The 57,671-nt window shown below is 42.6% G+C and carries 50 protein-coding genes (1 of these 50 running past the window's edge); 25 read left to right on the top strand and 25 right to left on the bottom strand.

All coding sequences use genetic code 11. The features are described 5' to 3' along the window. Positions 1 to 333 carry the 3' portion of an MAPEG family protein gene (locus ES754_RS11035; RefSeq protein ID WP_147224261.1) on the top strand. The gene continues 93 nt to the left of window position 1, outside the view, so only the last 333 of its 426 coding nucleotides appear in the window; its start codon lies beyond the left edge, outside the window; its stop codon occupies positions 331 to 333. A 54-nt stretch (positions 334 to 387) separates the two neighbouring features. Here ES754_RS11035 and ES754_RS11030 read toward each other — a convergent pair whose 3' ends face one another. From ES754_RS11030 to ES754_RS11000, 7 genes are all read right to left on the bottom strand, one after another. Beyond that, the gene (locus tag ES754_RS11030; protein ID WP_147224260.1) at positions 388 to 1,419 is read right to left on the bottom strand and encodes a tRNA dihydrouridine synthase; all 1,032 of its coding nucleotides are present in this window, start codon (positions 1,417 to 1,419) and stop codon (positions 388 to 390) included. A 110-nt stretch (positions 1,420 to 1,529) separates the two neighbouring features. After that, a complete protein-coding gene (locus ES754_RS11025; protein WP_147224259.1) occupies positions 1,530 to 3,026 on the bottom strand; it encodes a UvrD-helicase domain-containing protein in 1,497 nt (498 codons plus the stop codon). 164 nt (positions 3,027 to 3,190) lie between these two features. After that, positions 3,191 to 4,060 carry a twin-arginine translocase subunit TatC gene (gene tatC / locus ES754_RS11020; protein ID WP_147224258.1) on the bottom strand — a complete coding sequence of 290 codons (870 nt, stop codon included), beginning with the start codon at positions 4,058 to 4,060 and terminating at the stop codon, positions 3,191 to 3,193. Next, positions 4,057 to 4,794 (bottom strand): Sec-independent protein translocase protein TatB, encoded by a 738-nt coding sequence (tatB, locus tag ES754_RS11015; RefSeq protein WP_147224257.1) that lies wholly within the window; start codon positions 4,792 to 4,794, stop codon positions 4,057 to 4,059. Before tatB ends, tatC begins: the two co-directional genes overlap by 4 nt. A 151-nt stretch (positions 4,795 to 4,945) precedes the next feature. Continuing rightward, entirely contained in the window at positions 4,946 to 5,230 is a 285-nt protein-coding gene (tatA, locus tag ES754_RS11010; protein WP_147224256.1) for a Sec-independent protein translocase subunit TatA, read from the bottom strand. A gap of 130 nt (positions 5,231 to 5,360) precedes the next feature. Then, positions 5,361 to 6,212, bottom strand: coding sequence for a bifunctional phosphoribosyl-AMP cyclohydrolase/phosphoribosyl-ATP diphosphatase HisIE (gene hisIE / locus ES754_RS11005; protein ID WP_147224255.1), 852 nt, complete (start codon positions 6,210 to 6,212; stop codon positions 5,361 to 5,363). Between the two features lie 96 nt (positions 6,213 to 6,308). Beyond that, positions 6,309 to 6,761, bottom strand: a complete 453-nt coding sequence (locus tag ES754_RS11000; protein ID WP_147224254.1) for a thioesterase family protein — start codon at positions 6,759 to 6,761, stop codon at positions 6,309 to 6,311. Positions 6,762 to 7,329: 568 nt separating this feature from the next. Here ES754_RS11000 and rpmI point away from each other — a divergent pair. The 7 genes from rpmI (at position 7,330) to ES754_RS10965 (ending at position 14,245) form a co-directional block, all read left to right on the top strand. Continuing rightward, positions 7,330 to 7,527: a 50S ribosomal protein L35 gene (gene rpmI, locus ES754_RS10995; RefSeq protein WP_147224253.1), complete on the top strand. Its 198-nt coding sequence runs from the start codon at positions 7,330 to 7,332 to the stop codon at positions 7,525 to 7,527. A gap of 144 nt (positions 7,528 to 7,671) precedes the next feature. Further along, positions 7,672 to 8,028 (top strand): 50S ribosomal protein L20, encoded by a 357-nt coding sequence (rplT, locus tag ES754_RS10990; protein ID WP_147224252.1) that lies wholly within the window; start codon positions 7,672 to 7,674, stop codon positions 8,026 to 8,028. Between the two features lie 314 nt (positions 8,029 to 8,342). After that, positions 8,343 to 9,398 (top strand): phenylalanine--tRNA ligase subunit alpha, encoded by a 1,056-nt coding sequence (gene pheS, locus ES754_RS10985; protein ID WP_147224251.1) that lies wholly within the window; start codon positions 8,343 to 8,345, stop codon positions 9,396 to 9,398. 122 nt (positions 9,399 to 9,520) lie between these two features. Next, a complete protein-coding gene (gene pheT / locus ES754_RS10980; protein WP_147224250.1) occupies positions 9,521 to 11,953 on the top strand; it encodes a phenylalanine--tRNA ligase subunit beta in 2,433 nt (810 codons plus the stop codon). A 240-nt stretch (positions 11,954 to 12,193) separates the two neighbouring features. Continuing rightward, positions 12,194 to 12,493, top strand: coding sequence for an integration host factor subunit alpha (locus ES754_RS10975; protein ID WP_147224249.1), 300 nt, complete (start codon positions 12,194 to 12,196; stop codon positions 12,491 to 12,493). Between the two features lie 743 nt (positions 12,494 to 13,236). Next, a complete protein-coding gene (locus ES754_RS10970; RefSeq protein ID WP_147224248.1) occupies positions 13,237 to 13,740 on the top strand; it encodes a BLUF domain-containing protein in 504 nt (167 codons plus the stop codon). Between the two features lie 55 nt (positions 13,741 to 13,795). Beyond that, positions 13,796 to 14,245: a BLUF domain-containing protein gene (locus ES754_RS10965; protein ID WP_147224247.1), complete on the top strand. Its 450-nt coding sequence runs from the start codon at positions 13,796 to 13,798 to the stop codon at positions 14,243 to 14,245. A gap of 86 nt (positions 14,246 to 14,331) precedes the next feature. On the opposite strand, the gene ES754_RS10960 is transcribed toward ES754_RS10965, so the two are convergent. Continuing rightward, positions 14,332 to 14,679: a hypothetical protein gene (locus ES754_RS10960; protein ID WP_147224246.1), complete on the bottom strand. Its 348-nt coding sequence runs from the start codon at positions 14,677 to 14,679 to the stop codon at positions 14,332 to 14,334. 411 nt (positions 14,680 to 15,090) lie between these two features. On the opposite strand from ES754_RS10960, the gene ypfJ reads away from it, so the two are divergent. Beyond that, positions 15,091 to 15,984 carry a KPN_02809 family neutral zinc metallopeptidase gene (gene ypfJ, locus ES754_RS10955; RefSeq protein WP_147224245.1) on the top strand — a complete coding sequence of 298 codons (894 nt, stop codon included), beginning with the start codon at positions 15,091 to 15,093 and terminating at the stop codon, positions 15,982 to 15,984. A 190-nt stretch (positions 15,985 to 16,174) separates the two neighbouring features. Here ypfJ and ES754_RS10950 read toward each other — a convergent pair whose 3' ends face one another. The 3 genes from ES754_RS10950 to trxA form a co-directional block, all read right to left on the bottom strand. Further along, positions 16,175 to 16,426, bottom strand: coding sequence for a hypothetical protein (locus ES754_RS10950; RefSeq protein ID WP_147224244.1), 252 nt, complete (start codon positions 16,424 to 16,426; stop codon positions 16,175 to 16,177). Positions 16,427 to 16,761: 335 nt separating this feature from the next. Then, complete coding sequence (gene rho / locus ES754_RS10945; protein ID WP_147224243.1) at positions 16,762 to 18,030, bottom strand: transcription termination factor Rho; 1,269 nt, start codon at positions 18,028 to 18,030, stop codon at positions 16,762 to 16,764. Between the two features lie 514 nt (positions 18,031 to 18,544). Beyond that, positions 18,545 to 18,871, bottom strand: coding sequence for a thioredoxin (gene trxA / locus ES754_RS10940; protein WP_147224242.1), 327 nt, complete (start codon positions 18,869 to 18,871; stop codon positions 18,545 to 18,547). A 363-nt stretch (positions 18,872 to 19,234) separates the two neighbouring features. On the opposite strand from trxA, the gene ES754_RS10935 reads away from it, so the two are divergent. Together ES754_RS10935 and ES754_RS10930 are read left to right on the top strand one after the other, a co-directional pair. Then, positions 19,235 to 19,948 carry an RluA family pseudouridine synthase gene (locus ES754_RS10935; protein ID WP_147224241.1) on the top strand — a complete coding sequence of 238 codons (714 nt, stop codon included), beginning with the start codon at positions 19,235 to 19,237 and terminating at the stop codon, positions 19,946 to 19,948. Between the two features lie 63 nt (positions 19,949 to 20,011). Continuing rightward, the gene (locus ES754_RS10930; RefSeq protein ID WP_147224240.1) at positions 20,012 to 21,613 is read left to right on the top strand and encodes a flavin-containing monooxygenase; all 1,602 of its coding nucleotides are present in this window, start codon (positions 20,012 to 20,014) and stop codon (positions 21,611 to 21,613) included. A 30-nt stretch (positions 21,614 to 21,643) separates the two neighbouring features. Here the strand turns inward: ES754_RS10930 and ES754_RS10925 are convergent, their stop codons facing one another. After that, entirely contained in the window at positions 21,644 to 22,585 is a 942-nt protein-coding gene (locus tag ES754_RS10925) for a D-2-hydroxyacid dehydrogenase (RefSeq protein WP_147224239.1), read from the bottom strand. Positions 22,586 to 22,933: 348 nt separating this feature from the next. Between ES754_RS10925 and rapA the strand changes: the two genes are divergently transcribed. Together rapA and ES754_RS10915 are read left to right on the top strand one after the other, a co-directional pair. Continuing rightward, the gene (gene rapA / locus ES754_RS10920; RefSeq protein ID WP_147224238.1) at positions 22,934 to 25,822 is read left to right on the top strand and encodes an RNA polymerase-associated protein RapA; all 2,889 of its coding nucleotides are present in this window, start codon (positions 22,934 to 22,936) and stop codon (positions 25,820 to 25,822) included. 353 nt (positions 25,823 to 26,175) lie between these two features. Next, complete coding sequence (locus ES754_RS10915) at positions 26,176 to 27,078, top strand: acyl-CoA thioesterase (RefSeq protein WP_147224237.1); 903 nt, start codon at positions 26,176 to 26,178, stop codon at positions 27,076 to 27,078. A gap of 109 nt (positions 27,079 to 27,187) precedes the next feature. Here ES754_RS10915 and mutY read toward each other — a convergent pair whose 3' ends face one another. The 5 genes from mutY to ES754_RS10890 form a co-directional block, all read right to left on the bottom strand. After that, entirely contained in the window at positions 27,188 to 28,426 is a 1,239-nt protein-coding gene (gene mutY, locus ES754_RS10910) for an A/G-specific adenine glycosylase (protein ID WP_147224236.1), read from the bottom strand. 66 nt (positions 28,427 to 28,492) lie between these two features. Then, complete coding sequence (locus tag ES754_RS10905) at positions 28,493 to 29,425, bottom strand: GIY-YIG nuclease family protein (RefSeq protein WP_147224235.1); 933 nt, start codon at positions 29,423 to 29,425, stop codon at positions 28,493 to 28,495. Between the two features lie 69 nt (positions 29,426 to 29,494). Then, positions 29,495 to 30,451, bottom strand: coding sequence for a ribosome biogenesis GTPase YlqF (ylqF, locus tag ES754_RS10900; RefSeq protein WP_147224234.1), 957 nt, complete (start codon positions 30,449 to 30,451; stop codon positions 29,495 to 29,497). A 196-nt stretch (positions 30,452 to 30,647) separates the two neighbouring features. After that, the gene (locus ES754_RS10895) at positions 30,648 to 33,692 is read right to left on the bottom strand and encodes a DUF2339 domain-containing protein (RefSeq protein WP_147224233.1); all 3,045 of its coding nucleotides are present in this window, start codon (positions 33,690 to 33,692) and stop codon (positions 30,648 to 30,650) included. 312 nt (positions 33,693 to 34,004) lie between these two features. Continuing rightward, positions 34,005 to 34,733, bottom strand: a complete 729-nt coding sequence (locus ES754_RS10890; RefSeq protein ID WP_147224232.1) for a dienelactone hydrolase family protein — start codon at positions 34,731 to 34,733, stop codon at positions 34,005 to 34,007. A gap of 195 nt (positions 34,734 to 34,928) precedes the next feature. Here ES754_RS10890 and ES754_RS10885 point away from each other — a divergent pair, with 195 nt between their 5' ends. Both ES754_RS10885 and ES754_RS10880 read left to right on the top strand, forming a co-directional pair. After that, on the top strand, positions 34,929 to 35,522 hold the full coding sequence (locus tag ES754_RS10885; RefSeq protein WP_147224231.1) for a YcgN family cysteine cluster protein: 594 nt from the start codon (positions 34,929 to 34,931) through the stop codon (positions 35,520 to 35,522). Positions 35,523 to 35,653: 131 nt separating this feature from the next. Continuing rightward, the gene (locus ES754_RS10880; protein ID WP_147224230.1) at positions 35,654 to 36,403 is read left to right on the top strand and encodes a hypothetical protein; all 750 of its coding nucleotides are present in this window, start codon (positions 35,654 to 35,656) and stop codon (positions 36,401 to 36,403) included. A gap of 52 nt (positions 36,404 to 36,455) precedes the next feature. Here ES754_RS10880 and ES754_RS10875 read toward each other — a convergent pair whose 3' ends face one another. Then, positions 36,456 to 37,799 (bottom strand): Lnb N-terminal periplasmic domain-containing protein, encoded by a 1,344-nt coding sequence (locus ES754_RS10875; RefSeq protein ID WP_147224229.1) that lies wholly within the window; start codon positions 37,797 to 37,799, stop codon positions 36,456 to 36,458. A 241-nt stretch (positions 37,800 to 38,040) separates the two neighbouring features. Between ES754_RS10875 and ES754_RS10870 the strand changes: the two genes are divergently transcribed. From ES754_RS10870 to ES754_RS10850, 5 genes are all read left to right on the top strand, one after another. Further along, positions 38,041 to 38,940, top strand: a complete 900-nt coding sequence (locus tag ES754_RS10870; protein ID WP_147224228.1) for a CBS domain-containing protein — start codon at positions 38,041 to 38,043, stop codon at positions 38,938 to 38,940. 293 nt (positions 38,941 to 39,233) lie between these two features. Further along, entirely contained in the window at positions 39,234 to 40,808 is a 1,575-nt protein-coding gene (lnt, locus tag ES754_RS10865) for an apolipoprotein N-acyltransferase (RefSeq protein ID WP_147224227.1), read from the top strand. Between the two features lie 153 nt (positions 40,809 to 40,961). After that, positions 40,962 to 41,375 carry a hypothetical protein gene (locus tag ES754_RS10860; RefSeq protein WP_147224226.1) on the top strand — a complete coding sequence of 138 codons (414 nt, stop codon included), beginning with the start codon at positions 40,962 to 40,964 and terminating at the stop codon, positions 41,373 to 41,375. A gap of 241 nt (positions 41,376 to 41,616) precedes the next feature. Continuing rightward, on the top strand, positions 41,617 to 43,179 hold the full coding sequence (locus ES754_RS10855; protein WP_147224225.1) for a peptide MFS transporter: 1,563 nt from the start codon (positions 41,617 to 41,619) through the stop codon (positions 43,177 to 43,179). Between the two features lie 426 nt (positions 43,180 to 43,605). Continuing rightward, positions 43,606 to 45,426: an aminopeptidase P family protein gene (locus tag ES754_RS10850; protein WP_147224224.1), complete on the top strand. Its 1,821-nt coding sequence runs from the start codon at positions 43,606 to 43,608 to the stop codon at positions 45,424 to 45,426. A gap of 179 nt (positions 45,427 to 45,605) precedes the next feature. Here ES754_RS10850 and ES754_RS10845 read toward each other — a convergent pair whose 3' ends face one another. The 3 genes from ES754_RS10845 to ES754_RS10835 all read right to left on the bottom strand — a co-directional run bounded on the left by ES754_RS10845 (position 45,606) and on the right by ES754_RS10835 (position 49,394). Further along, on the bottom strand, positions 45,606 to 46,313 hold the full coding sequence (locus ES754_RS10845; RefSeq protein WP_147224223.1) for a hypothetical protein: 708 nt from the start codon (positions 46,311 to 46,313) through the stop codon (positions 45,606 to 45,608). Positions 46,314 to 46,421: 108 nt separating this feature from the next. Continuing rightward, on the bottom strand, positions 46,422 to 47,684 hold the full coding sequence (fabF, locus tag ES754_RS10840) for a beta-ketoacyl-ACP synthase II (protein WP_227678006.1): 1,263 nt from the start codon (positions 47,682 to 47,684) through the stop codon (positions 46,422 to 46,424). A 309-nt stretch (positions 47,685 to 47,993) separates the two neighbouring features. Further along, positions 47,994 to 49,394 carry an anhydro-N-acetylmuramic acid kinase gene (locus ES754_RS10835; RefSeq protein WP_147224221.1) on the bottom strand — a complete coding sequence of 467 codons (1,401 nt, stop codon included), beginning with the start codon at positions 49,392 to 49,394 and terminating at the stop codon, positions 47,994 to 47,996. A 119-nt stretch (positions 49,395 to 49,513) separates the two neighbouring features. Here ES754_RS10835 and tyrS point away from each other — a divergent pair, with 119 nt between their 5' ends. Both tyrS and ES754_RS10825 read left to right on the top strand, forming a co-directional pair. After that, the gene (gene tyrS / locus ES754_RS10830) at positions 49,514 to 50,725 is read left to right on the top strand and encodes a tyrosine--tRNA ligase (RefSeq protein WP_147224220.1); all 1,212 of its coding nucleotides are present in this window, start codon (positions 49,514 to 49,516) and stop codon (positions 50,723 to 50,725) included. A 3-nt stretch (positions 50,726 to 50,728) separates the two neighbouring features. Further along, the gene (locus ES754_RS10825; RefSeq protein WP_147224219.1) at positions 50,729 to 51,505 is read left to right on the top strand and encodes a TIR domain-containing protein; all 777 of its coding nucleotides are present in this window, start codon (positions 50,729 to 50,731) and stop codon (positions 51,503 to 51,505) included. A 127-nt stretch (positions 51,506 to 51,632) separates the two neighbouring features. Here ES754_RS10825 and ES754_RS10820 read toward each other — a convergent pair whose 3' ends face one another. After that, on the bottom strand, positions 51,633 to 52,469 hold the full coding sequence (locus ES754_RS10820; protein ID WP_147224218.1) for an alpha/beta fold hydrolase: 837 nt from the start codon (positions 52,467 to 52,469) through the stop codon (positions 51,633 to 51,635). A gap of 304 nt (positions 52,470 to 52,773) precedes the next feature. Here ES754_RS10820 and ES754_RS10815 point away from each other — a divergent pair, with 304 nt between their 5' ends. Continuing rightward, positions 52,774 to 53,013, top strand: coding sequence for a DUF1653 domain-containing protein (locus tag ES754_RS10815; protein ID WP_147224217.1), 240 nt, complete (start codon positions 52,774 to 52,776; stop codon positions 53,011 to 53,013). Between the two features lie 127 nt (positions 53,014 to 53,140). Here the strand turns inward: ES754_RS10815 and ES754_RS10810 are convergent, their stop codons facing one another. After that, positions 53,141 to 54,094 (bottom strand): alpha/beta fold hydrolase, encoded by a 954-nt coding sequence (locus ES754_RS10810; RefSeq protein WP_147224216.1) that lies wholly within the window; start codon positions 54,092 to 54,094, stop codon positions 53,141 to 53,143. A 153-nt stretch (positions 54,095 to 54,247) separates the two neighbouring features. Between ES754_RS10810 and ES754_RS10805 the strand changes: the two genes are divergently transcribed. Next, the gene (locus ES754_RS10805; protein ID WP_147224215.1) at positions 54,248 to 54,505 is read left to right on the top strand and encodes a hypothetical protein; all 258 of its coding nucleotides are present in this window, start codon (positions 54,248 to 54,250) and stop codon (positions 54,503 to 54,505) included. 206 nt (positions 54,506 to 54,711) lie between these two features. Here the strand turns inward: ES754_RS10805 and ES754_RS10800 are convergent, their stop codons facing one another. Both ES754_RS10800 and upp read right to left on the bottom strand, forming a co-directional pair. After that, complete coding sequence (locus ES754_RS10800; protein ID WP_147224214.1) at positions 54,712 to 55,464, bottom strand: SDR family NAD(P)-dependent oxidoreductase; 753 nt, start codon at positions 55,462 to 55,464, stop codon at positions 54,712 to 54,714. A gap of 45 nt (positions 55,465 to 55,509) precedes the next feature. Next, the gene (upp, locus tag ES754_RS10795) at positions 55,510 to 56,151 is read right to left on the bottom strand and encodes a uracil phosphoribosyltransferase (protein WP_147224213.1); all 642 of its coding nucleotides are present in this window, start codon (positions 56,149 to 56,151) and stop codon (positions 55,510 to 55,512) included. 376 nt (positions 56,152 to 56,527) lie between these two features. Between upp and ES754_RS10790 the strand changes: the two genes are divergently transcribed. Continuing rightward, complete coding sequence (locus tag ES754_RS10790; RefSeq protein ID WP_227677840.1) at positions 56,528 to 57,253, top strand: DNA glycosylase; 726 nt, start codon at positions 56,528 to 56,530, stop codon at positions 57,251 to 57,253. The last annotated feature ends 418 nt before the right edge of the window (positions 57,254 to 57,671 follow it).

Genomic DNA, 57,671 nt, shown 5'->3' with positions numbered 1-57,671 from the left:
TCCGCAAAAGTATTTGGCGGCTTTAACTTAAAAGATAATGCGCATCCGCGTGATTTTTTGCAGCATACCACTGGCGCGGCAGCACGAGCAAATGCTGCACAGCAGAACAGCTATGAAACCTTACCGATATTCTTAGTGGCAGTATTGGTTGCCATGTTGTTTTTTGTGCCGCAAGCCATTATTAATAAAATTGCATGGTTATATGTGATTATCCGCATGGGATATTGCGTCGCTTATATCACTAACTTAGCCATGTTCCGCTCGATACTTTGGGTGTTATCGATGATTTGTAGCTTGATGCTATTTTATCTAGCGATTCGAATTAGTGCTTAAGCGTTTTATTTTAAAATTTGTCGTTGAATAAAATATAATAAAGGCAGCTATTTATTATGAATATGTGCTGGTCTGTAGCGCATTAATAATGGCTGCTTTATTTTTTTCACGTTTAATAGCGTTCCATAATATTTGCGCCTCAACATAGCCTTTCGTAAGCATCGCTAGCCATTGTTTATAACGACCAATTAAGACGATGTCATTTTTGGCTTGCCCTTCCAAAAATTTAATTTGATGCGTTATCATTGCTTGCCACGATAAGGCTAGAGCCTCGTTCGCTATATTATTCGCCATGTTGTTTGCAATATTACTATCAACCTGCGCAATCAAATCGGGACGAGTCACTGCACCGCGCCCAAGCATAAGATGCGGCGTTCCTGCCTGCTGCATACAAGCTTGCGCTTGTTCAGCTGTCCAAATTTCACCATTAGCAATTATCGGAATATCTAGCGTATTAAAGCTCTGAATCTTATCCCAATAAGCGGGCGGCTTATAGCCTTGGGTTTTGGTACGGGCATGAATAGTCAACCAATCTGCGCCGCTATCAGCGATAGCTTGGCGAATCTCATTTATCTTAGAAGTATTGGTATAGCCCAAGCGAATCTTGGCCGAGACTGGAGTCTCAGCAGGAACCGCTTGGCGTACCGCACTAATAATTTCATACAATACTTCTGGCTCATCTAATAATACGGAACCGCCGCGGTGGTTATTAACTGACTTTGCAGGACAACCAAAGTTAATATCAATCGCGGGCGCGCCCAGCTCGCAAGCATAAGCAGCATTTTCTGCCATCAGCTGCGCATCACTACCTAATAGTTGTATATGAATGGGCGTGCCCGAGGCAGTCTTAGCATCATTATGCAATTCTGGCACATATTTATAAAATACATGCGCTGGCAATAAGTGCTGCGTCACCCGAATAAACTCACTAACCGACCAATCATAAGGACGGCCTAAGTCGTGCGCTATCTGAGTGAGAATTTGGCGCATCAAAGGGTCGCTTAAACCTTCCATTGGCGCTAGAAGGCGGACGGGGTTAGTGAATAATTGCTGTACTGCAAAAATTGGTTGGTAGTTATCAGTCATTAATATCTATTATTCATTGGTAGTTGGTCATAATTAAAAATTACGGAAATTTTTATGGATATAGTTAGTAGGTAAAAGCTGTGCTGTGAAGAACGAGCGTAGCTAAAGTCTTAGCTGCCATAAATCACTTTTTTCCCAGACTGCAATCCCAATATTAAGTCTTTAATATTATCAATATCTAAGTTGGATTGCGCGCGAGTACAGGCAACATACAGCAAGCGTAACTCTTCAGGATTAATTTTAATACCGTTGGTCGTGACATCGTAATAAAAATCATCATCGAGTTGCACGCGCCCCCATTCAAGCCCTTTTGCTTTATGAGCGGTGGAGATGACGTAATCAGCATTTTCAATACGGGTCAAGCTATTTACCGCTTGGCTTAATACACTGGTACCATGATCATCGACCAGTTTAACCAAGGTTTTCAGGTCGCTACCTTCCGAAGTTTCAGAATACTCTTGTACATCAGACCAGTTATAAAAATAGGCCAGCTCCGGTACCCCATACGCAGACTTACCATTTTTTAAGTTTTCTGCGGCTTGACAGAATTTCAGCATACGATCTGTATCAGCCTGTAACGCTACCCGATGGCCTAACTTTAAGCCTGTTAATAACTGCGACATCGCCGCCGCATTGGTTCGGCATAAGATGGCATCTTTTTTACTATGTACCAACCCTTTTTCGGTTGAAGATTGTTTATTAGGATTACCAATTAATGGCACGTCCTCTTGTAAGGCTTTTAGTAAGGTATTGGCAACTTCTGCAATCGGGTCACCAAAGCGAAACGATTGGGTCAATAAAGTCTGCGGTAGTGGTAGCTTTTTCATCGCATTAACCGCACCGCGCCATTCATAAATCTGCTGATGGGCATCCCCCACATAAATGACTTGTTTTGATTGCTGGGTTAAGATTCCCATCATTAACGGGTCTGCATCTTGGGCTTCATCAAATAAGATAAAGTCCGCTGGAATACTAGGTTTGGATAATGCCCATAGTTTTAGATAAATATCATGACCGATACCTGCCGGATGGCGTGAATCAATCGATTGTAACCAACGCTGCTCAACGGCAGGGTAGAGCATTTCACGCAGTTGCTCGGCATCGGAACCATCGAGCCATTTTGGAAATTCAATATGGCGCGGCGCCGGGTAGCTGGCATGCGTACTACAAAAGTTACTGACTGCATCACTGACGAAGCGCGCCAGCCTTGCAGGGGTTAACGTAATGTACTTATTGACCCCATCCATTTGCCTGCGCACTTGTACGGGCTGCAAGCCTAAGTCGTCGCCTAGGCGTTTGGGCGAAAAGCGTGGCAATGATAGCTTGGCAGTGATATCACGTCCGACATGCCGATAAGCTAGCGAATGAAAGGTGCGGCAGTCTACATGCGACGGGAATTTTTGCCGTGCATCATTGGCAATCGCTTTATTAAAGGCTAGATATAACCCGCGTCCAGGCAAACGCTCACCAATAAGTTTTAAGGTCGTGGTTTTACCCGCGCCAGCATAGGCTACCACTTTAAAAGACTTACGATCCATCGCCATGTTGAGGGCATTGAGTTGCTCATCGGTGGGATGGCTCATATAAGCGGGCATAGATGCAGACATAAAACGTTACCTGAAGTGCGAAAATGACGGGGGTAAAAAAAGCCACTGAATAGTCAATGGCTGGCTGGTGAGTAATAGGATAGTAATAAATAAAAGAAAGAAGTTAATCAATGGAAAACTATTGAGTAAAAACGCTCAAATAAAAAACAACGCTTAATCCAATTTTAGTTGCTCTCTGATATCTCATTTTCTGAGATGACGTCTGTACTACGTTCCTCTTTAATTAATATTTGTGCTAAAAATAAACCCAGCTCAAACAACAACCACATCGGAATTGCCAGCATCAACATTGACACGCCATCGGGCGGGGTCACTACGGCAGAAAGACCAAAACAGCCCACTATAATATAGCGGCGCTTGTCCTTAAGACTCTGAATGGAGACGATACCGACTAATATCAATAGTAACGTGACTACAGGAATCTCAAAAGTCAGGCCAAACACCATAAATAGTTTTAGAGCAAAGCTTAGGTAGCTGTCAATATCAGTCATTGGTAGGACGTTTTGCGGGGCAAAAGTGATAAAGAACTTTAACACCCCTTTTAATACAATAAAGTAGGCAAAAGCGACGCCCGTATAGAATAAAAGTATCGAAGATAATAAGACCGGAATAGCAATTTTCTTCTCTTTTTTATACAAGCCCGGAGCGACAAATGACCAGATTTGATACAAGATATAAGGCATAGCAAAGAATGCGGCGACAAATATTGTTAAGCGAATCGGTGCCATAAAGTTGGAGGTGATGTCGGTAGCAATCATAGTCGAGTTGGCAGGCAGCTGTGCCACTAGCGGATCCGATAAAAAATTATAGAGCTCACGCGAAAATCCTACCAACACTAAAAATATAATTAAAACTGCCACACATATTTTGATTAAGTGCGCGCGCAGCTCTATCAAATGCTCAGTAATCGGCATGTCTGCAAGGTTACTTAGTACATCGTCAGTTTTACTATTAGTAGAATTGTCTGTTTGTGCTTGGTCTTCTGAATCCGCTATTTTTTCTTGGCGACTTTTTTGGCGTTTAAATAATTTCATTTATCCGCCTCTTGTTTAACCAGAGAAGGGGGACTAATTATAGGTGTAGACGCTGGCGCAGCATTGAGGCTTGTTTGATTTAAAGCTGAATTTAATAAGCTATCGGCTTTATAGTTTGGTAGTAACGGCGGAGCAGGTAAGCGGCGCGCTTTATCATACGGGCCAAGACGAAACCACATGTTTTCCCATGGCTTGGTAATGATGGGCTGCACGGCGACATTGGCAGACTTACCATCTGCTATGTTGTTATTATCATCGATATTTGAAAGTTTTGAAGTGTCTTCTGCGCTCTGGAATGGCTGATGAGTTTGCTCTTGTCCATAAGCGTAGTTGAACTCTTTCGGCATCGACTTTTTAGGCCCAAGACTGTCTGGTCTTGGATGAACCATAGGTTCTAGGTCTTGTTTGTATTGAAGCTCTGTTTCTGGTGCTGCGTTTAAACTTTGGTTTTGTGAAGATTCAAATTCCTTCATGCTACCGCGCATCTCTGCCAGTTCACGCTTCATATCCGTTTCAGTTTGACGGATTTTGGCAATCTCATCTTGCATTTGTTGACGCGTTTCGGCCAAATCAAACTCAGCTTCTATCTCAGACTGTAAGGTAGATACCGTACGGCGAATTTTGGCATACCATTGGCCAGCCGTACGGGCAGCCTTCGGCAGTTTCTCAGGGCCCAATACAATTAAGGCAATGACGCCAAATAGGAGTAATTCGGAAAACCCGATATCAAACATAACGCTCAAATATAGTAATTAAGGTAGCAAATAGGCATTAGAAAACGAACCATCTTAAGAATCGGCATTCTAAATGCCTAACTCCTAAATAGTAAGTTAATAGATACTAAGTCTCTAAACATTAAGATTTGCTGGCAAAAAGCAACATGCTTTACACCTTATGTTGGTCATCAACTGGCGCAGGACTGATTTCTATATCATCAACCTGAGTTCCTACTCGTGTGCTTGATTGAGTATCTGAAGCACGAGTACTGCTTTCATGATCAAGTACACGATGTTTGTTTTTGTGTTCTAAGTTTTCATCTTTAACGGCTTCTTTAAAGCCTTTTACCGCGCCGCCCAAATCTTTGCCAGCATTTTTAAGCTTGGAGGTGCCAAAAACGACCACCACCACCACCAACAAAATTAGCCAATGCGTAATGGAAAAGCTACCCATAACGTTATCCTCAGGTCTTGGTAAGACCGATATGTATTTTAGTACGTCGAACTTAGCTATATTATAACGCGCACTGATGATAAAAGGTGAAAACAGCCGTAATCAAATTTAGTTACTTACCAGCTTAAGGTTACCGCGCCGCTTTTTCATCGATACCAGACAGTCCAAAGCGTCGTCCCAGCTCATTTAAAACGGCGTCTGACTCAATATCGAACCACGCTAGACCCACTAAAGTATGAAACCAAACATCTGCTACTTCATAAATCAGCTCATGACGTGCAGCATCAAATCCTGCTTGATCTGTGTTCTCATCACAATTGGCAAAGTCTTTGGCAGCAATGATGCTTTCAGTCGCTTCTTCACCTACTTTTTCAAGTATTTTGTTCAAACCTTTTGCGTATAGGCTTGCCACATAAGAGCTGTCAGCATTCGCTTGTTTGCGTTCCGCTAAAACGCTATCAAGCTGCTGTAAGATAGGTGCGCTGTTTGGCTGAGTATTGTTATTTGCTTTGTCTATAGTGGCTGCTTTATCTACAAGCGCTTCGATTGGGCTATCATTATTTAAAGCATTATGGTTATCAGTATGATAAATATCAGCAGGATCTTTGATTATCCTATCAACGGTCTGCCAAGTAGGTTCAGCTCCTGATAAATCTAGGCGTTGATAAAAGCAGGATTCGCGCCCTGTGTGACAAGCGATACCACCAACTTGAGTGACACTCAACACAATCACATCAGCATCGCAGTCTAAGCGAATATCATGTACTTGTTGAGTATGACCAGACGTTTCCCCTTTATGCCACAGCTTATTGCGTGAGCGTGAAAAATAAACAGCGGTCTGTGTTTGCGCGGTCAGTTGTAACGCTTCGGCATTCATCCATGCCATCATCAAAATACGTCCTGACTGCTCGTCTTGAGCAATCGCAGGAATTAGGCCATCAGCATTAAAGGTCATAGTGGTAAGCCAAGCAGGTACGGTCATAGTCTGTGTGTCATCTTATATATAGAGTTGTGATTAATAGTAGCGTCATTGCAGTAAAGCTATCGGTATTAAAACTAATGGGAGAGTGCATCTATCTTAGGTCATTAGGATGTCAAATGGTGGTGGACTCAACACTTCTTGAATCATACTGGTTAGAGTCGTAATTTTATCTAATCGGTAGTCATAACTGACGAAATGTTGCCGAGCCAATGCTACTAATGAGCCATCATGCATACGAGTCACTTTAATAGCCATTTCTCCACCGTTTTCAGACAGTTGTTCCACGCCAACCTCGAATAACAGCTCTTCACGCGCACGGACTCGGCTCATTACTTTAAGATGTAAGTTATTGACCATTATGCCCTGATGATCTGCATTGATTTCTTGAATACCTTTGGAATACAAAAAACGAGCCCGCGCTTCCGCCAATAGCGTTGTCAGCGATTCGAGAGTCAGATACTGACCCCCATCGATTTCGGTACTGCGCACGCGCATGACCGTCTCAAAAACAAACACCTCGTCATCGAAGATTAATTCTTGATCTGACAACGTTATCTCCTAATTTATTGATACATAATGACCGATATATAATGATTATCTCTGGTAAAAATTGTATAAGCTGGCCGTGTTACAATCAGTTATAACTATATACCATGCCAACCCCTATCTTTATAAATGGGGCGGAATCAAGAGGCCTTAAAAGACGACGCCCACTCAGCAACTACTTAAGCATAGCTTAAGCATACATTCAATCTATTTAGGAATGAGCGGTCAGTTTATTTAGTCTTATTTTATATTATTTATCAAACATATGTCTATTTTTACTATATATCACAATCATCACTAATATCAATATTAAGAAATTATTAATATTAAAACATAGCTAAAATAAAAGAAGGTATAAAAACTGATTAAACTTTAATAGAGTAAATGCTAGAGTGCTAAAGGTTAAATCATTAAAAAATGTTATCCAGTTAAGAGTGGTTGAATTAGGTACTAAAACTTAGCTTGGCAAAATAGCTACACTTCTGCTAAAATAGCGCCTCCCACCTCGAGGCAAATAGTAAGTTAGCTATTTGACGACCAGGTTCTACTGAAGATAAAGAGGCAATCACTCATGAAAGTGAAGATGAAAACCAAAAGCGGCGCCGCCAAACGTTTTAAAAGAACAGCGAATGGCTTCAAGCGTAAGCAAGCATTTAAAAGTCATATTTTGACCAAGAAATCAGCTAAGCGTATTCGTCAGTTGCGTGGTATGAAGATGGTGGACAAGTCTGACGAAGCAGCAGTTCGTCGTATGTGCCCATACATCTAATCGACTATCGTCATTTAGATGACTTTGCAATATGCCAGCTCTGCGGGTATTTATACCGCATCGCTGTCACCGAATATCGATTACTGAATAGTGACTACTGAATATTAATCACTCAGTGTTAATTAAAATATCTTGGAGTAAATTATGGCCCGTGTAAAACGTGGTGTACAGGCGAATCGCCGTCACAAAAAAATCTTAAAACGTGCAAAAGGTTACTACGGTGCCCGTTCACGTGTTTACCGCGTAGCAGTACAAGCGGTAACTAAAGCTGGACAATATGCATATCGTGACCGTCGCAACAAAAAACGTAGCTTCCGTCGTCTTTGGATTGCGCGTATTAATGCTGGTGCACGCTTAAACGGTTTAAGCTATAGCCGCTTTATTAATGGCATGAAACACGCCAACATCACTGTTGACCGTCGCGTACTTGCTGACATCGCTATGCATGATGCAGCAACTTTCAGCGTATTGGTTGAAAAAGCAAAAGCAGCATTGGCATAAATATTAACTCCGTTTAACTGCGTGCTGCTCTTAATAATTTTGATTAAAGGCAGTCCGTGTTTAAAATGACAGGTTTAATATTAATTAATAATACGATATTAATAAAAGCTACCGCTGGTCGGTGGCTTTTTTTATATGAGCATTATTAAATAGTGCATTGATATTATTTAGTAATGTTCATTAACGTGTAAATATTCAAGTTATTAACCACGTTTCCGCAGGTTGATAGTGATTATTGCTTAAGTAAATAATTTGTAATATTTGGTCAAACATTTACACTTACTAGATTGTCTAAATCAGGAATGATGCATCCTATGACTACTTCTGCTGCTACTAACGATTCGTCGGCGCTACCGACTCTACCTTCTGAGTTGAACGAGCTTAATGAAGCGCAACTAAATGAGTTTGCAAGCGCTGCTGAAACCCTTATTACAAAAGCTACTGATGTGCCTGCACTACAAGAGTTGCGTGTCCAGCTTACGGGTAAAAAAAGCTTATTAACGAGCTGGTCGAAGCAAATGGGTAAGCTCGATAGCAATGACAAAAAGACTTATGGCGGGTGGTTACATCAAGTGCGTAGCCGTATTCAAGAAGCGTTGACTTCGCAGCAGCAACAGTTAGAAGTTGCAGCTTTAAATGCTAAACTAGAAGCAGAGCGTATCGATATCAGCTTACCCGCGCGTGGTGGGCAAAAAGGTCATTTGCATCCCGTCACTATGATTACTCAGCGTATGCAGCAGTTCTTTGTGCAAGCAGGATTCAATGTGGCGACCGGTCCTGAAGTAGAGAGCGATTATTATAATTTTGAAGCGCTCAATATTCCCTCGCATCACCCAGCGCGTGCCATGCACGATACTTTTTATTTTGACGCGCATTATCTTTTACGTACTCATACTAGTCCCGTACAAATTCGTACCATGGAGAAGAGTGCGCCGCCTATCCGTATCATTTGTCCAGGTCGCGTCTATCGTAATGACTCAGACCAAACTCATTCGCCAATGTTTCATCAGCTAGAAGGGTTGATGGTCACCGAGTCGAGTACTTTTTCTGAACTAAAAGGTCTCATCAGTGAATTCTTACAAGCCTTCTTTGGCAAAGAGCTAACCGTCCGTTTCCGTCCGTCATTTTTCCCGTTCACTGAGCCATCAGCTGAAGTTGATATTTTAGCTGATAATGGTAAATGGTTAGAAGTTATGGGCTGCGGTATGGTGCATCCACAAGTGCTGACCAATTGCGGTATTGATGCTGACAAATACACGGGCTTTGCTTTTGGCATGGGTATTGAGCGTTTTGCCATGCTGTATTATGGTATTGATGATTTGCGTTTATTTTTCCAAAATGACGTGCGCTTTTTAAAGCAATTTGGTTAAGTTGACTGGTTAAGTTAGCAGGTTAAGCGTTCTAAATTTTTGCTTATTAATAACATAACCAGTAAGCAAATAACGCGGCTGCCATGACTCTTTTATTACATTTATTTTGATCAGAGATATTTATGAAAATTAGCGAACAGTGGCTACGTCAATGGGTAAACCCTGCCAATACCAGTGAGCAATTGGCCGAACAGCTAACGATGGCTGGGCTTGAAATTGATGACCAATATGCGGTCGCCCGTGCCTTTAATGGTGTGGTAGTAGGTGAGGTTATCAGCGTTGAGCCCCATCCAGATGCTGACAAATTGCGCGTCACTCAGGTCAATATTGGTAACGATGTGCCTATTCAAATTGTATGCGGTGCGCCTAACGTCCGCGTTGGTATGAAAGCGCCAGTTGCTACCGTTGGTGCCGTATTGCCCACCAATGACAGCAGTAATGATAAAGCGGGCTTTCATATTAAAGCGAGCGAGCTACGCGGCATTGCTTCAAATGGCATGCTATGCGGCGCCTCTGAGATTGATTTGACTGACGATATAGATGGCTTGCTTGAGCTGCCAGAGGATGCCCCAATTGGCACTGATATTCGTGAATACTTAGGTTTAGACAACCAGATATTCGATATTGCCATTACTCCTAACCGTGGTGATTGTTTTAGCGTACGTGGTATCGCGCGCGAGATTTCAGTTATGAATGATTTGCCTGTACAGACTCCTGATACTATTAATATTTCGCAGACTGAGTCGCAAGCGTCTGACGATACTCATTCTACGCCTAGCGTAACTGTAAATGCGCCGGACGCCTGTCCGCGCTATTTATTACAGTCTATTAATGATATTGACCGCAGTATTGACACCCCTAAATGGATGCAAGATGCACTGGTTCAGTCAGGGTTACGCTCACATAACTTCTTGGTCGATTTGACAAATTACGTGCTGATGGAGTTTGGGCAACCGCTACACGCTTTTGATGCCGATAGCATTGTCGGTGATATCAATGTGCGTTTAGCGCAGCCAAAAGAAACCATTACTTTACTCAATGAGCAGACCATTAGCCTAACGGGTGATGAGTTGGTTATTGCCGATGACAAAGGTGTACTGGCATTGGCCGGTATTATGGGAGGTCAGCGTAGTAGTGTCACTGATAAGACGACTAATATTTTGTTAGAAAGTGCTTTTTTTAGCCCATTAGCTATTGCTGGGCGAGCTCGCCGTTTTGGTCTACATACCGATGCCTCACAACGCTTTGAGCGCGGAGTCGATTTTGAATTGCCAGCACAAGCTTTGGCACGTGCGCGTGACTTAATTACCAGTATTACTGGCGGACAAGCAGGATCAATAGCTAAGTCTGAACATAATGAGCAACTGCCAGCGCGTACTCCTATTACCTTACCGATAGCTAAAGTTCGCGATGTCATCGGTATTGAAATTTCACCGGATTTGATGGTGCGTATTTTAACCCAATTAGGACTCATTGTAGAACAAACGGCCGATGCGCTCATTTGCACCCCGCCATCGTATCGCTTTGATTTAAGTATCAAAGAGGATTTGATTGAAGAGATTGCGCGCATTTATGGTTACGATAATATTCCAAGTACCTTGCCGCATTTGCAAGTCAGCATGGATTATGATGATACTGCTGATTTGACTTATGAGATGAAACTGGCCTTAGTTGATGCCGGTTATATGGAAGCGATTAGCTTTAGCTTTAGTGATGCTAAGTTAGAAGCTTTGATTGATGATGAAGCATTGGGTGAAGTATTGGCGCTTGCCAATCCGATCTCTAGTGACTTGGCAGTAATGCGCCGTACCTTATTATCAAGCCTGTTGCCTTGCGTGCAATACAATCTTAATCGTCAACAATCACGGGTACGTTTTTTTGAAACCGGACTTAGCTTTGTTGGTCGTAGCATCAGTGATTTAGTACAAACCCCAAGTATGGCTTTGGTGGCGGTTGGTAATGTCTGGGATGAGCAAGCCTATCAGAATCGGGCACTGGATTTTTATGATCTCAAGCATGACGTTGAGCAATTAGTTCCTGCACAGTTAGATAGCGCGCGCATTCGCTATGAGCGTAGTGATTTAGATTTCTTACACCCGGGTCAAAGCGCCAAGTTATATATCGACGAGCATTATATCGGCTGGCTCGGTCAATTACATCCCAATACTGCTAAGCAGCTTGATTTGCCTGTCACTTGGGTTGCACAACTGGAGTTAGCACCTCTGTTAACGCTAGCCCGTGAGCAGAACGCTATCGTAACGCCAAGTAAATTCCCACAAGTACGCCGCGATATTGCCATTTTAGTGGACAGTGATATCAGCGTACAGACTTTGCAAGCGACGATACGCGCAGCAGCTGGAGCGTTATTGACAGGTTTATGGTTGTTTGATGTTTATCAAGGTGAAAACGTACCGAAAAATCAGCGCTCATTGGCTTTTGCCATTACTTGGCAAGATAAGAGCCAAACGCTATCTGATGAGGCGGTTAAAGTCATTACTGATAAAGTTGTCAACGCTTTAACCACGCAACATGGCGCGCAACTTCGCGACAGTTAATGCTTGATAGCAGTAATAATTTACAATAAACGAACAGCACTATTTTAACTCAAGGCTTTATAGCCTAGTAAGGTCAATAGTGCTGTTTTTTCATGCAGAGAGCTAACTGGTTATTAATAAAGGACTTTATTTCACAATTTATTAAAAAAACTGTAAAAACCCTTTATAATAGCCAAGGTTATCCGTCATACCTCTATCTGACGTTATCTAGATATATCGACATAGCAAAGGAGTCGTACTGTGAGTACCTTAACCAAATCTGACATGATTGAGCATTTAATGCATCAGCTTAACCTCACCCGTCAAGAAGGGCGCTGTTTGGTTGAGAATTTTTTTGATGAATTATCAGAAAGCTTAATCGATGGTAAAGAGGTAAAACTCTCAGGCTTTGGTAACTTTGAGCTTAAAAATAAAAACAGCCGTCCGGGTCGTAACCCAAAAACAGGTGAGCCTGTGGACGTTTCTGCGCGCCGCGTCGTCACGTTTAAGACAGGACAGAAGTTTCGCCAAAAAGTTGATGAGCGCTTATTTGATGTTTAATAATGAGTGATGTCAATCAGCCAGCTCATATTTATTTTCCGATCTTCTAAGTATTTGCTAAAAAATGCTTAGAAGATTAATACTAAACTATCTAATGCCTAAGAGTATTAAATCTCATTTAAGTAGCATATCTGTATGATAATGCTAGCCTATTAGGCTATGCTTTATTAAAAAAGTAAACAATAGTCAATTTTTAAGAATAAAATACTGTATTAAAAATAATTCACAAACCAAAATAATGGTGGATTGATGTGATAGGTTAAACCATTATCTAGCATTGACTAATGCTAACAAGACTTACTTGCATGACTTTGAGTCGCAAAGTAAAAAATTTATTGAGATGAGAGGCGCAGTAACGTTTGTGGTATTGCTTCAATACCTTCAATAAAGTACGCTTAGAAATCGATATTCAAGAAACGTCATCTCTAAACGTCAATAACATCTGGCATAAGTAAATGTCCCAAACATGAAGCGCTAATATTGAATTTGGCGACTCATCTCAAAAAATATATAAGCGCAGGACCCTTGAGGTTATTGTTCAAACTGAAGCAGGGCGATAATAGCTTGTATTTATTAGTCATACCGCAAAAAATTTAGAGTTCTATAAAAGGTCATCTACTATGCGCTATGCGATAGTGATGAGCTCTCTGAAACAATTAAATATCAACTTTGCCCTTTCTATCGCAATTATTCATTTAACTATAGATTTCTCTCGAAATCTGGCTAAACAATCGGAGTTACCAATGGAACTGGAATTATCTAAGTTTTCAGAAAAGAATGATGCAAAAGTGCGACCGGGCGGGCATATTATTTTGCGTTTAACTTATATTAGCCATTATAACCCTGATAATGCCAAGCTCGAAGTGGCGCGTATCCTGCAGCAGGCGCAACGCAACAACGAGCGTAATGGTGTTACTGGCGTGTTAGTATTGAATGACGACTTCTTTCTCCAGAGTATCGAGGGCGCAAGACCTGTCATTAATGAGTTGTTAGGGAAACTGGTTGAGGACACTCGGCATTTCTCGTTACAAGTTATTGAATGTCGTGAAATTGAGCAGCGTCGTTGGAATAAGTGGTCTATGAAATATTTAACGCCCAGCGAGCAGGATAAAAAATATGTGCTTAGGTTCTCAGCAGGTACTGACTTTAATCCTTATCTAATGAGCACCTCTCAAGTCATGATGTTTATTGACACCCTATCAGAGCTTCAAGAGCAAGCAGAAAGGCGTGCTTCTGAGATGAAATAGTTTTATCTTTCAATTTGCCATTCAAGCTCAATGCAATTTATAGAAGGGACAGGATATGCCAAAAACAACTTCAGATGCCCACATTCTAGTGAACATGACATACGTGAGCCGCGCAACCTCAGACGTGGATGCAAAAGAGCTCGGTGAAATTCTGCAAGAAGCACAAGATAACAATGCCGCTAACGGGATTACCGGCATGCTGATTTTTCATAACAATTATTTTTTACAAACTATCGAAGGGCCAAGAGCACAGATTAACCGTTTGCTATATGCGTTAATGGCTGATAAGCGGCATCATGATGTACAGCTACTTGAAGCGCGTGAATTGAAGTATAGAGAGTGGCCTAAATGGCTAATGAGTTATACCTCTCCAAGTGAAGCGGCGGCGGCAATTCATATTAAATACTCTACTACTGTCGAATTTAATCCGTACTTGCTAAGTGCTGAATCAGCCCGTGGTTTGATGATTGAGCTTAGTAGTCAATCAGGAGAGGCGACAGTATAGCTTGTGCAAGAATAGCAGGCACAAAAAAAGAGAGCATAGGCTCTCTTTTTTCACTGCAGTAATTATTTATTATATAAATAATAAAATTACTGAGCTGGTTCTTCAACAACAACAACGTCGTCAGCAGCATTAGCAGCGTCAGTATTAGTAGCCATATCCATGTCAGTACCATCAACAGCAGCACCGTCCATAGGAACTTCAGCGTTCACGTCAGTAGTAGTAACAGTAGTAGTTTGTGTGTCATCAGCTAGAGCAGCTTCGTTTTGAGCTTCAACAACATCTGCTTGAGCATCAACAACATCATCTTGTGCATCAACAACATCTTCTTGTGCATCAACAACATCTTCTTGTGCGTTTTCTTTGTTGCTATCACAAGCAGTTAAGCCCATAGAAGCGGCCATGATACCAGCAAGAGCAAGTAATTTAAGTTTCATATAGATAATCTCCGGAAAATGAAATGAGCAGTAGCCACAGCAAAGGGTCGAGCCTCCGAGATATTTCGGAAGTCAACTAATCCTAGTTACAGCTACTCAGCTTCCACGCATTCTATACGCTTTCTTTTCAAAAGAAAAGAGGCTGTACAGTTAAGTAACAATAAAGTAGTAAATAATATTCTAGACATATTCTTTGCTGTGAATTTTAATATAATAAACGACAATATAATAGGCATTATCGACGATAATAGCTATCATAACATGTATAGCGTGACTATAGCGTGACTATAGCGCCACGCGCGTATACACGAAAGGCACGGGCAGCAATATAGCTCATGATTCATAAAGGGTTAATACAACCAACCGCTTTTAATAATAATTCTGTATTGAATAGAGTTAAGGGAAAGTACTATGAAATGGCAAGGTAGGGAAGGCAGCTCTAACGTACGCACAAGTAGTGGTGGCGGTAAGCTGATGGGCGGCGGTATTGGCGGGATTATTATTGCTGGTATTCTATGGCTAGTATTTGGGGTAAATCCAATGACTGCCTTACAGACAGGACAAGTGGTTGCAGGTGGTGGTACGAGTAGCTCTACCGAACCTGCAGGTGATGACGATCGTGATACACGGTTTGTAAAAGTAGTATTAAAAGATACTGAAAAAGTTTGGCATCAAGTATTTAATGAAGGCGGACAGACATATCAAGAACCTTCATTGATTCTTTTCAGTGGGCAAGTCAATTCTGCTTGTGGCGGTGCGACGTCAGCAACCGGTCCTTTTTATTGCCCAGGGGATCAGACCGTTTACTTAGATACCTCTTTTTTTGCTGAGATGAGCCAAAATTTTGGTATTACTGGTGATCAACAAGGTTCAGGCGACGCTGAAAACCGAGGGAAAGCAGGCGATTTTGCGCAAGCTTACGTCATCTCACATGAGGTTGGTCATCATGTACAAACCTTATTAGGCATTAGTCAGCAAGTTGCAGAGGCCAGTCGTCAAGTCACACGGGCGCAGGCTAATCAACTGTCGGTATTACAAGAGTTACAAGCAGACTGCTTTGCTGGCGTTTGGGCCAACCGCAATGAAACCTTAGTCGATGGCGGTTTTATAGAAGCGGGCGATGTAGATGAGGCCATTAATGCTGCGGGTCAAATTGGCGATGATCGTCTTGCAGAGGCTAGTGGTCGTGCCGTAACGCCAGATAGCTTTACTCATGGCACCAGTCAACAACGTATTCAATGGTTCACTCGGGGATTAGAGAGTGGCAATGTACAAGCCTGTGATACTTTTAGTGGCGCGCTGTAGTATCGTAAATAAGTAACAAGGCCCAGTAGGTTTAAAACTATAATAATAAAATCTCAGAAATGAAATCTAAGAACTAAATAAAATTCATAATAAAAAAAGCCTACCATCTAAATGGTAGGCTTTTTTGGTTTCAAGCTTAGGTGTCGTAAACAAACTAACCTAAGTTTGACTCATAATAATAGTCTAGGTATTATCTGTTATTATTAAGGATATAAGCACCTGCACCACCAAGAGCAGCACCGCCTAATGCGCCACGAGCAATACCTTTGCTGTCGCTGCCACTTTTGATAAGAGCACCAGCAGCTGCGCCAGCGGCCGCACCTTTAGCGGTATTGCTCAAACCATTGTTGTAACCATTGTAGCCACCAGTAGAATTACAGCCACCCATTACAAGTGCTGAAGCTGTAATTGCAGTCATTACGATAGTTTTAGCAAATTTCATATTATCACCTATTAAGTTATCAAATTAAGTTGTCAAAATTAAAATACACCGCGTATAAACCATTTATCGTGTTAATAGTCTTTCAACAAGGTATATTTATACTATACCTAATATTAGCCTATTGCTAAGCTTTTGGTCGTAGTAGAAACGCTAATCTTTGCAAATATGCTGTAAGTGATGTTACCACTCTGTATCATTGGTAGTGCGTTCACTTTGTATTCTTGTATTTAGTACGAGACTAAGCTAACTGTTTTTATGCTTGTCATAAACATATTTACAGATAAAAAAAGACCGCTACGCGGCGATCTTCGTACAGGGTAAGCTTTAAACATAGATTAGTTTTGTGATTTACGCTTCATTTGCTCAAAAAACTCATCGTTGGTTTTGGCTTCTTTTAGGCGATCAAGTAAAAACTCAGTCGCTTGTACACCATCCATAGGTTGTAGTAATTTACGCAAAATCCAAACCTTACGCAGCTTATCCTCATCGAGCAGACGCTCTTCGCGGCGAGTACCTGATTTTTTGATATTAATCGCTGGGAAAACACGTTTTTCGGCTAAATCGCGCTCAAGGGTGATTTCTTGGTTACCGGTACCTTTGAATTCTTCAAAGATTACACTGTCCATTTTACTACCGGTATCGATAAGGGCACTAGCAATAATGGTCAAGCTGCCGCCTTCCTCAACGTTACGAGCCGCACCAAAGAAGCGTTTTGGGCGCTCAAGGGCGTTAGCATCAAGCCCACCAGTCAGTACTTTGCCTGATGACGGAATAACGGTGTTATAAGCACGCGCAAGGCGGGTAATAGAATCTAGTAAGATAACCACATCTTGCTTATGTTCCACCAGACGTTTGGCTTTTTCGATGACCATTTCGGCGACTTGCACATGGCGCTGTGGCGGCTCATCAAAGGTCGAGGCAACCACTTCACCGCGTACCGTCCGTACCATTTCGGTCACTTCTTCTGGACGCTCATCGATCAGTAGTACGATCAGATAACATTCAGGATTGTTACGGGTAATTGATTGGGCAATGGTCTGTAGCAGCATGGTTTTACCGGCTTTTGGCGGCGCAACAATAATAGAGCGCTGACCTTTACCGATAGGGGCAATCAGGTCAATAATTCGACCGGTCAAGTCCTCACTAGTGCCGTTACCAAGCTCAAGTTTTAGATGCTCAGTTGGAAATAAGGGGGTTAAGTTTTCAAAAATGAGCTTATGGCGTGAGCGATCTGGGGTATCAAAGTTGATTTCACCGACTTTTAATAGGGCAAAATAACGTTCAGAATCTTTTGGCGGACGAATGGTGCCCGCGATGCTGTCACCCGTCTTAAGACTAAAACGGCGAATTTGGCTCGGGCTGACATAAATATCATCAGGACCTGCTAGATAAGAACCCTCAGATGAGCGCAAAAAGCCAAAACCGTCTGGTAGCACTTCTAACACACCATCACCATAGATAGCTTCGCCATTACGAGCATGGGTTTTTAGAATCGCAAAAATAATGTCTTGCTTACGGCTACGCGCCATATTATCAAGACCCATTTCCTTGGCGATAGCCAATAACTCAGCGATTGATTTTTTCTTTAATTCAGTTAGATTCATAGGTAAGTCATTAGCAATTAATCAAGTGAGAACTGGCATTAGCAGCACAGCCTGCGATTTTGTTTAAAATCACGATAGGATGGGGTGTACGCACAGAGTTGAGTTCTAGGTAGCGTTAGTTGGTTGTGTGTCAAGTTATAATCAGCTGCATAAAATTCTAGCAGAATGACAAAAGTGAAAATATAGAAGGCTACTTAAGAGTCTGTGATGAAAACTCAGTATTAGTAATTTTGTTTGGTAATAGTGTCAAGTAAAGATAGCTGTGTTTTGTATTGATAAACACGGGGAGAATAGCGACAAGACGCTTATGAAAACTATTTTTTCTTCTTGTCAGCAGACTATACGGTTTTCACATTAGACTTGTCAATTATTTTTGCCAAAAAAATAGCATAAGCTAGTTTTCTTTCACAAAATCATAAAACTGGCCATTATCTTGTACAGATAATGGCCAGTTTTTACTTGTTGCCTTAATTCTGTTTAGCATGCCGTTTGGGTCACACTAAGTTGAAACAGTTTATAAGTGCTTATCCAGTACTTTGGCAAGTTCTGCTTTTGGTTGTAAACCCATTACCGAGTCTACTTTTTCGCCACCCTTAAATACAAATAAGGTAGGTATGTTGCGAATGCCAAAACGACTTGCTGCTTGTGGGTTGCTATCCACGTCAACTTTAACGATTTTTACTTTACCTTGGTATTCAGTTGCTAATTCTTCTAAAATAGGGGCGATAGCTTTACAAGGGCCACACCATGCTGCCCAAAAATCTACCAATACAGGTACGTCTGATTGTAGAACATCTTGGTCAAAATTGGCATCGGTGGTATTAACAATAAGGTCTGACATATCTTTCTCTCTTGTTGTGTCATGTCTGTCACCATTAACTGGCGCGCATGTAATATAGTAATAATTAAAGGCTAATTGCTTTAGCCGCTCATCACTCAATGACTAGAGAAACGGCTAGAGAATAGTTAACAAACAATTAAAATGTGCCATTATATTAACATGTTTGCTAAGTCTTAATAGCTAGAAGCTGGTTAAATGGATTAACAATTACTATTAGTACAATAAATCGAAACACAACGAAACAGGTTATGTTTTATCTGTCACTTAGTGCCATAGTTACTAATTTGAATTCATATTTAGCCTTAAAGTTAGGTGTTGTTATCCCTATGACTTCCAAACCAACTAAAATAAGTAGTTATTTTTATGCCCTTTACTCATGAAGAGACAATAGCTCTTAACGAGCAAGAAAACGCCTATCCGTCTGAATTTTTCCAAACGTTTGCGCAACAGGTTACGGTGTATGAAGATGAGGATATTTGGGTCGTGGATAAGCCTGCGGGGCTGCTTAGTGTTGATGGTAAAACGCTTAAGGTCAGCTTGTTGTCGCGGCTTGAGCGTGCTAATTCAAAAGTTAAGCTGATTCATCGTTTGGATATGGACACCTCAGGACTATTGATTTTTGCGAAAAATGCCACTGCTCAAACCAATATCAGCAAACAATTCATTGAGCGCTTGCCGCAAAAAACTTATCAAGCGCGGGTGTTTGGCAGCTGGGATATCGTTGGGAACAAAGGTAAAATATCGGTACCCGTTCGCTATGAGCCCGCAACCAAACCGCGTCATATCGTTGATTTAGATTGGCCTAAAAATGCGCTAACGCACTATAAAATACTCGCGCATGAAACCTGCGAGGGACAGCCAGTAACCCGAGTGGCGCTTATGCCTGTGACTGGACGTAGCCATCAGTTGCGAGTACATATGGTGCACTGTGGTCATGTCATTATTGGCGACCCAATTTATGCTGAAGATACAGCGTTAGACATCGCTCCACGACTGAATTTGCATGCGCAACAGCTACGCCTTAAACATCCAGTTCTTGGTGCTTGGATAGATTGGGAAAGCCCAGTGCCTTTCTAATTTATTTATATTTAATTGGCTCATATTGTTTAGAATGATAACGCATTAACAAAGGATAAGACTATGATTGGCATTACCGCTACTAAAAATGCTATTAACAGTCGAATGCAACGTTCAAAGTCACAACCAAGCACAGCTGCTGATTGTGACGTGCTTATCGTTGGTGCGGGTATCGCTGGTATTGGGATGGCTTGCCATTTGCAGCAAAGTAGTAAAGTCAAAAGTGTAAAAAAAGGTAATAAACCTCGAGATAATAAGGTTACTGAGCGTTTTTTAATATTAGAAAAGCGCGCTGATCTAGGCGGCACATGGGATTTGTTTACTTATCCGGGCATACGATCCGACTCTGACGCTTTGACGTTTGGTTATAGCTTTCGCCCATGGCTCGATCATAAGATGCTGGCAAAAGGCGCAGATATTAAGAGCTATATTGCAGCAACCGCGCGCGAGTTTAAGGTTACTGAGCATATTCGTTATCAGCATGAAGTGCAGCAGTTGTCATGGTCCAGCGTTAATAAGCAGTGGACGGCGATGGTCAAAAATCATGCCAGTGGTGAGGTGTTTACCTTAACGACAAACTTTGTGGTTGGGGCGACGGGTTATTACGATTACGCTACTGGACACCGCCCACATTTTAACAAAGAAGAGCTTTTTCAAGGCGAAATCGTGCATCCGCAGCATTGGCAGGATGTAGATTATGTTGATAAAAAAGTGGTGGTTATTGGTAGTGGTGCGACTGCGATGACTTTGGTGCCAGCACTGGTCGATGAAAATAGTGCTCAATGTGCGCGCCATGTCACTATGTTACAACGCTCACCCACTTATGTAGCCAGTGTATCCGGTGATGACTATGCGCTTGATTGGTTATCCGGTAAGTTTTCACCTTTGTCAAAAGGGCAGGCTTATACTTTGCTACGTATGCGTAATGTGATGTTTCAGCAAGGGGTCTATCAGGCGGCCACTCATGCCCCAAAAGTGATGAAAGCTTTATTAAAACATGGAGTGAAAAAAGAGCTAAAAGGTAGCAATGTTGATGTGGCGCACTTTATGCCCAGCTACAATCCATGGGATGAGCGCTTATGTGCAGTGCCAGATAGTGACTTATTTACCGCTATAACGGGTGAACGGGCAGAGGTGGTCACCGATCAGATTAGCCACTTTACAGAGTCAGGTATAACATTAACTTCTGGTAAGCATTTAGATGCTGATATTATTGTGACAGCAACGGGGCTTAAATTACAGATGCTAGGCGGCGCAGCACTATATGTCGATGGGCAGCCCGTTGATATTGGTACACGTATGACTTATAAGGCAGTGCTGCTCGAGGGTGTGCCCAATATGGCGATAATGTTTGGTTATACCAATGCGTCTTGGACGTTAAAGATTGATTTGGCTTGTGAGTATGTCCTGCGGCTACTTAGTTATATGAATAAGAAAAATTATAAAGTAGCGGTTGCCCAAGCCACAACATCCCAAGAAGAAGTACGTATGCAGCCAGATACGGTACTTGGCGCGCTATCGGCAGGTTATGTGCGCCGCGCGCAAGATGAGCTGCCAAAACAAGGCGACCGCTATCCTTGGCAAGTGACCAATAACTATCTGCGCGATCGTATTATGCTCAAGTACCGTAAAGTGAATGATGATTGGCTACGCTTCACGCGTTAGGCTTTGTTGATTGGTTTATATTTTATCAACTTAGCTTTTATGAATAAAGTCCGCTACTTGCTTGCTTAATATCTGCCATAAAGTCTCTTGGGCACTTCTGCTTCCCCAAGCATTATGCGGGCTAAAGATAACGCGCGGATGGTCTTTTAGCGTTAATAAAGGGTCATCAGTAATGATAGGTTCTTGCTCAAAGACGTCGCTTCCATAGCCGCTGACTCGTCCACTATGAATCGCATCAGTTAATGCTTGGCTATCAACAATACCGCCGCGTGCGACGTTAACGAGAATGGGTTTTTTGGCCATTTTGGCGATGGTGTCTTTATCAATCAAATGCTGGGTATGCTCATTTAATGGACAATGTAAGCTAATGACATCGGCGCAGGCGAGCACTTCATCAAAGGCAGTATAATCATCGCTACGCGGCGTGCGGCCTTGATGTTCTGCCCATAACACTTGCATACCAAAGGCACGCGCAATCTCGGTGACGCGCTTACCAATCGTACCAACTCCAACAATACCCAGCGTTTTATCTTCTAAGTCTATTAGTGGAATATCGAGTAAACAAAAATTACCATTGTCTTGCCATGAGCCATCAACGACTTTTTGATGGTAATAAATACCGGCGCGCATCGCATTGAGCATCAACATAAAAGTATGTTCAGGTACGCTTTTTACTGCGTAACCAGCAACGTTATATAAGGTAATGTCGTGTTCGGCACAAGCCACTTGATCAACATTATCCATGCCGGTAGCCGTCAGTTGAATCAGTTTAAGTTTGGGCAGCTGAGCAATAATTTCAGCGTTGATTTTGACTTTATTGGCGATGATAATTTCAGCATTTTGGCAACGCTCAATAATGAGTGCATTATCTTGCGCAGTATCTTCATAAGTAATATAGTCGTCGATGCCTGTTGGGGCCGGTAAGTCAATGCCTTCAGAAAATGTGCCTTTATCTAAAAATACGGCTTGCATGTTAAATCCTTATTTATAATTTTTTATAGAATATTTTCATTCAACTCAATAGATGCTTGCCTAATGTAGCATGACGCGCTCAAAACAAAAACATCAGCACAAGATTCACTTTACTATTTATATTCTCAGTTGATATGCTCTTGAAAAATTGACTTAACATACGCATCTAGCTGCTAACGTTATATAATAGATACGCTTAATAGCTTTATTGTTTTAACAAGTGCATCATCGCTACATCAGTGAAGCCCGTTTAAATCAGGTAACACTGCGTCTCTGCTTACTTATGTACAGAGTAGTAGTTGCTACCGCCTATTTTCTTATCATCTGAGTACAAAAAGACATCGCCCTATGACTATCTCTGCCGCCTCATTGCACAGTACCGAATTCGCCGTTGGCCAACGTTATTTATCTGATACTGAGTCCGAATTGGGCTTGGGAGTGGTCGTCGATGTAGACGACCGCTGTGTGCATATTTTATTTCCGCAAAGTGAAGAAACCCGTGTTTATGCCAAAAGCTCTGCGCCATTATCGCGCGTGGTGTTCAAAGTTGGCGATAGCATTAGCGACCAACAAGGCAACAGCTACAAGGTCACCGCTGTCGATGAGGTGATGGGAGTCCTGAAGTACAGTGTCGAGGACAGTGATAAGGGGATAATGGAAACCCGCCTTGCTGCTAATATTACCTTAGCAAAACCGCTTGAGCGCTTGCTGGCTGGGCGTATTGAGCGTGGCGATTGGTACGAGTTGCGCCAAGATTTGCTGCGTATGCAATCCGCGCTGTCCAGTCATCCGCTAAAAGGTTTGATGGGCGCCCGTGTTGATATTATCGAGCATCAGCTGTATATCGCTCATGAAGTTGGCAAACGTATTGCCCCGCGGGTACTGCTTGCTGACGAAGTGGGACTGGGTAAAACCATCGAAGCCGGTCTGATTATCCATCAGCAACTATTAACGGGTAAAGCTGAACGCGTTCTAATCCTAGTGCCTGATAGTTTGCAATATCAGTGGATGATTGAACTGCGTCGCCGCTTTAACCTCAATTTTGCCTTGTTTGATTTGGTACGTACCGCAGCTATTAAAGAGCATGATCCTGAGCAAAACGTATTCCTAACTGAACAATGTATGATTGCTGGCATGGACTTATTGCTCGACCATCCGGATTTATATGACCAAGCGATGGAAGCCGGTTTTGATTTATTAGTGGTTGATGAAGCACATCATCTGCATTGGGATGAAGAGCGCGGCGGCAATGATAAATATGATTTAATTGCTGATTTCGCTGAAGAAACCCCTGGTGTTATGTTGCTAACTGCAACCCCTGAGCAGCTCGGTACTCAGAGTCATTTTGCGCGTTTGCGGCTACTTGATGCCAATCGCTTTGATGATTTGGACGAGTTTATCAGCGGCCAAGAAGCCTTTGCTGAAACTGCTGCGGTTGCAGGTATTTTAATTGATGATAAACCGTTAAGTGCAGCGCAAATCTCGGCCTTGACCAGTCTGTTAGGGGTCAGCGATGATGAACTGGCTACTATTAATGAAGACGATAAGCTCCGTACTTATGCATTGAATGAATTGCTTGACCGTCATGGTACCGGTCGCGTGTTGTTCCGTAATACTCGCGAAAGTGTCAAAGGTTTTTATGGTCGTAGCTGTCAGCCGCATCCGTTGCCGTTACCAGATGTCTGGCAGAATAGTTATCAGACTATAGGCAAATTACGCGAGCAGTTATGGGGCGAAGAAAATCAGCCCGATGGCGGCTGGTTAGAAGATGACCCGCGCGTACCTTGGCTAATTGAGATTTTAAAAGGCGAGCTTAAGCATCAAAAAGTATTGTTGATTGCACGTAGTGGCGCGACAATTGAGAGCTTAGAGGCTGTATTGCGTCTGCATGCAGGTATCAAAACGGCTATCTTTACTGAGCAAATGACCCTACTTGAACGGGACCAAGCGGCGGCATTCTTTGCGGATAGCGAAGGCGCGCAAATATTGCTATGTTCGGAAATCGGTTCAGAAGGGCGTAATTTCCAATTCGCTAGCCAGCTGATTTTATGGGATTTACCGGCCAACCCAGATACGCTCGAGCAGCGCATTGGTCGCCTTGACCGTATTGGCCAAACGCAGCAAATCACTTTACATGTGCCTTATGTTCAAGGCACGGCGCAAGAGCGTTTATATAATTGGTATAACAGTGCGCTGAATATGTTCAGTCAGATTTCACCGACAGCGCAAACGGTGCAAGAACAATATATTGCAGAGTTAAAGCCATTATTAGAAGGTGCTGATACGACTGATAACCGTGCCATTTTGCAAGAAATCATTGCCGCTGCCTTGCATACGCGCTTGAGTTTTGAAGCCGAATTGCAAGCGGGTCGTGACCGTTTGTTAGAGTACAACTCTTGTCGTCCGCGAGTAGCCGGCCGTATTGCTGAAGCGATGCATGACTTTGACAGTCATAATGTATTGCCACAATTTATTGAGCGTTTTTTAGCCTCTGCCAATATTGAGTATAGTGTCCAGCGCGATGGTTCATGGGTGATTGCGCCGCTCGATAGCACTGAAATCAGTGACTATATCGATGGTTTACCACTCGGCGACGAAGATGGTATGACTTTGACTTATGAGCGTGATTTGGCGCTGCAACGCGAGGATATCGAATATATCACTCATGAGCATCCACTGATGCGCGCCATTTATGAGCTTGCTACTACCAGCACCTTTGGTAATACCACCGTTGGTATGCTAAAAAGTGCCGCTATGCCGCAAGGGACTGTGCTGCTGGAAGTGAATTTCCGCGTCGAAGCCATTGCGCCCAAAGTATTGAACTTACCTTCAACTTTGCCGACCCAAAGCATTCGAGTGTTTATCAGTGAGCAGGGCAGTGATTTATCCGCGCGTATAAGTAGCGAGATGATTATGCCGCATATTGAGCGCTTGGATAAGAATCGTGCGCGCCAAGTTATTAAAGTGCGTGGCGATGTTATTGAGAGCCGCTACTATGAAGCGGAAGAGATTGCCAAAAAGCAATTGGCCGATATCGGTGAGCAGGCCAGTGCGCGCTTTAGTCAGCAGTGGTCACGGGAAATCAAACGTCTTAAGCATCTGCAAACCATTAATTCTAACGTCCGCGATAGCGAGATTGAGCGTCTAGAGCAATTGCAAGCGCAAGGCGAACAAGCTTTAGCAAACCTATCATTAGTACCAGATTCTATTCGCGTATTGGTCGCTGTGAAGCCGTAAAGATGTAAGTATGACGGTTATATTAATAAAAAAGAGGCGCTGTAATAGTGCCTCTTTTGCTGTGCCGTGATAGTTACCTCCGATGATAATATGGCCTGAATAGTCAGTTTAATATGCGGAAATTGACTGCTAGTAACTGGCCAAAGACGCAAGTTTTGGGTAAGATGTTTGCCTGTTTATACAGTCGCAACCCTAATATAATATTGAATCAAAAAGTGATTGATGTATTACTGCCTGTGCGTTTTATTATTTATAATTCCCAATTAAATTATCCGTTCCAGCCATGCCAATGACAGTGTTTTGATACGCTTAGGCAGCAACGCTCACTGATAAAAATAAGGAAACCTATCGTCATGTCTGATTATTCGCAACTGATTGATGAGCTACTGGCCACCGTAGCCCTCATCGAAGTCAGCCCTGATGTATTTGAGGGTAAAAGCCATGACTATGTCGGCGCGCGTATTTTTGGTGGGCAAGTACTGGCGCAAGCCATAATGGCCGCGGCGCATACCCTTGATAAGGACAAACCTTGTCATTCGTTGCATGGGTATTTTTTACGAAGCGGTGATATCGATCAGCCGGTTATTTATCAGGTGCGCCGCTTGCGTGATGGTCGCAGCTTATCAGCGCGTGAAGTGACGGCCATTCAATACAAGCAAGTGCGTGGACAACCGCCTGTTGAGCAAGTTATCTTTATTATGATGGCCTCGTTCTCACCGATGGAGGAAGGCTTGGAGTATCAAGAAGATATGCCGGTTTATCCGCCGCCTGAGGATTTAATATCTGAGCAAGACTTAAAAGAAGAGTATGTCGGTAAAGTGCCCGATGCGCTCAAAGCACGCTTTATGCGTCGTCGTCATGTCGAGATAAAACCGGTTAAACCACGCGACCCCATTCATCCAGAGCCAATGAAACCGAAGCAGGCCAACTGGCTCCGTATTCATAAACTGGGTCTTCAGCCGCAAGCCATTCAGCAAGCATTATTAGCCTTTTCATCTGACTTTTATTTGGTAGGAACGGGACTGATGTCGCATGGCATCAGCTTTATGACCAGTGGGTTGCAAGCGGCGAGTATCGACCATTCGATGCATTTTCATCGTCATTTTGATATGAATGAGTGGCTGCTTTATGACATGTGGAGCGATACCACATCGAATGCGATGGGGCTCAATCATGGTCAGTTTTGGCAAGAGGGTAAGCTTGTGGCGACGGTACAACAAGAAGGATTAATGCGTTTGCGCGTGCCCAAATCTTAATTTTTATCATTTTGTAGATATAGATATAGAAAAAGCGACTCAGAATATATGTTGAGTCGCTTTTTTATGTCGTTTTACCAAGTTGTTTTAAGCAGTTATTCATCAAGGCTTATTCTAAAATCTTAATCATCGCGCGTGGTAAACCAAGCGTTGCCTGCGCATCATCAGCGTTTAGCCAGTTGATATTAATCTCAGCGGCTTGCAATGCTGTGGTTAATTCTTGAAATTGTTCAGAATTCAAAATTAATAATTGCGGTGTTAAATACCAATGAAAATGGGTCAATGAATGTTTAATCGGTGCATCGTCTAATAAGGTTTTGTTGATGGCTGTTGCGACCAATTTATTCTTATTCAGCCAGTCATTAATGATTTGCTCAGCGGTGGTAAATTCTGCTTCGTAGACTTTTTCATTGCTTGCCACTTCTAAAGGCTTTTTATCAAAAACCTCTGTCTGTTTAGCAGCAGTTTTACCCTTGACGTTGCCACTAATTTTTTCGATAAACGCTAGTGGTAAGCTCCACAATCCGCCCCAAATACCATTGTCAGGGCGTTGTAGCCATAATATCTCGCCATCCGTATTTTGAATCAGCAGCGCATTACTAAACTTGCTTGGTTTGGGCTGTTTTTTAGCTTTTACTGGATAATCTTCTTCGCGATTTTGCGCATGCGCTAGGCAATCGTCTTGTAGCGGACATAACAGGCAAGCAGGTTTGCGTCTTGTACATAAGGTTGCGCCCATATCCATCATGGCTTGAGCGAATAATCCGGAATCCTCTGTTGGGGTTAAACGCTCCGCTAATGCCCACAGCTCTTTGGTGGTTGCAGATTTGGTGATATCCCTCTCAATGGCTGCCCAGCGTGTCAGTACTCGTTTGACATTGCCATCACAAATGACGCCATAACGGTGTAAACCCATCGCCATAATTGCGCCTGCGGTAGAAGGTCCAACGCCTGCAATTGCCTCCCAACCTATCAACGTCTGCGGGAAATCGCCAGTGTCGTCAATCACGGCAACCAATTGCTTGGCGCCTTTATGCAAATTTCGCGCACGCGCATAATAACCCAATCCTGCCCAATGCTCAGCTACTGCATCCCATTCTGCTGCGGCTAAATCTTGCACGGTCGCAAAGCTCACCATAAAACGTGCAAAGTAGGGCAGTACAGTTGTGACTTGCGTTTGCTGTAGCATGACTTCAGACAGCCAAACAATATAAGGATTGGGTGTGTCGGTTTGGTGCTGTTGCCAAGGTAAATCGTGGCGACCGTTATCGGTAAACCAAGTGAGCAAGCGAGGGGCGAAATGGTCAAAGTTAGTGTCGGTATGGGCGAACGTAGCGATGGCTGTCATAAGCAATAATTGAACCAATTAAAAGTATGCGGATTATATGAGGGTCGCGCGGTAGGATTAAAGGCGTTAGCGATAGATACTATCTAAAGTTTGACTAGCTTCATTTTTCCATTCAATCCAGCCATTTGTAGAACGACCTGCAACCAATGCGCTAGCGCCACTAGGCGTTTTAAATATTTGATTTTCAGTTAGCTTATAGCTTTTGTCATTTACTGCTATTAGTTTACCACTGCTCAGTAAGTCATCTTTTAATCTAATCACAAATGGTGGCGCTGATGTTACTTGTGCTTTTCGTATCAATGACCCTGCTAATATCACAAAACCATCATCGTCATAGTAGCCTTGAGCATCGCCATCTTTAACCTTGTAATAAAATAATGGCGGTGCAAGCTCGATAGTAGGTATTTCTATCTTCGTTATTACTTGATTAGCAGTATTAATAATAGACTCAAATTCAGCACTGTAAATTTTATGCTCATTAACATTTAAGCTTTCAAAAATAGGCTGTCCTAACGTCGACAATAAAACGTCAAGCGTATAAAATAACTCTTCGCAGTCAGCTTTTAATGGATCAGGCGTATGCGGGCGATTGCCAGTATTGCCATTTTTTATCTCATAACGTCCAACTTCAATAGCCGTGGCAATAGCTTTATGCTCCATATAGAGCGCATGCGTTTGAGTCATTGAATTGTTGGTAGATAACATCACAAATGCCCGTGTCCAAAAATCCTTTTCATTATGCTGAGTGAGGCGGCGTTTTAAGTCGCCCGTTTGTCCAATATATAGCAGCGGCTTGCCAATACTATCAGTCTCTCCAACCAAAAAATATAAGCCCACTTGGTTGGCTTCTGGCATCGCAAAAAAGTCATCAATATGAATACGCGGAATCTCAATTAAGCGTACCGTACGCGTGGTCATCTCCGCCAAACGTAACCCACGAGGATTGCCTTTTGGTAAATAAATTTGAATGGTTTTAGCAGATGGAATCAACGGATTCATAGTGACCTATAATAGTAGAATTACTTTAAGCTGTCCGTCTAGCCCAGATAATGTAAGAAGATAGAAAACCTACTTCCGATTCTTCCGCGTTTTTAGGCGACGCAATCGTTTCTCTTCTTCCTTAGCCAGTTTCTTTTCCTCAAGCGCAATACGTTGTTCTGCAACGACCGCTTCTTCCGCTTCACGCATAGTAGGGGTTTCCAGACTAATACGTCCAATCGTACCACTGCGCAACTCATTAACGAGGATTTCTGACATGCGGTAAATATCAACGACACCGCCTTTCTTCAATAATCCTCGATTGCGCCCTGCGATTTCAAAAAAATCCCCGTCTGTCTTGGGCAATTCTTCAATTTTATAACGCTCTTTTAACAGTTCAGGATATGCCTGCAACAAATATTCTGCGGTATAACCAGCGACATCATCAAAATCAAATGCCGTATCACGAATACCGCCAGTCGCCGCCAAGCGATAACCTGAATTGGCGTTTTCAACTTTTGGCCATAGCATACCGGGCGTGTCATACAGCATGATGCCACCGTCAAGTTTAATCAGCTGCTGCGACTTGGTGACGGCAGGCTCGTTACCCGTTCTGGCAACGGCGCGACCGGCTAAGGTATTAATCAGAGTAGATTTACCCACGTTTGGAATGCCCAAAATCATGGCTTTAATCTGTCTGCCGGATTCGGCTTTATTCGGCATCAGCTTTTTGCAAAGCTCAATAATACGGTGTACGTCGGCTGCTTTATTATCATCAAAAGCCAGTGCTTTAACGCCATCTTCCTGCTCAAAATAATCCATCCATGCTTGCGTCATCTCAGGATCAGCAAGGTCAGCCTTATTTAAGATTTTAATCACCGGCTTGTCACCGCGCAGGGTGGCGACCATCGGATTTTCGCTGCTATATGGAATGCGTGCATCGAGCACTTCGATAATCACGTCCATTTGCGGCATGATTTCTTTGACTTCATTGCGCGCTTTGTTCATGTGTCCGGGGAACCACTGAATATTCGCTCTCGTATCCATTTGCTGTTACAACCTTTTATTCATAAAATGTGGTGCTAAAAAGTGACAATGCGTCGTTTTAAGCAATGACGTTCAGTTTACTACAGAAGCCATGTACTGATGATAAAAAGTACTCACGCTAAAACATGCTAAAAAGTGCTAAAAAGTGCTAAAAAGTGCTCACGCTACCATTTCAATTTGTCTCCATGAGAAATGATTATTCTGCCTGTTTTGCAGTCTTATCACGTGCTGGCGGCAACGGCGCCAAATAACCAATCAGTAAAATCAAACTGCCCGCACCAAGGAAGGAAATTACTCGCCAAATTGCCTCTGTTTGTGATAAATCAACCAACACCAGTTTTAATACCACAATACCCAATAAGCCAATGCCCATAAACCACAGCACGCGCTGCCAATAGCGACTGGCAATAATGGTGGCGACCAATGCCAGCAGCGTCCATAAAATAGTCAATCCTGTTTGTACTTGCTCGCTATCCCATGCGTTGCCCGTATTACTATAACCAGTTCTACCGTATAAATGACCAATCCATAACGGTGTATCAATAAAGGCATGCAGCGTTCTGACCAGCATACTAGAGACTATCCAAAAACCAATTAATGCTAATACAATCAGTAGCGTATCGCTTTTGCGAATGGCGGTGAATAGATTTTGCGATTGCGTATCACGTTGACGCAGTAAATACACGCCCAATCCGTACAAAACTACTAGCCATAACGTCACATCATACAAGTTAAATAATGGAAAATAAGGCAGTTCCCAAATCACGCCATCGTAAGTAAAGTTGGTAAAAATCACCCAGCCCAAGGTTAATGGCACAAATATTTTGGCGCTATTTAACAGTGCATCTTGCCAGTCAAACCAGTAAAGAGAGAGCGTTGAAGATGAGTTGTTTGTCTGATTATGGCTTTGCTGACGATATGTTAACCACAGCCCAGACAGCATCAGCGCTACGGGTACAAGAATAGTGACCACGCCTTTTGAATCAGGCAATTTATAATGAACCAATTCTGCCAATACAATAATACCCGTACTAAGCCAGCTGGCGCTATTGTAGCCTTTTAGATTTGCATCTTTATGCCACGTTTTTAGCCACAATTGCCCAACCACTAGCCAGCCGATGAATAACGTAATAAATATCGACCAATGAAAAGTCGTCCACTGATAGTTAAATTCATACTTTTGTGGCAATTGTAATATCAGCATGGCATAAAATAACAGCAGCAAACCGTGGCTAAATTGTCTAATCTCTGACCACGGGCGGTATTGATTAACCACATGGTAAAGGATAAGACTGGTTAATGTTGCCATTGCAATCAGCGCCGTCGTCGCCAATTGCCACGTATAAAACCATTTATCAAAATCCATGATAAACACATAAAGCAGCCAGACCATCGCCGCAAACGTCAACAAGCGTATTAAAGCCGGACGTTGCCAAACGATTTTAAACGCTAAGCTTTGACTATTGATGCTGGCAAGCCATTGCTGCGCTGCCGTTTCACTGATTCCTAACGCTTTGGCATAGTCTGACAAGGTGTGATTGGAATTAAGCTGATTATCAGTATCATTAATAGGCGCATTGCTGGCACGTAAAATAAATATACTGGCAAGCGCACTGATGGCAGAAATCGTCAATGCGAGCGTCGGATAATAATCAAGAGCAATCACAAAGGTATCGGACAACATACCAATGCTTACCAGCTGCAATATTAAACCTAATAACACCGACCATGCCCGCAGTGAGCGTCGCCCAAACCAGACCAGTGCCAATCCTTGTACCGACCAGCCAAAGGCAATCCATTCTGCATTCAATGCCAACGGAATTACCAAGGCTAAAAAGCCAAAACCTAATGCTAGCATGCCTTCGGTAATCAGGGCATAACGTTGACTGCGCTGAATAAACGTCCAGCCAAGCCCCAAATATACTGCTGCTAAAATTGCGCTAGTAAAGGTTAAAGCGTGATTGATATCGTGTAGTAACGCTGAAAATAATCCAAACGCCAACAGCGGCACAGAAAATAGCAGCCCGATATCAATGGGAAACACATAGCTGGCATGCTGATTTTTAATATCAGTAGTTTGGTTGGTATTATCGACATTAATGGCAGCCGTGTCATTGTCATCGTTATAGGCAATGATTTGCTGAGCATAGCGAATCACCACAAATAAATACAGTACAACATGCAGCGCCACGAGCAATACTAACGCCCAACGTTGATTATCAATTATTGCCGCTAAATTCTCAGTCAATCCCCAATAATATGCCAGCCCAAACGTCACGCCCACACCGAATAAATTGAGTACTTTCCACGGGCGATAATGAGCGATAACGGCAATGGTCACGTTTAATAATAGGTAATAACTGAATAATATCGTTAAGCTGCCCGTATCTTGACTGGTCAAAATGGGCGCAAAAAAGCCACCGGATAATGCCACCAATGCTAACGGAAACGCGTTTTGCCGCACCGCTAATGCCACTGTGACAGCTGATATTATTCCCAATGCCATAAAACTTGGCAAACTGCTCATTACCTGATAAACGCTATAAGCAAAAAATGTGGTTAAATATGCCGTTGCCAGTCCCGCGCCTTGCAACGTAATGCCATAGGCAAAGCGCTTAGGTGCAAGCTTGAATCCCAATCCGGCAATTGCTAATCCCATTACCCCAATGGCTGACAACTTAATACCAATCGGAATTTCGATATACTCACTGAGCAAGCGTAATAACAACACCACGCCGACCAATAAAACCAATACCCCAACGCGCACGACCAAATTACCACCCAAAAACCAGTTTTTAATGGAATGGAAAAGGGAAGTGACGATAGGAAGTGAGCGCTCGTCAGGCTCTATTGGTGCTGCTGATGTTTTGTCTTCTGTTTGCGGTACAAGTATGTCATCTGCTCGTTCTATTACTGGCTGATTTTCTACAGGAGAATCTAGTACAGAAGCGTTTGGGATTGGTGGTGGCACTGAGCTTGGTAAAATTGTTGCCGAAGATTTATATGAAGGTAATTCGGAAGACGACAAGCTTGTAGCAGTAGGTAGAGAGCCTGTTATGGATTGCAAGGGTTCAGATGACTGCATGCGAGCTTTATGCTGTTGCAGCTCATTTTGCAGCTGGGTCATATTTTGACGTAGTTTAGCCAGCTGCTGATGTAGCCGAATATATAGCACCATCATAATGACCAGCAACAAGACAATCACTAACCAGCCCAATGATTCTATTAAAAAATACAGCATCCACGCCACTCAATTAATCCTATAATGAGGAGATAATGACGTTATTTAGCGATAAGTACAAGTTTGTTAATTGTGAATTGTTATCAAGGCAAAGAGATTACTAACATGTTTTTAATATGTTGCCCAATATCACTTTCGTAATATTAGATTTGCTAAACTATAAAGATAGAGTGTTTATATCGTACCGATAAAGCCTATTGTTATATTTATTTATAATGCATAAAAAAACAGAGCATGATGACCATACTCTATTTTTCCTAATTGCTGTTTTGCTGTTTTGCTGATTTAGCAGCTATTTAATTCCAGAAAATATTAACCTAAATTAGCTTTCATGAATTCAAGCATGTTGTCCCAGCTTTGTTTGTCAGCCGTTTCGTCATAGCCAAGATTAGGGTTATCGCGCTCGTCCGCTTTTGGATTGGTAAAGCCATGTTTGGCATTGTCATAAACATCGACGGTATAGTCAACATCAGCGGCATCCATCTCTTTTTTGAAGGTTTCAATGTCGTCCATAGTAACGATTGCATCATCTCGGCCATGGGCGATTAATACTTTTGCTTTAAAGTTTTTATCGGCTGGTTGTTTGGGAGAGAGGTCACCGTGGAAGGTAGCGACCGCTTTAACTGGCATACCTTCTCGCGCCATGTCTAGAACCACTTTACCACCGAAGCAAAAACCAATGGCGGCTAAGTTATCGCCGTCAACGGCAAGCTGATCGCTAAAATCATTGAGAATTAAACGGCAGCGAGCCATGAGCATCTCTTGGTCTGCCAATACTTGGTCATGCCACATCGTCGCCATCGCAGCGTCAGAAGTCATTTTGCCTTCACCATAAACATCCATAGCGACGGCGGCATAGCCTGCTTTTGCCAGACGCTCAGTCATCGTTTTTGAATGCTCAACTAAGCCCCACCATTCAGGGGCGACTAGGACGCCAGCGACTGGTTTATCATCTGCAGCATTTTCTGGTAGTGCGACATAGCTAATAAGCTGTACGCCATTTTCCGTAGTACTGATAAGCTCGAAAGTCTTAATTGACATGTTATTGTCCTTTTTTATAGTGTGCGTTTTTATTGTTAAATTTAGGCGTTGGGTTAGGGTATCGCGTAGTTTAATGAAGCCATTTATATATTTTAATGATTTGCATCTGACTTACCCGTTCTACCTTAACGCCCAAATCCAGCAAAAACAGCTATAATACTGTAACGCTGTTTATAAAAATGATACTGTGAATTTATGAGACTAAATTTGATACCACCCTTAGAACAAAATGCAAAGTTAAAGACAGAAGTCGATGATGGCATTGATGTTACTAATATTATCGACGCTACTGATATTAATACTAGCGATGCTACCTTACGTCCGCAATTTTGGTCGCGCTTTACGCTAAATGAGCTCAATCATAATGAGTGGGAAGCGTTGTGTGATGGCTGCGGTAGCTGTTGTTTAATTAAATATGTCGATGAGGACGAAAACGGTGATGTTGATGAAAATCTGGTTGAATATACTGATGTGGCTTGCCAGCTGATGAATTGTAAGACTGGCTACTGTCAGCATTATGATACTCGCCAAGATTATGTGCCGGACTGTATTCAACTGACAGTCGATAAGTTACCAACGATGATGTGGCTGCCAGCTCATTGCGCCTATAAGCGCTTGTATAAAGGGCAGTCGCTACCGGCATGGCATCTGTTATTGACTGAAGACGCGGTCGCAACTCAGCAGCAAATGCGCGCTGCTAACATTGGCGTAGCGGGGCGCTGCGTGACTGAGGTTGGTATGGATGATGAAGAGATGGAGACGCGGGTGGTGAATTGGGTAATGCCTTAACGAATATTTTAGTGAGCACATTAATTATTCAAGGATGAGGATATGAGGCATAGCTATTTTAATATAAACCTTTTCAAGCGTAGTTATTTAAAAACAGCTATCTAAAAGGCAGTTTATTATTAGGCGTTGCTTTGGTACTCAGCAGTTGCTCGAATACTTCTCCTTTGACTAAAAATAAAGGCACGCAAACCTTAACGCAAACCCAATTAATACCTACAAAATCTCCCACTCTTGTGACCGCTGTTAAACCAGTAGCGCATATTGTTGATTGGCAAAAGATAGAGGCGGCAGCCGATAAAAAGTATCAAGATGAGCCATTGGCTGATTATTATTTTAATATTTTGTCTAAAGAAGAAAGGAATGGCGCTCCTTGGTTTTATGCACAAGACTTTAATGTCTCTATTGAAGAGGCGCAGCGTCGATTGTTATTGCAAGGGATTAGCTCGCCACTGATTGAAGCTATTGCAGAGTACTTAGGCAGGGCGGTGGCGGCAATTTATTATGATAATAATGACACCGATGAATATTCTATTAAGGTGACGACACTGAACACTGTTAAAGCCGTCCCGCCAAAATATGTGTATCACTTTAAGCAAAAGGAATTTAGAAATTATTCGTTTCCTATTTATATTCAAGCCAGTAGTGATAAAACTCAAGAGCAGATTTTTGCATTGCAAGAAAAGGCTTGGCCTGAGATATTAAAGCGTTATCCAGACACTCAAACCATTGGCTTTAGCCCAATGACCAATACCATCAATGTCAGTATCTACACTAAAACGCATAATGAAAACGAGCGCCAACGTATAGAAAATGAGTTGACTGAATTGGTCGGTCACCCCGTTAAAGTAGAGTTTTGGGAGAATCGGTTAACAACACTTTAATGCTTTTAGTGCTGAAAACATTTATAGCGCCTCAGATTAGCCATTAAATTAATTAGTCATCAACTGCCCTAGCAGATTGGGCTTTTGACTCAGCCTCATCTAAGGAGTCAGCCAGCGGCGGAATAGGGATGCCTTGACGTATTTGGTCCGAGAACGTACTGCTATGACCATCACTGCTATCGCGATTATTAAAGCCTCTTACCTTGGGGTTGATATGAGTGCGCTCGTACCACTTGTCCATTGACCACGGCTGCGCACTTTGCTCAGGCTGGGTACTTTTTTCGGGACTGGCATCGAGCATGCCGATATCATATAGATAGTTTGGCAGCCAACCAGAAACCCAAATTCGATAATCCCACGGCAAGCGTTCACCGCTGATAACACGTGCCATATAAAAGATGATATTAGTACAGTTGCTGGTCAAAGTGTTATACCACGCAGGCTCAGTATTCAAGTCATCGGCGATAGTTAAATAAGACTCAAATAACGATTTTACCTCGTGCTGTTGCAGATGGCTGACGGGGAACAGATATACCTGCTCGCCGCGCGCGTTGGTACGCGTATAAATAATATCGCGCTCTTCAGCAGCAATAAGACTGAGCTCAAAGCGCTTGAAAAACCCTCCGAGCGCTGAAAAAGACTCGCCTTTTTCCTTACGAATCTCTAGCGATAATGATAGCGGCCTGTCGTCCTCAAAGCGGAAGCTGACCAAGGTATGGGCAATCAGTGGCCCCATCCAGTAAGAGTTAATCACATCTACGCCTGACAGCTTAGACATATCAATCGTGCGTGTCTCCCAGCGCTCCGTTGCCTCTTCATCGCCACTATACCAATCAAAGTTACGTACGTTCGATAAGGTAATCAGATCAGGATTGTTAGCATCACGGGTATAAGACATGATTTGACTGACATCCGGCTGCCAATCGCGCTGTTGCTGCGGGGTAATCGACATAAACCAGCCCGCACCAAGCAGCCAAACACCGACATATAATCCTGCCAGCCATTTGGTAGCCGTGCTTTTATTATAAATTGCGCCTTTATTAAGAGTTGTGCTGCCATTAGCATCGTCTTCAAAACTTTTATTATTAAACAGTTTCTTAATGAATGGCGTGTTACGCAGACGCTGGGGTAAATAACGCAAGACCAGCAGCGCGGTTAGTAGGCCAACAATAACTACCGTTGCAACCCATGCAATCGGAGCATGTGTGCCAAACTGATACCAAATAGCCATCAGTAACCAAACAGCAGATAACACAAGCGCCACTATAATAAAAAACTGCACAACAAAATACCAGCGTGTACGAGGCTGGCAAGCACCACTGTTACTAGGTTTTGCTAAATTAGAATTATTGGTGCGTGGCGATAATAGCCGTGCAAAAAACGAGCGACGTGACATAAGCGTAGATTAATCGAATTGAGGTTTTGACCATAGCAAAATTTATAACACACTGACAATACAATTTGGATAAATTTATCGTTGAATGTAGGTTAGGCTTGCGATAAAGTGAAACTAATTTAAAATGGTTTATTTATATTTACTACTGAATAAATGAATTTTATTTATTATTTTAATCTCCATATACCATTTTATGTCTTACTCTAATTGCCATTAACTAAAGAGGTTAACCCACACTACCATGTCTGACGACACTCCCAGCCCGAGTAGTTGGTCGATGCGCGGCTTAAAACGCTGGCTATCGACCGCCCCCGAAACTCGTGACGAATTGATTAGCTTAGTCCAGCAATCGCGCCAATTTCTAGAACCTGATACGGTTGATATGTTAGAAGGGGTGCTGGATCTACCCGCCACCCAAGTGCGTGAAATCATGACCCCGCGACCGCAGGTGATTGGTCTACATGAGAGCACTAGCCTTGCCGAAGTCATGGATATTATCCTTGAAACCACTCATTCACGTTATCCGGTATTCGATAGCCAAGATGATGATGCGGTTATTGGTATTTTACTCGCCAAAGACTTAATACCGCTCTTGGTACATATGGTGCGCGACGAAGACGAAAAAATTGATAGTAAACGCTTAAAGGACTTGGTGCGTCAGCCGTTATATATTAGTGAGACGGCGCGCTCGGACACTTTGCTACGCTCATTGCAGCGCACGCAAGTTCATATGGCCGTGGTAGTTGATGAGTTTGGTAACTTTGGCGGTGTGGTCACGATGGAGGACTTGCTAGAAGAAATCGTCGGCGATATCGTCGATGAGCATGATGACTTCGATGAAGACAGTGATATTAATAATATTGTTGTCCATCCAGAAAAGCCTAATACCTGGCGGATACAAGCCTCAACTGTGATTGAAGACTGTAATGATGAGCTGGGCAGCAGTTTTGATGATACTGATGTCGATACTATGGGTGGCCTAGTCATGCAAACTCTAGGTTACGTAGGCGACTTGGAAGGTGAAAGTGTACAGATAGACGATTGGAAAATTACCATAACTGATGTGGAAGGCCGCTCTATTCATGATTTAGAAGTCACTAAGACCGATCCCGATAAACAAATATTAATAGGCAGTCATTAATTTACAACTGTTAAGCATCATATAACGACTAATAATCAGCAAAAATTAAAAACACGATTCCGGTCGTGTTTTTTGCTGTGTAAGGGCTTATAAATTGGCTAAAAGCTTACGTAATAAGGCATGCAAATTTCTCCATTTATCCGTACAGGCTGTTATCATAGGCGGGTTTAATTTTGGCTGAGCCTTTAACACTATTAAACGTACTATCAAATAGCACTATAAAACGTAGTATTAAAGGTGAGTATTGCAGTTTGCCCTATAGAATTTAAGCTGTGTCATTTTGGATAATTAATATGCGCCTGTCGACTGTGGATTTACAAAAACGTCTGAATGCTAATAAGCGTAAAAGTATGCCGCTGTGGCTAACCTTGCTCATCGCTTTGCTGGCTGGAGCATCATTTATATTGGCGCTGGCCCCTTATGGCTTTTGGCCGCTAGCAGTAGCGTCACCAGCACTTTTATATGCGCTGCTATTGCCAGATATGAGCGGTAAGCGCGCCTTTATTATTGGTGAGGCCTACGGTACTGGGCTGTGGTGTGTGGGTGCCTTTTGGTTATATACTTCTATCCATGATTATGGGGATACGCCAGCATGGCTGGCACTGATTATGATTGCACTGATGGGTCTCGGTATGGGGCTGTTTCATGGTTTTTTAGCGCTGCTATTTAATCGGGTAGTTGGCAAGCAACCGTTGGCATTTGCAGCGCTTTGGATATTACAAGAGTGGCTAAAGACATGGTTGTTTACCGGATTTCCGTGGTTATTTGTTGGTTACGCCTTTACTGAGCAATATTGGCTATCATCTCTTGCGCCCGTTGCTGGGGTATTTGCGGTCTCTTTTGTGGCGGTGTTATTGGCGGCAAGTATGGTGGAGCTGTTACGTCGCCGTGGCGGTTATATGCTTGTCATTGCGGCACTTTTAGTCATTAGCACCTCATTATGGCTGATTAATCCACAATGGACGACGCCAAAAGGCACGCCTGATTTATCCGTCTCTTTAATCCAAGGTAACATTCCCCAAGATTTAAAATGGCTCACTGAATACCAAGTTGAAACTCTCAATATCTATGCAAAGCTAACCAGCACAGAATGGGGACGTGACATTGTATTGTGGCCAGAATCCTCTATTCCGATGTTTCAGGATGAGGCCGTTGGCTTTATCAATGAAATGGTCAAAATGGCTAAGGCAACTAATACCACTTGGGTGACCGGCATTCCGTATAGAGATAAAGCGGCGTTCAATCCTAGTACTGATAAATATCCACCATTTTATAACAGTGTAGTTGCACTGGGTGCTGAGGCTGATGGCTTATATAAAAAGCAACGTTTAGTCCCGTTTGGCGAATATATTCCTTTCGAGGGCGTGCTTGATATCTTGCCAAATTTAGCAGGCAGCCAAGATATTTTAAGTTATAGTCGCGGTAGTGACCAGCAGTCACCCCTGCGGGTACGCGGTCATAATTTGGGCGCAGCGGTTTGCTATGAAGTGGCGTATCCTGATACCACCCGTAAAAATGCGATTAATACGGACTTTTTATTGACCATCTCTAATGATGCGTGGTTCGGTACGTCAGCAGGGCCATTACAACATCTACAGATGGTACAGATGCGCGCGCTGGAAAATGGCCGCTGGTTTATGCGCGCGACTAACACCGGTGTTACGGCTATCATTGATCACAAAGGTCGTATTATTAAGCGCGCCCCGCAGTTTGAGCGTACCGTACTACGTGGCGATATTCAGGCGCGGGTCGGCAACACACCATTTATGCTGGCGGGCAATTATCCTATTTTGATTATTATCACGTTACTATTGTTATTAAGCTTTCTTGGTAAGCGTTCGAGTACACGCGCAGGCTTAGGCAAATAAGCAAATGTGCTCATAAAGCTTGTATTAGTAAGAACTTTCAGTAAGAATATTAATAATAATTTCTTTAAATAGTTAAGGGTTTTAACAAATAGGTACAAATTGCGATATAATACGCTAATATATTAAATATTTTTTGCGCAAGGTGAATCAGGTATGTCAGAACATATTGTCGAAAATAACCCTAAGAAAGAGTTTATGTTTGCCTTGGGCGGCGTTGCCTTATTCTTAGGTATTGTCTTACTTATTGGCATTTCAGGTTTCTTGCGCCCTGCGGGTGAGCACATTACCGCTGAACCAACTGAAGAGTCTGTAGCAGCTGATGAAGCAGCAGCGATTGCTGCTCCAGCTGCTGATACAACCGCAGAAGCAACCGCGCCAGAAGCGGATGCTACTGCTACTCCTTCTGAAGCAACTCCTGCTGATGCGACCGTCACGCCTGCGCCAAGTACGGGTGATGCGATAGTTCCTTCTGAATCGGGTACAGCGACAGCCTCTGGTGCGGTCGATCAAGCCGCGGTTGCTGATGATGCTGATTTAGTAGGTGATGCCGAAGTACCTGCGCAATAATATGTCCTAATGCCACTCTAGTAGGATAATAGCAGTAGGTTCAATACCTAAGTTACTTCTATAAAAAACTCGTTCACCAGTTACTGGTAGCGAGTTTTTTTGTGGAAAACTGTCCAATTAGTGAGCATTTTTTTCTTTACTTGTAAACGCTCTAGTGGAACAATACGACGTATATATGACCGCCTAACAGAATAATTACAGGCTTGGTCATCATTATAGTGGTATTTAAAGGAATAAATTTATGAGCACAGAGTCACAATCGGAATTTAGTGCCGCCGAATTAGCAGCGCTAGAAGATGGATTTATGGGACATCCCCAACCGTTGCGACCGTTATTTTTTACAGAGATGTGGGAGCGTTTTTCATATTACAGTATTCGTCCGCTACTGGTATTATTTATGGTGGCGACCGTTGGGAGCGGTGGCTTTGGTTTTGATGAGGTAACGGCCTCTGCTATCTATGGCATTTTCGCAGGCTCGTTGTATTTAGCTGCCGTACCAGGCGGTTGGTTAGCTGATAACTGGCTGGGTCAGGAGCGAGCGCTGTGGTGGGGCAGTATTATTATTGCTCTTGGTCATTTGTGTATTGCGCTATCCGCTGTATTTGGTATGACGCTGTTTTTCGTCGGTCTGATGTGTATCGTTTTGGGTTCAGGCTTATTCAAAACCTGTATTTCAGTAATGGTTGGTGCGTTGTACCCCAAGGGTGATGCACGCCGCGATGGTGGTTTTACCTTATTTTATATGGGAATTAATATCGGCGCGCTATTAGCCGCGCTTATTGTTGGGGTGTTTAAAGAGAAAGGCATGTGGCATGTGGGCTTTGGTGTTGGTGGTCTTGGCATGCTGGTTTCACTGCTAATTTATCGTTTCTCAGCTAAGAAAACTTTAAATCGTTATGCTCGTGCCAAAAATATTAATCCTGAATGGGAACAAACGACGGGACGCTTCAAAAACGTAGGTCGCTGGGTTATAGGCTTTATTGCTTTACTGATCGCACTCACTGTCTTAGTGTCTACAGGTATCATGCCATTTAATCCTGAAATGGTCGCACAATATATGACTTATATTATCGCAGCTGTAGTCATACTGTACTTTGTGGTTATGTTTCTATCACCACGGCTGGATAAAACAGATAAACTACGTTTGTTGATTTGCTTTATATTGATTATTGGATCGACGCTATTCTGGTCAAGCTTTGAGCAGCAACCCACTTCTTTTAACTTGTTCGCCGATAACTATACCGATCTTAATGTCTTAGGCTATGAGGTACCCAGTATTTGGTTTCAGTCACTAAACCCGTTGTTTATTTTAATGTTAGCCCCTATCGCTAGTATTATATGGGTTAAGCTTGGCAATCGAGGTCTTGAGCCGAGTAGTATGACTAAGTTTGCGCTTGGGATGTTGTTGGCTGCCGCCGGTTTTGCTTTGATGATATTTGCGTCTAAAAGTATCTTGACGAATGCGGGTGGCTTGGCGTCACCTTTATGGTTAGTGGGTAGTTTACTATTATTGACTATGGGTGAGTTAGCGCTCAGTCCTGTTGGTTTGTCGGCAATGACTAAGCTTGCGCCAAAAGGTATGCAAGGCCAGATGATGGGGCTTTTCTTTGCCTCGGTCGCCTTGGGTAACTTGGTTGCTGCCTTCTTTGGCGGTTACGTGTCTGCTGACAAAATTGAAGGGTTACCTGGTTTATTTATGACCATGACCGCCTTTTTGGTGGTTACCGCTATCTTATTATTGTTATTGGCAAAGCCTGTTAATAATATGCTGAAAAAGAGTGAGCGCGCTGATCAGCTTAGCTAGTTAATCAGATTTATTACTCTTTTTTTATAAAGGCCTTTTTGCGGACGCATCATTGTGAATGAGAGCCGCCTAAGTTGGGCAACACCAGACGTGTTACCATAACCGGTAGCACGTTTTTTTATTTAATTTGCTTGGATATTCTGATAAGGCTATTGAAACCTGACTGTCTGCCCAAACATCTAATAACGTGCTTCCGTAACAGAATATCTCTTGCACTCATCTTGCTATCTTTATATATCATGTCGCATTTATTCTCATCATTTTAATTTTAATAAATGAATTTATTTGCTTAGATTCAAATAATGCTGGTGGTACTAAATAATCTACATGAGTGCAACTGACTTAAAAAATGGCTACTTAATGACTGCCTACTATGTAGACGAGTAATAATAGAATACTTCTAAAAAATTAATAAGGAATACTCCGATGAATAAGCAATCCATTCATGATCGTATCGATAATTTGCGTGCCGCTCTTGTTGAGCAAGATTTAACGGCGATTATTGTCCCATCAGCCGACCCGCATCTCTCAGAATATTTGCCAGAATATTGGCAGGCACGCTTGTGGTTGTCAGGCTTCACTGGTTCTGTCGGTACTTTAGTGGTCACTGCTGATTTTGCAGGATTATGGACCGATAGCCGCTATTGGGTACATGCCGCTGATCAGCTAGAGGGTACGGGTATTAGCTTAGAGAAACTGGCTCCTGGTCAGCCTAATCATATCGATTGGCTAGCTGAGCATCTCTCTGAGGGCGATAGTGTTGCCGTTGACGGCAATGTATTGTCTATTGCGGAGCAAGATAAATTACTAACCGCTTTTGATGCCAATGACATTACTTTAATTACTGACCGTGATGTACTCACCGATATTTGGACAGACCGTCCAACACTACCGACGGCAAAATTGTACGTTCATGACGCACAGTTTGTCGCGCAATCAGCAGCCTCAAAGCTTGCTGCAGTGCGTAGCGGTATGAGAGATGCAGGTGCTACTCATCATTTATTATCGAGCTTAGATGATATCGCTTGGTTAACGAATTTGCGCGGCGCTGATGTTGATTATAATCCAGTATTTTTGGCGCATCTGCTCATTGATATAGAAGATACAGCCACCTTATTTATTGATAACAATAAAGTCAGTGCTGAGATTGAACAAAGCTTAACAGACAGCGGTTTTACCCTTGCTGATTATGAAGCGGTACAGGATGCTTTAGGCGCATTGACGCCTGAGAATTTATTACTATTAGATCCAAGCAAAATTGCTGTAGGTACGTTATCGAAAATGGTTGATAATGTGGGCTTTATGGAGCAAATGGCGCCCAGCTCATTACTTAAGTCAGTCAAATCAGATGCTGATATAGATCATGTACGTGAAGCGATGCGTCAAGATGGCGCAGCGTTATGTGAATTCTTTGCTACCTTTGAGCAGCGTCTGGCTAATGGTGAACGTTTAAGCGAGCTTGATGTTGATAGCATGCTGATAGAAGTGCGCAGTCAGCAGCCAAATTATGTCTCTCCAAGCTTTCCAACGATTGCAGGTTTTAACGACAACGGCGCATTGCCACATTATCGGGCGACGGCTGAGAAGTTTAGCTATCTCGATGTTAGTGAGGGCGAAGGGGGTTTATTACTGATTGATTCAGGCGCACAATATCAAAACGGTACGACTGATATTACTCGCGTGGTTGGTATTGGACAAGTGAGCAGTGAGCATAAACGTGATTTCTCAACCGTACTTAAAGCCCATGTGGCCCTTGCACGCGCTAACTTTCCTGATGGTATTGCCTCACCTTTGATTGATGCCATTTGCCGTGCGCCACTTTGGCAAGCGCAGATGGATTATGGTCACGGTACTGGTCATGGTGTCGGTTACTTCTTAAACGTACATGAAGGCCCACAAGTAATCGCCTACAGTGCCAGCACGCCAAAAGAGCGGGCGATGAAAGCAGGTATGATTTCAAGTAATGAGCCAGGTTTATACCGTGAAGGTAAGTGGGGCATTCGTATTGAAAACTTGATGGTTAATATGCCGGTACAGCAGCCTACTGAGACTGAATTTGGTAACTTCCTACATTTTGAGACGGTTACTTATTGCCCAATCGATACCCGTTTGGTAGATAAGTCGCTATTGACGGCAATAGAGATAGACTGGCTAAATAATTATCATAGCCAAGTCTACGCTGAGCTAAATAAGCGCGTTAGTGGCGTAGCACTTGAATGGCTCACTGAGCGTACCAAAGCGATATAATATAAGCCGTTAATAAGTTTAGTATTATTAAAAACAATATCATCATTAATAATGCTATTAAGAATAAAAAAGCACCCAGTAAACTATTTACTGGGTGCTTTTTTATTCGATGATTTTTATAATGCCTGCTATACAGTATTTGACAACAGGCCATTAAAGCTAGTTGCTGTTTATTCCAATTACTGCTGTTCTTTATTAGTACTAGTTGCCGTTTGTTCTTTATCACTGAGCTGACGAGTTATTTCATTGCGTAACCACGATTTTAAATCTTCAGACAATTGCGCCATTTGCTCACTTAAATAGTCATCGATATGCATTCCAAGCTCATGGATTAAATCTTCATTATCTTTACTCAATTTTGGAGCATTTGGTAAAGTCTCGGCTGTTGTACCTTGTTTGATGATATCAGGAATACTGTTTATTTGTAGAGCAGATAAAACTTGCGCTTTATTGCTGCTGCCACTGTTTTGGGTTTTATGAGTTGTCTCATTGTTAGATGTTTTATCAGTAATGCTAGTGGTGTTTTCTACTTTAGTTTGTTGTTCGTTCTCGATGTGTTTTTCGACTTTTTCAACAGTGTTTTTTTCTGGCGTTTCTTCCTTTTCCTCTTCTTTTACAGGTTGCAGTTCAACAGCTTGTTGTGCTTGCTTATCAGCAAACTCATTGGCGGCAGCTTGCTCGTTTTTATGAGTGTTATATAATTCTTCAAGATAGGCATCAAGATCAGGTTCGCTAAAAACGAAGGCTTCAAACTGAGTGTCGCGCTGTAGTAAGGTATTGATATCAGTCAATTCTTGCACAATCGCTGCACGTATTGGCTCTGGCGCTAGTGTCCAATGCTGATAAAATTGATGAGAAAACGAGTAGCTTGACATGGTCTCTTCCATAAATGTTCCAAAAATTACCCCTTATCATACGCAAATACGATAAGGGGCTGCAAGGGGACTAACGTAGTCAACCTAAAATCATTGTTATATTGATAGTATTGCCGAAGCTTACGACCAGCGGGCAAAAATTAATGAGCCGTTGGTGCCGCCAAAGCCGAAGCTGTTGGAGGCTGCGTAGTTCAGATTGTCAACTTTACGAGAGTGGTTGGCGACATAGTCAAGGTTACAATTGTCTTCGATATTCTCAAGGTTAATGGTTGGCGGTACTTGTTGGTTTTGTAAAGCCAGTACGGTAAAGATGGCTTCGATACCACCAGCTGCGCCCAATAAATGCCCAGTCATTGACTTGGTTGAGCTTACTAAGATGCTGTCTTTCACGCTAGAAAATACGGTTTCGATGGCCAGCGATTCAGCGACGTCACCGGCTGGGGTACTGGTACCGTGGGCGTTAACGTAACCAACAGCGGAGGCATCTATACCGGCATCATTAAGTGCGTTTTGCATAGCACGTGCTGCACCGCTACCATCTTCTGGCGGCGAGGTAATATGGCTGGCGTCATCACTCATTCCGAAACCGACCACTTCAGCGAGTATCGTCGCGCCGCGAGCTTTAGCATGGGCAAGGCTTTCAAGTACCATGACGCCTGCGCCATCACCCAGTACAAAACCATCACGGTCTTTATCGAAGGGGCGTGAGGCGCGGGTAGGCTCGTCATTGCGGGTTGATAGGGCGTGCATGGCACCAAATCCTGCCATGCCCAGCGGACTTGAGCCTTTTTCGCTACCACCAGCGACCATCACATCGGCATCGCCATAGACGATTAAACGTGCGGCTAAACCGATAGCATGGGTGGCTGTAGTACAAGCAGTTGCAGTGGCAAGGTTAGGCCCTTTAAGCGTATGCTTAATAGCGACCAGACCCGCTGCCATATTAGCAATAGAGCCAGGGATAATAAATGGCGAGACTTTTCTAGGGCCTTTGTCATTGAGCATTGCGCAGCTGTCTTCAATGGTTTGAATACCGCCAATGCCTGATCCTAAAATGACACCAAATCGTTCCTGATCGACATTCTGTACGGGGACATCATCGGCGCTAACGGTCGCAATGAAGCCGGCGTCTTTTAATGCCATCGACGTTGCCGCTACGGCATATTGCATGAACTTATCATAGCGGCGCGCATCTTTTGCACTCATATATAGCTTGGCATCGAAATCTTTGACTTCGCCTGCAATTTGAGCGCGATAGTCACCTGCATCAAAGTGTGTAATCGTTGCGATACCGCTTTCACCATTTAATAACCGTGTCCATGTGCTTTCAACGTCCAGTCCTAACGGGGTAACTGCACCCATACCTGTGACGACCACCCGCATATCGTCAGAGCGCTCGAAATGCGGCGGCTTATGACGCGGTTTATGAGGCGATTCTGCGTTAGCATTGTTGGCGTGCAATGTCGGTGAACTGTTATGTTGGCTCATGCAATATATCCTGTTCTTTGCGGTCCTAAAGGAATGGGCTTTCTGATTTCATACAGCTATTACGCCGTTACACTGCGTTATTTATAGCGTTATATCAGTATTTTAGCAACTATTATAAAGCACATAAGTGTACGGCTGTAAACTTAATAGTCATCATTATTATCTGAGAAGGCTAGATAACGTTAAAAAGTAGCTGAAAAGGGATTAAGCAAAACAAACCTGTCCTAATACCACGCCTTTATTAGCACCAGTCACCGCAGGCAAGTTACCGGTTTCACCCATTAGCGTTTGCCGTGCCAACCACGCAAAGGCAACGGCTTCTACCCATGCCGGGTCGAGTCCCAATTGGGCAGTAGTGTCTACAATGCAATGCGGTAGATGCGCTTGCAGCCTAGTCATTAAATAATCATTAAGCGCACCGCCACCGCAGATATAAACTGCACTTTGTACTTCTTTGTTTTTTATAAACTGGCTAATTTGGTTACCGGCTGTCATCGCGGTCAGCTCAGTCAACGTCGCTTGCACATCGGCTGATGAATAGCGCGTGTTGGCAGCAGCTTGATCAAATTTTTGTAACTCGTCCTGTAGCCACGTTAAATTAAAATCTTCGCGCCCGGTACTTTTAGGATGCGTTTTAGTAAAGAACGGATGGGTTAACAATTGGTTCAGCAAAGTTTCAATCACTTGTCCCGATTCTGCCCAAGTACCGCCAGCATCATAGTTTTTGCCAGTATGCAGCGCTGCCCATGCATCTAATAATAAATTTGCAGGGCCAGTATCGTAACCAACGACTTGACTATGCGTTTGCTGAGTGTCTGTTTGCTGATTATTTATCTCATTGCTAGCGGTCGCTGGCAAGACGGTTATATTAGCAATACCGCCTAAATTGAGCAGCACACGAGTAGTATTAGTCGCGGCAAATAGAGCGTGGTGAAAAGCGGGTACTAAAGGTGCACCTTGTCCACTGACCGCCATATCGCGGCGGCGAAAGTCACTGACCACACTGATACCGGTACGCTCAGCAATAATATTGGCATCCACCAATTGTAAGCTAAAGCCCATTTGTGGACGATGACGTACCGTTTGTCCGTGACAGCCAATCGCTAAGACCGCTTCCGCATCAATATTGGCTTGCTGCAATAAAATATTCACCGCTTCACTGGCGAATTCCCCATATTCACGACTTGCCCAACCGAACCAATCCAGCTCGCTATTTGGTTCGTCAGTTTGCGAGGTCAAATCGTTCACACCATTGGGCTGACACAATGCCAATAATACTTCACGTAAACGCAGTGGAAAATCTTGGCTATAAGTCGCCAATAGCTGCATAGGCGCATCTTTATTTTCATTGTTATGGTTATCAGTACTATCATCAGAATTAAATTGACATAACACTGCATCCATACCGTCTAAGCTGGTACCTGACATTAGGCCGATATATAAACCGTCATCGAAATTTTCAAATACAGTTTGTTCAAGCGCATCGGTAAGCGTAGCATAATTCAAATCATTACTATCTGGTCCATCGCTGTTGTTTAATGGTGGATTATTATCTGACAATACCGTTTGCTGGGTATTATTAGGAGTAGGTGCGGGGTTGGTCATGGCAATTTACCTCAAAAAACGCTAGTATATCTGCCAAATTCTAACATTTTTACACACCTTTAAGGTTCTAAACCTTGCAAAGGCGTTAACCGTTCAATAAAGACAATAAAGAGACAACTATGACTGACCACTCATACAGCCTAGAAGAACAACTTGAACTTATCCAGCGCGGTACTCAAGAAATATTATCGCAAGAAGATTTAGTCGATAAGTTGAAGCAAAACCGTCCGCTACGTATCAAAGCTGGCTTCGATCCCACCGCTCCTGATTTGCATTTGGGTCATACCGTATTGATTAATAAGCTCAAGCACTTTCAAGACTTGGGTCATGAAATTTATTTTTTAATCGGTGACTATACCGCTAAGATTGGTGATCCTTCTGGCAAAAACACCACTCGTCCGCCATTAACGGATGAGCAAATCCAAGCCAATGCCAAAACTTATGCTGAACAAGTATTTAAAATTTTGGACAAAGAAAAAACTCGCGTAGTCTTTAACTCCGAATGGTTTAATGATATGTCAGCCGCTGATATGATTCAACTTGCCAGCCAACAAACGGTATCAAGGATGCTTGAGCGTGATGACTTCTCTAAACGCTACGCGGCACAAACACCCATTTCTATCCATGAATTTCTCTATCCCTTAGTTCAAGGTTATGACTCTATTGCCCTAAAAGCCGACGTTGAGCTTGGTGGCACGGATCAAACTTTTAACTTGCTTATGGGTCGTACCTTACAAGGGCGTTATGGTCAAGAGCCACAAGTTTGTATCACCGTACCAATTTTGGAAGGTTTGGACGGCGTTAACAAAATGTCCAAATCCTTGGGCAATTACGTGGCTATTTATGATGCCCCAGGCACCATGTACCAAAAAATTCTATCAATGCCAGATACCTTAATCCGCCGTTACTATGAGTTTTTGAGCTTTAAACCAATGGATGAAGTTGAAGCTTTAATAGCAGAGATGGAAAACGGTCGTAACCCACAAGAAATCAAACGTATTCTCGCCGAAGAATTAATTGAGCGTTTTCACGATGCCGATGCTGCCGCTAATGCACACAAATCAGCCGGTAACGTCTTAGCAGATGGCGAATTACCAGTAGATTTACCAGAAGTGACGTTAGATTTAGAAGGTCAAGATGCATTATTTATTGCGCAAATACTTAACCAAGCTGGACTTGCTAAAAATAGCTCATCTGCTAAAGATATGTTAAAACGTGGCGCGGTAAAAGTAGATGGTGAAGTAGTCGATGGCGGCTTTAGCTTAACGGCTGGGCAAACGGTTGTTATCCAAGCTGGCAAAAAAGCTTATGCTAAGGTGACGGTGGGATAAGACATGGATAAGATTTTAATGCTAGAAGAGATAAACAAAGAAGTTAAAGGTTTACAATATAGTGATAATAAAAATTCTGAGAAACTTCTTTCCAAAATTAGTGTTCTAGTTGAAAAATTTTTCGATTCCAAACCAAAATATATAAATGAGTTATTTTCAATTAGACACTTTTTAAATGGCTTTAATTGCCGTGGAAATGAAACTAGGAAAGCAGCAAGCTGGAAAAAAGGTAAAGAAAAGCTTGAGAATTTAATTATGACTTTAATTTATGATATGAATATTTCTAAAAATTCAACAGGTGAACAAGTAATATCCGTTCTTGATAACCAAAGTAAATGCTCAAAAGTTTTTATTGTTCACGGTCATGATGATGGTGCTAAGAATGAAGTAGCAAGGTTCATTGAAAAACTAGGTCTTGAAGCTATTATTCTTCATGAGAAAACCAGCTCTGGAGATACAATTATAGAGAAAATTATAAGATATTCAGATGTTAGTTTCGGAATCGTTCTTTATACTGAATGTGACGTTGGAGGAGTTAAAGCTCTGCCACAAACTCTTAATCCAAGAGCTAGACAGAATGTTGTTTTTGAACATGGCTTTTTAATAGGTAAGATTGGCAGAAAGAATGTTGTTGCTCTTGTTAAAGGTGACGTTGAAAGACCTAATGACATCTCGGGTGTTGTTTACGAGTCTATGGATACAAGTGGTGCTTGGAGATACAGTATTGCTAGAGAAATGAAAAGCTCTGGTTACGATGTGGATATGAATAAAATAGGCTAGAATAGTTATTTCTAGTTAGGTATAAACTTAAAAAATACTACTTTCTAGTCATTATCTTTTCAATACTAAATCCCCTATAAAAAAAGCGACCCATCAAGGTCGCTTTTTATTTATTAAAGAGAGGCAATTAAGCATTTAAAAAGGCAATTAATACTCGGTTGAATTCTTCTGCATGAGTAACATTGATACCGTGCGGGCCACCTTCAACAATGTGTAGCTGACTGTCTGCAATCATATCGTGCGAGCGCTCACCACTGACCTCAAGCGGCACGATTGCATCGGCATTGCCATGAATAACTAAGGTAGGCACATCGAATTTCTTCAAATCTTCACGGAAATCGGTATAAGCGAATGACTTTACACACTCATAGGTAGCTTTAGGGGAGGCATACGCGGCAATATCGCGATTGTATAAACGCAGTGGTTTGCTGACTAACAACTTACCGTCTTTTGGGGTAAAAAAGTTCTTCGTAAAGTCATTTAAAAAGGCAATACGATCACCGCTTATTCCCTCTAAGAATTGCTGAACATCTTGCTCTTGCATACCGCCATCAGGATTGTCATCGGCCTTAAATAAGTAAGGTGGTACAGCAGAAGCTAACACCGCTTTGCTAATCCGATCTGAGCCATACAGACCAAGATAACGGGCCACTTCACCGCCACCCATCGAGAATCCAACAATGGCTGCATCTCGTAAATCTAGCTCATCTATCAGGGCTTTTAAGTCTTGCGCCAAAGTATTATAGTCATAACCTTCCCATGGTTTAGAGGATTGGCCGAAGCCGCGTCTATCATAAGTGATAACTTGATAACCCGCCTCAATAAGTGCAGATACCTGCTTCTCCCATGCACGGCCACTGAGCGGCCAGCCATGAATTAGGACGACAGGTTTGCCAGTACCTTGGACCTCGTAATACAGCTCGACGGGTTGATCGGCTTGAGTGGCAACGGTAACGTAAGGCATATTTTTATCCTTTTAAAATTATTATATTAAGAGATGAAGTAATGATGTCTATTACTAAGTAATATCAGTTTTCTATTTTAGTATAGAGACAGGTGCAGGCAATTACTAGGACGTGTTGTACAGGCATGGTTGCAATGCTCTTCTCAAAATGAAGGGGTAATAGCAAACTACAAATTTATAGATAATAATGACGCTTGGTAGTTTTAGTCAGTTGTTAGCTAGTAAAGAAAATAAAAGCATCAGGTTCTGGTATATACGATATTTTGCTACACTACTTCCAACTTTGTTAAATATAAGTAATTTTATGATTCAACCAACTAAAAATACCATTCCCCAAGGTATTTACCGCCATTACAAAGGCAATCTGTATCAAGTCTTGCACACCGCGCATCATTCTGAAACCGAAGAGGCACTAGTGGTTTATCGTTGTCTTTACGGTGAATATGGTGTTTGGGTGCGACCATTGGCGATGTTCGCTGAAGTCATTACGCGTGACGGCAAGCAAATACCACGATTTGAGCTGATACAGTATTTAGCAGATTAAGATAAGACAATGAGCGGGGCAGTACATGGAGAAACCGACTAGTGATACAGGCATACCTGTACCCTTCATGTTGTTTTTTCATCAATGGATTGGCGGCTCCTTTTGATTTGTCATTAGCGCCCATCTTTTAACTCGCCTCTTCTAAAAAATTTTTCAACACCCTAAAAAACTTAACTGGCGCATCCATCGGCACAGCATGCCCTGATTTTGGTAATATTTGCGTAGTGGCATTTGGTAGTATATCAGTCAAACGCAGCTGCCAATCTGGATTATAAAGCTGCGAGCGACCGCCAATAAGTAGAGTCGTCGGAATGTTCACGGTTTCCAAAGTGTTACGATAGTCATAAGGCAGCTGGATATAAGCTTCTAAACAGCGTAATTTATGCTGCCAAGTTGAATGTTCTTGTAGCGCGATTTGATGCGGAGCACGCTGGCTCAGTATTTTTACCAATAATTGCGAGTGCTTACGCCCAATAGAGAGCAAAGAAAATGTTTGCTCCATCTGTAGTAAGTCAACTTTCAATCTATAAGGCAGATGGCGAAAGTCGTTAATATGCAGGTAAGGTGCGCTGTTGGTGATTAACTTCTTAAAATAATCAAATAATTCTGTTTGCCGTGTACCAAATAATCCACCTTGCCAGTCTCTCTGATTATGAATGATAGGTGCTTGGTCGATATTTAAATAGCGACTAACATGACTAGTGCCAAAATGCTGAAAGTAAGCCCACATCACCAGCGCTCCCATAGATATTCCAGCGACAGGTATCTCCTTTATGCCTGCTTGAGCAGTGATATATTGCAATACTTGCTGAGTATCTGACGCGTATTGCTTTATAAAATCAAAGCTTGGCAACGTTAAATCAGTCGCCAAACCAAACCCACGAAAATGCGGTAAATAAAAAGTATATTTCTGAGCTAACGGTAAAATAAAGGGCAAAAACTGCCGCGCATCCATACCAAAAGCGTGCAGTAATAGTACTGGCTGACCGCTACCAATGACCGAAACAGGAAGCCGTGTCCCATCAGTGCCAGCGACAGTCATGGTGCGTAGTTGATATTGATTTAAAACCTTGTTAATCATAGTGCTGTACCATTCTAGCCTCACCAAAGTATTTATTTGGGTTTAACAATCACTTTCATTTTAAGGTCACTGTAAGGTCGGTGTTCGCCATAATCTATACTTATATTATCAATGTAAGACTGTTGTATTAAAAATAAAAAAGGACGATGCGTGATGAGTAATCTAACGCTACCGGAACTTGATAGCAGTCCTTATCCGCAGAATTCCGCCGTGAGCTCATGCGTTTTTACCCAGTATCTACCATTAGGAAAAACACTATTCGTAGTAGGTACGATGCCTAAAAGTGCACGCCGTGACAAACTCTTTATCATTACGATTAATCCAGCTATTGCCGTCATGGCCATGCAAAAATTAAATCAGCCTGCTAATAAATCTCCCACCATAAAAATCAGGAACTTATTATTAATCTGATAAACGTGAAGGGTAAGCAGGTGTCGGGGTTTGCGATACGCCATAATAAACGTACCAGCGATCGCACTCGTAATGAGGTATTGATTTTGGATTTTAATGACTTGCGGTTAGTAGCTGAACAGAGCGTGGGCAGAAGCAATATAGACCGTTCTATATTGCTTCGTTGTTGTGAATTACGTTAAAGGTTGCTGTCGCATTCTAACTATTTAGCTATCCTGCTTTGCAATTGTCAATCCGTTATACGTCTGCGCGACCGGCATAACTTCCAAACGATTAACGTTAATATGAGCAGGGGATTCAATTAGCCATAGTAAGATATCGCCAACATCGTCACCGGTCATATTCTTAAAGCCGTCATAAACTTTGGCTGCCTTGTCATCGTCCCCGTGATAGCGTACGTTTGAGAACTCAGTCCCAGCCACATTACCCGGCTCAAGATTGGTTACCCGTACTTGAGTACCGACTAAATCTGCGCGCAAGTTTAAGCTGAACTGCTTCACAAATGCCTTCGTTGCACCGTACACATTACCACCATAATACGGCCAACTACCGGCGATAGAACCAACGTTAATGATATAACCACTATCACGTGCAACCATTGCTGGCAGGACAGCGTGCGTTAGTCCCATTAGACCTTTGATATTGGTATCGACCATCTGTATCCAATCATCAAGATTGGCATTTTGAGCAGGTTCTGTCCCCAGTGCCAGTCCGGCATTATTAACAAGGACATCGATTTGCTTAAAATCATCTGGCAGATCAGCAATTATCTGGGGAAGAGAAGCGATGTTACTTACATCCATAGCGACTGGTAAGAACAGCTCACCTAGACTTTCGGCTAGGATATTGAGTTTATCTAAACGTCTGGCACAACCAATAACCCGATGACCTTTGGCCACTAAAAGCTTGGATAGCGCTTCACCGAAGCCTGCGCTTGCACCTGTAATTAAAATATTCATTATTTATCCTTATTATCTGATATTAATTTATGGCAATTATTAACGTTAACCTTGTTTGGTACCAAAGATTTTATCACCTGCGTCGCCAAGACCAGGAATGATATAACCATGGTCATCCAAATGGCTGTCTAACGCTGCTGTATAAAGGGTTACGTCAGGATGTGCCTCATTAACCAAGCGAACCCCTTCAGGCGCTGCGACGAGTACTAATGCTTTAATATTTTTACAGCCATGTTTCTTTAGCATCTCAATAGTAGCAATCATAGATCCACCAGTTGCGAGCATCGGATCAATGATGATTGCAGGACGTTTATCCATATGACTGACAAATTTCTCAAAGAATGGTACGGGCTCCAAGGTTTCCTCATCACGCTGTAAGCCAACCACGGATATTTTAGCCGTTGGAATCAAATCGAGCACACCATCTAGCATGCCAATACCAGCACGTAAAATAGGTACAATCGTCGCCGTCTTCCCGATAATTTGCTCACCAGTAATCTCACCACACCAGCCTTCCATGGGAAAGGTTTCAATCTCAAAGTCGCGGCTTGCCTCATAAGCCATCAAGCGGGCAAGCTCTTTGGTTAAGGTACGGAACTTATAGGTGCTACAGTCCTTTTCACGCATCAAACTGAGTTTATGACGGACTAACGGATGATCGATTACGGTAATTTTTAGGTCGCTCATAAGTACTCTCTTAGTTTTAGTGTGCTGAGTTTTGGTGTTTTTCTTGGGTGATACTTAATCTCATACGATAGAACATATAGGTATCTAGATAGCTAGTTATTAAACAAATGCACCGCAGCGTGATATTTTCAAATGGGTTGTTTCATTAGTAAATTTAACTTTTTAATTGTCACTATCACTAACAAATCGCGCCTTGACTCTATAGGCTGAGCTTTTATAGTAATAAGAGATAAATCAATCCAATTAGTAATTATAAATAGCGGTTCATAGCAAGTCTCACCGCAATACAATATAGCTATATTAAAGTCATCACGCTTTAGGCAGTTTCTATGTTTGCTATGATACCAAAAAAACACCTTTTCTAATGAAGAATATCATGACCAAACCACTATCAAATACTCACACTGATCAATCAAAACCTGCTAACGACTTTGTATGGTCGCAAACCTTAAATACGGAATCAGCAAATGAATCAGCAAATATAGAAACGCATCCATTCGGCCCCGTTTTACCACCAGATGCGACCGTCATGATGATGGGTAGTTTTCCACCTACCGCTGATAAGTGGGCAATGAGATTTCACTATCCTAACTTTCAGAATGATATGTGGCGTATTTATGGGCGCGTGTTTTTTGATGATGCGGATTATTTTAGAGTAGGGGATGAGAAACGCTTTGATCCTGAGCGTATCCGCGACTTCATGTTTGAGCGTGGTATAGCCTCTTGCCCTACAGTAGTACAAGCGATTCGCGAGACTGGCAATGCTTCTGATAAAAACCTAACGGTTGTCACAACCGTTGACTTAGATAGCATCTTGCCGCAGGTTCCAAAAGTCGAGGCATTATTTACTACAGGAGGCAAGGCCACAGAGGTACTACTTAACTTACTCAACACACCACCAGCTAAATCCAAGTACCCTAAGACCAATCAAAGTATCGACTATCCTTACCAGTCGCATGATGTTCAACCAAGTTACAAGGCAGAGAAAGTTCACGATTTGACTTTATATAGGTTGCCCTCTACCTCACGTGCCTACCCATTAGCGTTAGATAAAAAGGTCGCTGCTTATAAAGAGTTTTTTGCGAAGGTAGGTAAGCTATAAATAGAATATAAAGTAGGAAGTAGATATGTAAAAAAGAACATTATCGATCAATAGACTGAAATTAGTTAATGATGAGTAGGTGATGGTTCTAACCTACTGATTAATATCGTAGTATTAACATAACCAGTCACATCGAATAATTAAATCTCTCTAACCCCCTTGACCCTCCATCAAATGTGCGTATAATGCGTCCCAGTTGGAAGGGAAGGCGTTTTTGGAAGTGGTTTACCACTGAAAGAAGTTAGCCAAATAAATTACTTTTAATTAGAACGATTTATTCCTTGACACCAACTTAAAAGCGTCTATAATACGCCCCTCAGCAAGGGAGAGCAGCGACATAAGTAACACACTTATAACCTGACTCACTTACTGAAACGAATTAGAACAAAGGGTTGACAGACTTACATTTTATGTTATA

This window comes from Psychrobacter frigidicola (assembly GCF_007997305.1).
GTDB classification, from domain to species: domain Bacteria; phylum Pseudomonadota; class Gammaproteobacteria; order Pseudomonadales; family Moraxellaceae; genus Psychrobacter; species Psychrobacter frigidicola.
This window is presented reverse-complemented; position numbering and strand designations above follow the sequence as displayed.

Bases quoted from the DNA above. Each gene is read 5' to 3' on its own strand.
- ES754_RS10970 (WP_147224248.1), top strand. From the start codon at position 13,237: ATGGAACTGGAATTATCTAAGTTTTCAGAAAAGAATGATGCAAAAGTG.
- ES754_RS10825 (WP_147224219.1), top strand. From the start codon at position 50,729: ATGGATAAGATTTTAATGCTAGAAGAGATAAACAAAGAAGTTAAAGGT.
- ES754_RS10960 (WP_147224246.1), bottom strand. From the start codon at position 14,679: ATGAAACTTAAATTACTTGCTCTTGCTGGTATCATGGCCGCTTCTATG.
- pheT (WP_147224250.1), top strand. From the start codon at position 9,521: ATGAAAATTAGCGAACAGTGGCTACGTCAATGGGTAAACCCTGCCAAT.
- mutY (WP_147224236.1), bottom strand. From the start codon at position 28,426: ATGACAGCCATCGCTACGTTCGCCCATACCGACACTAACTTTGACCAT.
- tyrS (WP_147224220.1), top strand. From the start codon at position 49,514: ATGACTGACCACTCATACAGCCTAGAAGAACAACTTGAACTTATCCAG.
- ES754_RS10965 (WP_147224247.1), top strand. From the start codon at position 13,796: ATGCCAAAAACAACTTCAGATGCCCACATTCTAGTGAACATGACATAC.
- ES754_RS10815 (WP_147224217.1), top strand. From the start codon at position 52,774: ATGATTCAACCAACTAAAAATACCATTCCCCAAGGTATTTACCGCCAT.
- ES754_RS10850 (WP_147224224.1), top strand. From the start codon at position 43,606: ATGAATAAGCAATCCATTCATGATCGTATCGATAATTTGCGTGCCGCT.
- ypfJ (WP_147224245.1), top strand. From the start codon at position 15,091: ATGAAATGGCAAGGTAGGGAAGGCAGCTCTAACGTACGCACAAGTAGT.
- rplT (WP_147224252.1), top strand. From the start codon at position 7,672: ATGGCCCGTGTAAAACGTGGTGTACAGGCGAATCGCCGTCACAAAAAA.
- ES754_RS10800 (WP_147224214.1), bottom strand. From the start codon at position 55,464: ATGAATATTTTAATTACAGGTGCAAGCGCAGGCTTCGGTGAAGCGCTA.
- ES754_RS10855 (WP_147224225.1), top strand. From the start codon at position 41,617: ATGAGCACAGAGTCACAATCGGAATTTAGTGCCGCCGAATTAGCAGCG.
- ES754_RS10950 (WP_147224244.1), bottom strand. From the start codon at position 16,426: ATGAAATTTGCTAAAACTATCGTAATGACTGCAATTACAGCTTCAGCA.
- rpmI (WP_147224253.1), top strand. From the start codon at position 7,330: ATGAAAGTGAAGATGAAAACCAAAAGCGGCGCCGCCAAACGTTTTAAA.
- tatB (WP_147224257.1), bottom strand. From the start codon at position 4,794: ATGTTTGATATCGGGTTTTCCGAATTACTCCTATTTGGCGTCATTGCC.
- ES754_RS10935 (WP_147224241.1), top strand. From the start codon at position 19,235: ATGCCCTTTACTCATGAAGAGACAATAGCTCTTAACGAGCAAGAAAAC.
- ES754_RS10895 (WP_147224233.1), bottom strand. From the start codon at position 33,692: ATGCTGTATTTTTTAATAGAATCATTGGGCTGGTTAGTGATTGTCTTG.
- fabF (WP_227678006.1), bottom strand. From the start codon at position 47,684: ATGCGGGTGGTCGTCACAGGTATGGGTGCAGTTACCCCGTTAGGACTG.
- ES754_RS10925 (WP_147224239.1), bottom strand. From the start codon at position 22,585: ATGCAAGCCGTATTTTTAGATAAAGGCACATTTTCTGAAGGCATTGAC.
- ES754_RS10810 (WP_147224216.1), bottom strand. From the start codon at position 54,094: ATGATTAACAAGGTTTTAAATCAATATCAACTACGCACCATGACTGTC.
- trxA (WP_147224242.1), bottom strand. From the start codon at position 18,871: ATGTCAGACCTTATTGTTAATACCACCGATGCCAATTTTGACCAAGAT.
- ES754_RS10860 (WP_147224226.1), top strand. From the start codon at position 40,962: ATGTCAGAACATATTGTCGAAAATAACCCTAAGAAAGAGTTTATGTTT.
- ES754_RS11025 (WP_147224259.1), bottom strand. From the start codon at position 3,026: ATGTCTGCATCTATGCCCGCTTATATGAGCCATCCCACCGATGAGCAA.
- ES754_RS10905 (WP_147224235.1), bottom strand. From the start codon at position 29,425: ATGAATCCGTTGATTCCATCTGCTAAAACCATTCAAATTTATTTACCA.
- ylqF (WP_147224234.1), bottom strand. From the start codon at position 30,451: ATGGATACGAGAGCGAATATTCAGTGGTTCCCCGGACACATGAACAAA.
- ES754_RS10820 (WP_147224218.1), bottom strand. From the start codon at position 52,469: ATGCCTTACGTTACCGTTGCCACTCAAGCCGATCAACCCGTCGAGCTG.
- tatC (WP_147224258.1), bottom strand. From the start codon at position 4,060: ATGAAATTATTTAAACGCCAAAAAAGTCGCCAAGAAAAAATAGCGGAT.
- rho (WP_147224243.1), bottom strand. From the start codon at position 18,030: ATGAATCTAACTGAATTAAAGAAAAAATCAATCGCTGAGTTATTGGCT.
- ES754_RS10890 (WP_147224232.1), bottom strand. From the start codon at position 34,733: ATGTCAATTAAGACTTTCGAGCTTATCAGTACTACGGAAAATGGCGTA.
- ES754_RS10870 (WP_147224228.1), top strand. From the start codon at position 38,041: ATGTCTGACGACACTCCCAGCCCGAGTAGTTGGTCGATGCGCGGCTTA.
- ES754_RS10915 (WP_147224237.1), top strand. From the start codon at position 26,176: ATGTCTGATTATTCGCAACTGATTGATGAGCTACTGGCCACCGTAGCC.
- ES754_RS10875 (WP_147224229.1), bottom strand. From the start codon at position 37,799: ATGTCACGTCGCTCGTTTTTTGCACGGCTATTATCGCCACGCACCAAT.
- rapA (WP_147224238.1), top strand. From the start codon at position 22,934: ATGACTATCTCTGCCGCCTCATTGCACAGTACCGAATTCGCCGTTGGC.
- ES754_RS10885 (WP_147224231.1), top strand. From the start codon at position 34,929: ATGAGACTAAATTTGATACCACCCTTAGAACAAAATGCAAAGTTAAAG.
- ES754_RS10930 (WP_147224240.1), top strand. From the start codon at position 20,012: ATGATTGGCATTACCGCTACTAAAAATGCTATTAACAGTCGAATGCAA.
- ES754_RS10790 (WP_227677840.1), top strand. From the start codon at position 56,528: ATGACCAAACCACTATCAAATACTCACACTGATCAATCAAAACCTGCT.
- ES754_RS10845 (WP_147224223.1), bottom strand. From the start codon at position 46,313: ATGGAAGAGACCATGTCAAGCTACTCGTTTTCTCATCAATTTTATCAG.
- upp (WP_147224213.1), bottom strand. From the start codon at position 56,151: ATGAGCGACCTAAAAATTACCGTAATCGATCATCCGTTAGTCCGTCAT.
- ES754_RS11030 (WP_147224260.1), bottom strand. From the start codon at position 1,419: ATGACTGATAACTACCAACCAATTTTTGCAGTACAGCAATTATTCACT.
- tatA (WP_147224256.1), bottom strand. From the start codon at position 5,230: ATGGGTAGCTTTTCCATTACGCATTGGCTAATTTTGTTGGTGGTGGTG.
- pheS (WP_147224251.1), top strand. From the start codon at position 8,343: ATGACTACTTCTGCTGCTACTAACGATTCGTCGGCGCTACCGACTCTA.
- ES754_RS10805 (WP_147224215.1), top strand. From the start codon at position 54,248: ATGAGTAATCTAACGCTACCGGAACTTGATAGCAGTCCTTATCCGCAG.
- lnt (WP_147224227.1), top strand. From the start codon at position 39,234: ATGCGCCTGTCGACTGTGGATTTACAAAAACGTCTGAATGCTAATAAG.
- ES754_RS10835 (WP_147224221.1), bottom strand. From the start codon at position 49,394: ATGACCAACCCCGCACCTACTCCTAATAATACCCAGCAAACGGTATTG.
- hisIE (WP_147224255.1), bottom strand. From the start codon at position 6,212: ATGACCGTACCTGCTTGGCTTACCACTATGACCTTTAATGCTGATGGC.